This is a genomic window from Paenibacillus sp. FSL K6-2524 (genome assembly GCF_038005525.1).
Taxonomy (GTDB): Bacteria; Bacillota; Bacilli; order Paenibacillales; family Paenibacillaceae; genus Fontibacillus; species Fontibacillus anaericanus.
This window is the reverse complement of record NZ_JBBOSP010000001.1, coordinates 5168187-5222500: the sequence shown is the minus strand read 5'-3', so window position 1 is coordinate 5222500 and position 54314 is coordinate 5168187. Positions and strand designations below refer to the sequence as shown.

Sequence of the window (54314 nt, the reverse complement as noted above, 5' to 3'; positions counted from 1 at the left end):
CCGGATTGTGGTTCCGGCATTCGAGGGTTCGAGACCCTTCGGTCGCCCCATTTAATTTCAAATATTCATTGGTGAGTGCCTTTTGGAAAGATCTTAAGGTTATTTTTTTTCTTGTGTGGCGATCGTGGCGAAGTGGTTAACGCACCGGATTGTGGTTCCGGCATTCGTGGGTTCGAGACCCATCGGTCGCCCTTTATTTCATCTAAAAAAGTGTTGGGGATTAGCCAAGCGGTAAGGCAACGGACTTTGACTCCGTCACCCATAGGTTCGAATCCTATATCCCCAGCCATTTATATGCGGACGTGGCTCAGCGGTAGAGCATCGCCTTGCCAAGGCGAGGGTCGCGGGTTCGATTCCCGTCGTCCGCTCCATTAGTTTTTATAATTCGGCGCCATAGCCAAGTGGTAAGGCACAGCTCTGCAAAAGCTCTATCCCCAGTTCAAATCTGGGTGGCGCCTCCATAATTTTTACGCGGGAGTGGCGGAATCGGCAGACGCACAGGACTTAAAATCCTGCGGTAGGTGACTATCGTACCAGTTCAAGTCTGGTCTTCCGCACCATTTTTATCTCTTATATGAGATGAAATTTATGAAGTAAGAGGAAATAAAAAAAATTGAATTATGCCGGCGTGGCGGAATGGCAGACGCGCTCGACTCAAAATCGAGAGGGAAACCGTGGAGGTTCGAGTCCTCTCGCCGGTACCAAACCTTTAAACTGCAACCCCAACATTCAAATGAATGTTGGGGTTTTTAATATGTGGATAAAGTACGAAAAGGGGCGTAAGGCCAGCCCGATGGGATCTTTCTGTATGGAGTAATCACTGTGCAGAAACAATATATAAAAAGAACGAGCAGCCGTTCAAACTGGCTACTCGTTCTTATAGTATTACAAACGATTTATTCTTTAAGTGTAATCGTACTATCACGATCATAATCCTTGACGAGGGCCTTTAAGCGTGTGGCCTCCCACAGATCACTCTTACATAGTAGTGTTCCGCTTTTGCCATTATGAGGTGGCTCAAGTAATTGTGATTGCCGATTTAGACGAATCAACAGCGCTTCCTGGATTTCGTAACAATAGAGACTAGTAATCGTAAAGGTACGACTGTACCTAAAGTTGCTTAGCGATATTTTCACTGTTTCGAAGGCCAGAATATAAGCGATAACAGAGTATAAGGCTTGCTCAAAACCGAAGTGAAATCCTGCCAAAGAGAGTATGCTACAATTCAAGATCAGGACCAGCCAGTCAGCAGATAAGGGCAATTTAAAATTAATCCATTCCGCTGTGTTCTGGGCCGTATCCAATGAGCCTCCGAAGCGTACGGCGAGTCCTATGCCAAATCCTAGAGACAATCCACCACCAATAGCTGCTGGAATGGGACTTGCTGTAAGCGCCGGATATGGGTGTAACAGGATAGCCGATATAGAGAATACAAGTAGTCCCAATACGGTCAACAAGCTGAATGAAGCGCTAATGTTTTTCCTCTGCAACAGAACAAGCGGTAGATTGAGTAAGAATAGGAACAGTCCTAATCTCATCTCCGTGTAGAACGCCATAATAGCAGATAACCCCGTCATACCTCCAACGACAATACCATGTGGCATTAGAAATAGTTCTAAACCTACGGAAGCAAGCAAAGCTCCGACAATAACTCCTAAGATGTTGATGAGTATGGGATTGATTCGCCAATGTAAACGGCGACGATCAACAGGGGAGAATGCCGTGAGTTTGTTTCTCATGCTCACTCCTCCTTTCCAAACCGTGATCAACCCGGCCAGGGGAAGTATTTCATATTTTTAATTGATTAAATAGTGTTCCACCTAATTTTGTAGGATCGATTGTGAGTCCGAAACTGAAGGAGAAGAAGCCCAATAAAACCGATGAGTAGAGCGCCGATCGCTTCAGCTACGTGAATCGATTCAGAGAATCCGGCAATTAGGAATAGAATTGAGGATAAACAATTCATTGGAACGAATATTTAATGCGCGGTTGAGGAATCCCGAAGTGTTGCGGAAATTAACCCGGCGAGCGCAATTAGAGCGATCGCCAGACCAATCTCAAAGATGACATGATCCAAATTAAGCAGTTCCATTTTGTAAGATTTGCTTAATTTGTTGTTGGTGAAGGCGTTCTCCTAAGACAACGACCAGCGCATCGGCAGTCAAGAGTAAATCTGCTCCAGGATTAATGTGTTTAGCATGATTTTTTTCAACGACAGCAATAATTGTGGCACCAGAACGCTGACGAACACGGAGTTCACCAATTGTTTTGCCAATGGATTTATAATTTGATTCAAGTTTATACCATTCAATGACCAGACCACCTAGAGCAACCTCGATGTTTTCTAGTGCAGTTGGTTTATAAGTAACACCGCCAATAATAGCAGATACATATCTAGCTTCATCGTCATCAAGTGTTACCATCGAGATGCTATCGTCCGGGTTATCATTTTCATAGTGGTACAATTCCCGTCTGCCGTCATCATGGATAATAATAGCAATTTTTTCACCACTACGAGTTTTAGCTACAATTTTTTTGCCAATCCCCGGTAAATCAGTTTCTTTGAGATTCATTAGTTTCAAGCCTCCAGTTAAGATATTAGAGAACATTTTTTTGGATGTTGGGTAAGAATGAATAGATCAATTAGGCTGATACGCCACAAACTTGCTGGTAAATTTTATGGGTAAGAGAAGAAGCCGTTTCATAAATAAAGAATAGGACGGTCGGAAATGTACCCACGGTGCAGAAAGTAAAAAGATTGCCGAAATGGGTATCGTTACAAGTGGAAATGGGGATCTGTCAATAATTAAATATTTGAGATGTGGTGATATGAGGCGCATGATTACTCTGGGACTCCGGTTGGAAAGATCACTTTCTAACGTTTCAGTCTCTGCAGTCTCAGATATTGCTGAGGTGAAAGAAATTCCAGGTAGAGATAAGACCATGAATAAGGCCAAAAAGGTGACAAAAAGCAATAGGCCTGTTGTTCCTTTTTTTAGTTTCATCATAGTCTGATCTCTCCCTTCAGCAATAATTTCATACTTTAAGGATATCACAGTAAATAGGGTATCTCAAAAAAAAAGATGATTTTATTATTAAATAATTGGCAATTAAGCTATAAGTGCATTTAAAAATAACGAAGAAGTATATAAATACTTGAGATCACAATGGACAAGAGCATTAACGGAAATCCAAATTTGATAAAACGCATAAACGTGATGGGTTCACCTTCTTTCGCAGACATCCCGGCTGCAATCAGATTAGCACTAGCTCCAATTAGGGAACCGTTTCCTCCCAGGCAGGCACCCAGCGCCAAGCTCCACCAGAGGGGTTCAAGATTAGATATCCCCATGCTCCCCATATCCTGAATCATCGGAATCATAGTGGCGACAAATGGAATATTATCAAGGAAACTGGAGGCTAGAGCACTAAGCCACAAGATAAGCATTGAGGACAGTAGTGTATCCCCGCCTGTTAATTCAATGGCATGTTCTGCTAACTGTTTGATGAGTCCCGTTTCTACCAAACCACCAACTAATACAAATAATCCTACAAAGAAAAAGATCGTTGGCCATTCCACAGAACGGAAGGCTCGTTCCATAACATGCTCGCCGGTAAACAATAAGAGTATGAATGCCCCTGCTAATGCGACTGTAGCGGATTCCAGATGCAAGGTCTGATGAAGGAAGAAACCGATCAACGTTACTCCAAGTATAACCAGACATTTTATTAGAAGCTTCTTATCCGTAATCAATCCATTTAATGGGATGTCCATGATGGTTTGACGGTTTTCGTCAGTTGTTCTTAGCCCTTTTCTAAAAACTACTACTAATAGGGGGAGAATTACTCCTAAAATGATAAAGACAATAGGTGTTAAGTTTTGCAAAAAGGCGACAAATGTTAATTCTGGGACTGCGCTACCGATCATAATGTTTGGTGGATCTCCGATTAAGGTTGCAGTACCGCCGATATTAGATGCAACAACTAATGAGAAAATGTACGGAAATGTTGGAACCTTTAACTGACGAGTTATGCTAAAGGCTACAGGGACTATCAATATAATAGTAGTTACATTGTCCAAGAGAGCTGAACCTAATGCCGTAATCAAGGCTAGCAGCCACAAGATCCTTACAGGGTTACCTTTGGCTTTTTTTGCTGTCCACATTCCTATGTAACTGAATAAACCAGTCTCTGCGGTAGTATTTACAATGATCATCATTCCAACTAAGAGTCCTAAGGTATTGAAATCGATATGATGAATTGCTGTTTCTTGATCCATGATTCCGAATACGACCATTAAAATACCACCAATCATGGCAAGTAATGTCCGATGAATCTTCTCAGAAATAATGAGTCCGTAGGTGAGTAAGAAAATGCCGATTGCAAGTATTGCTTGTTGTTCCATGGTAATCCTCCTTAGATGTGCAAAGCATGGAGTTAAGTATTAGATTGCCATGCTGGGGTTGAATTATTCCGGATATACCTGAAAAAAGACAAAAAGAGCCCGCAACATGGCAGGCTCCTCCAATAACTTCATTTTCTGTTGTTTAAAAGTGCATTCATCATTATAGTATTAGCTTTTAGAAAAGTAAAGGTTAAACTAAGAGCTAATATTAAGGACGCGAGATAAAACTGGCTACCTTAGGACTGACGAGCACCTCGACTAAGGTCTAGTATAAAAAACCGCCTGCGGTCCGTTTTGAAAAGATGCGTTTACACCTAGAATAAAGACATAAGGTTGATGCAAAGGAAAGGCGGTGATAAATCAATGAAAACAAATCGGCCCAATGGATTCGCAGTTGTACTTATTGCACTTGGAGTATTGGTACTGTTAGGTAAGCTAACCCCGTTACTGGGAAGTCTCTTCGGACTCCTGTTTACCATACTGGTGATCGCTTTAGGATATTACGGAATTCGCCGGGGGAACGCATTTTTTGGATGGATCGTCCTTATCTTCGGGATCATTTCTCTGATCTCAAAGCTAGCCTGGCTAATCGTACCGGTGCTTGGTATCGGATTGATCGTATATGGTATCTCGTCCCTTAAAGGACGTCGGGGTTACTAATTGCATATAGTTGGAGATATTAACTTGAATGAATGACCGAGAGGTTAGGAGGGATGATATGTCATGAGTGTATTTCGTCGAGTACGGGATATTACAGTAGCGAATTTAAATGAACGGTTAGAGCAGTCACAGGATCCGGTTCGATTAATCGATCAGTTTCTGATTGAGACTCGCCAGGAAATCGCCGAGGCAGAGAAACTCCATCATCATTATGCAGGACACACCAAACAGTTAAAGCAACAGGTGGATCAAGCTAAGGTAATGAAGGATAAGCGAGAAGAGCAAGCACTGCTTGCACTTAAAGCTGGTGAGGAACATCTTGCCAAGATGGCACTACAAGAAAAGATTCTATATGAAGAGAAGATCGAGCAGTATTCTGGGCTATATACCCAGAGCTTGGAGTCACTTCAGGAACTTGAAAATCAATTACATGAATTAAAGACAGAATATCAAGTGGTGTATAGCAAGCGACAGTATTATTACGCAAGAATGGAGACACTTCGTTTGCAACAACGTATGAACCAACGGATGAGCGGTTACGGTACGCAAGATGTGCCGAAAATGTTCAATCGTTTGGAAGATCGAGTGTCCGATATGGAATGGGAAGCCCGTAGCCTCCGTGATTTACGGAAGGTCGGTGAGGATTTCGTTAACCAAGCGGGATCCGCAATTCAATCCACATTGGAGCAAGAACTCTCCCGCTTGAAGCAAAAGCTGAACAACAATGGGGAGGGGCAAGGAAAATGAGAAGCATATACCGTTCCAGACGGAACAGATGGATAAGCGGTCTGATTGGTGGGCTTGCAGAAAACCTAGGCATTAGTTCCTTTGCACTGCGGCTGTTAGCGCTAATTAGTATTCCTTTCACGGGTGGAACGACTATATTCATCTACTTTATCGCTGCCCTTGTGATTCCGAAGGAGCCTTTCAGTCCACATGATCCTTATTTTAACGGTGGATGGAATAATGGAGGTTACAACAATAACGCCTACGGGCCAGGGAATCATGGGGACCCACGGTACAGACAACGACCTCCGGTCGGTGGACACCCATTTGAAGGCCAGACCCAATACGGTGGTAGACCGATGGGGAACAACGGATTTGAAGCAGCAGATGCATCAAACCTGGATTCCATGATGAAAGATATTGAGAAAAAAGCCATGAAAAAAGAATTGGAAGAGCTTCGTAAAAAGCTTTCTAACTATGAGAAGGGAGAAGTGTAAAAAATGGGAGTATTCAAACGAATTAAAGATATCACTAAAGCGTCGGTAAATGATTTGCTCGATAAGGTGGAGGAACCAATTGTTATGCTCAATCAGTACCTACGTGATATGGAGGCCGAGATTCGGGATGCCGAAGTAACAGTAGCTAAACAAATGGCTAATGAACGTAGAATGAAACAACGCTTAGATGAGGCGGTACGCATCTCTATGCAGCGTGAGAGTCAAGCTGAGGTTGCTCTAAATAATGGTCAAGAGGAATTGGCACGTAAGTTACTGGAAGAAAAAATTCATTACGATCAAAAGCAAGCTGAATATGTTGACTTGCATGTTCAATCTGAAGCTCAAGCTTCTGAATTGAAACAACAATTGCACGAAATGAAGGATGAATTCTACAAGCTTCGCAACAAACGCAATGATTTGGTTAACCGTGCGCAAATGGCGAAGGCTAGAAAACAAATGTCACAAGTTAGCAGCCTGCATACGATCGAGAGTGGTAATGCTTCACTAGGATTCCATCGTATGGAAGAGAAGATTATGCAGTTGGAAGCAGAGGCAGAAGTTTCAGGTATTACATACCGTGGAACCTCTACGGGAGTTTACTCCAGCCCAGCCGATGCGGAGAAACAGTTGAAAGTTGACGCACAACTCGAGGCGCTTAAGTCCAAATTGAACTCTTCTACAAAGCGTGAGGCAAGCAAAGAATAACGTGTTCACGTCGAATAAACAATGTGGTATGCTATAAAATGGTGAAGCCATGCGGTAAGAAACTACCGTTATGGCTTTTCCGATCTTATGAACCGACAGGGAGGTGCGACATGGATACGCGGAAAAGATTCTTGGCTATCGGTCTGATCGGAATTGGCGTTATGATGATTTTCGGCAAATGGCTAGGATTTTTCACTATCGTCGCCCTCATTATTATAGGTTATGGTGTGTACAAAGTTCGTCAAGGTGAAGAGGTAAAGACTGGTTATATCTTACTTGCAGTGGGCGGAGTTATGATCCTGCTGGATCACTTTATGCTGATGGTTGCGATACTGATGATTTCGCTAGGATTCTATTACGCCAAGATTAGAAAGACGCAACCGGAAGGAAACCATGTACAGAAACAGAACATCACTTCTAACATCCATTGGGATCGGGATCCTTGGACTCTACGTAATACAAGTATGTGGCATGTGATAGGGGAACTTGATATTGACTTGTCCCTCGCGATTGAGGAAAGTGAGTCTAATATTCTGATGTTCCATGGTATCGTGGGTGATATTAATTTGATTGTTCCTGAAAATTATGGGGTAGACATCGAGGCCTTCGTATTGTTTGGTCAAATTGATTTTGATCAGGAAAAGGAGACTGGGATGTTGAATCGCTTATATTGGAAATCTCCAAACTACCATACTAGTGAATTTAAAGTGAAAATTATCATTTCCTACCTTGTCGGAGATGTAGATATACGATTAACTTGAGATTGGAGGAGAGCCCTGCATGAAGAAGAGGAAGTCTGTAAATATGTTATCTCGAAGCATGCGGGAAGGGATTCTCCTGTCATTTATTATATTGATTGCAGTTCTTTACGTTCTATATACATATGATTATTTTAACCCGTCAGGTTCATGGAAAACGGGGATAAAAGCCGGTCTTTCATTATTGTCACTATTGATTAGTATTGGTGCTATCTATGGTTTCTTACAAGGTTATCGTCCAAAACGAAAAATTGATTTGCTGAGGGATTCTCTCTTACAATGGGAGAAGGGAAATCAAACTGGGGTAGTCCCAAAGCTTGGTGAAGATGAGATGGGGCGGCTAGGTGAGCAACTAGAGAGAATAGGTAAGCGCTGGGAAGAGCAGGTCACTTCACTTCAGCGGCTTTCTACACATAATGCTCAGTTGGCTGAGCAAGCTAGGGTTTCAGCGATTGTAGAGGAAAGACAGCGACTCGCCCGTGAGCTTCATGATGCGGTATCGCAACAGCTATTTGCAATATCCATGACCGCCACAGCGGTGGGAAGAACGCTAGATAAGGACTTCGATAGAGCTAAGCTCCAAGTTGAATTGATCGAAGAGATGGCTTCTGTTGCTCAATCTGAAATGAGAGCGCTTCTGCTTCATCTACGTCCGGTATACCTCGAGGGTAAGGAATTATCACAAGGGTTATTGGAACTCGTAAAAGAGCTCAAAACAAAAGTACCGATGGAGCTAATACTTGAGATGGATGAGGAATTGAAACTGGGCAAAGGAATTGAGAACCACCTGTTCCGTATCATTCAGGAAGCAATGTCGAATACCCTTCGTCATGCTAAAGCGGATAAGATGGAAATTCGCATTCATCAGAAGGGAGATGTTGTGAAGGTCGCGCTTAGGGATAACGGTATCGGCTTTGAATTGGATGAGAAGAAGCAGATATCTTACGGGTTGTCGACGATGCAAGAGCGTGTGCGTGAGGTTGGTGGATCGATTCAATTCATTACAGCTCTGGGCAAGGGGACGCGTATTGAGATCACAATACCTTTGATGAATGAGGAAAGTGGGGAGATTCTTAGTCATGGAGATGGACAAGGAGATTAAAGTACTGCTCGTGGATGATCATGAGATGGTAAGGATAGGGTTGGCAGCAGTGTTAGGCACTGAGGACGGTATAGAGGTTGTTGGTGAGGCAAGTAGTGGAGAAGAAGGCATTCGGCTCGCAACAGAATATAGACCCGATGTTGTTCTGATGGACCTAGTGATGGAAGGTATGGATGGAATCGAAACAACAAGACAACTGCTAGCACTGTATCCTGATTGTAAAGTGATTGTATTGACCAGCTATCTGGATGATGAAAAGATGTATCCGGTTATCGAAGCAGGAGCATTTAGCTACTTGTTGAAAACCTCCCGTGCATCCGAAATTGCTGAAGCCATCCGAGCCGCTGCACGAGGACAGTCCGTATTGGAATCGCAAGTCGCTTCCAAAATGATGAATCGCTTGCGTCAGCCTAAACCAGAAACACCAGCTTATGAGGAACTAACCGAACGTGAGATGGATGTACTAAGGTTGTTGGCTCAAGGAAAGTCTAACCAAGATATTGCAGATGATCTGATCATCGGAATCAAAACAGTTAAATTCCATGTGACTAATATTTTAGCCAAATTAGATGTGGATGACCGTACACAAGCAGCTATTTATGCTTATAAGAATGGCTTAGCTGAATAATTTGGAATAGTATAGTTCAAGAAGCAAAGAGACTTCACTTCGATGTCTCTTTTTTTGTTATATTTTATTAATTTATCGCGGTTTAAGTATAACTTCATAGTTCATGGGACATCCTATTTCATAGATTGATAGATTTGGTGAGGGTGGGAGAATGATCTTATGAAGAAACTAGGAAGCTATGCACTTATTATTATATTAGTTGCAGTTGTAATGGTCGGATTTGAGAAGGGAAGGCATACAGATGCCGCAGTGAATCATCCGGTAGATGATGCTAGTGTGCAATTAGCCCAGTTGATGAATATAGGAAAAGTGGTTATACAAGATAAAGTCCGGGTTACGATAAAATGGCAAGGGGAGTGGAATACACTACTTGCGCCGGAGGAAGCGGCAGATGTACTTTCAACTCGTCTAGGATTATCTGGGCTCGTCTATGATAAAGTTCAGGATCATACTCAGTATTATGCTCTGGGGGATTTGAACGGTGTACAATCCAAGCTTTCAGTTACTGTTCGGGAGAAAGGAAGACTCTATGTAGTATTACGACTGGAGACTGAGACCCTCGAAGGTATGAATGCTCTGGGCACCTTGCAGTATAATTATGGGAGCTCGCTTGCGGATGAAGGAGTAAACGTGAAATGGAATGCAGCTCTACAAGGAATGACAAATGAACAGACCGGAGACATGGACGGGGTTCAATCGTTAACTCCTGGAGAGAAGTTGAAGAATATAGAGCAGCAGGTAGAGAACACAATACAACCGCTAAAAATGGTAGACAGCTATGAAGATGGTAACACAATCAGTCGATCTTATGAGGTGGATGGATTACCAATTTCTGTTTATAGTGGGGATCACCAAATTTCATTGCAAGTGGCTCTGCACCGAAATTTAGACACGGGTCGTCAAGAGATTTCTATAGGCTCACCATTACTGACGATTGAATATTAGATGAATATTAGGTAAAGATTAGATGAAATTTCATTAAATACATCAATTTTTGATATTTATTTGATGGCATCCTTGCAGAGGATATGCTAAAATTACATGACATCTTATGATGACTAAGTAAAGTCATCAAAATGATGGGTTATGAATAAATATACACTATATTACATATAGAAAGAATGAGGAGCCATGGCTGAAATTCAAAATCTAGAATCACTGCAGACACCAGGAGCGGTATTTTTTATTTTCGGGGCAACCGGAGATTTAGCACGTCGTAAGTTGTATCCTGCAATATACTCTTTGTATACTGAAGGAAAGCTTGCGGAAGATTTTGCGGTTATCGGCGTGGCGCGGCGTCCGCGTTCACATGAGGAGTTCCGCGAAGACATCTATCGTTCCATCAAGGAATTTTGTCGTTATAAGGTGGAAGACACCGCAAAGTGGACTCAGTTCGCAGAGCATTTTTCATATAAATCACTAGACATTAATAATATTGACGGATACCGTGAACTTCGTGAATTAACAGAAACGGTAGAAGCGCGCTTTGATATACCGGGAAATCGAATGTTCTATCTGGCACTCGCTCCAGAATTGTTCGGTAGTGTGTCCTTCAACTTACAGAAGGGTGGCATGCTCAGCAGTGCTGGTTGGCACCGTCTTGTTATTGAGAAGCCATTTGGTTATGATCTGTTGTCGGCTCAGAAACTAAATGAAGAACTGAATCAAGTATTCAAAGAAGAAGAGATTTATCGGATCGATCACTATCTAGGCAAAGAAATGGTGCAGAATATCGAGGTTATTCGTTTTGCGAATGCTTTCTTTGAGCCTCTGTGGAACAATAAACACATTGCTAATATCCAGATCACACTCAGTGAAACGGTGGGTGTTGAGGAGCGTGGTGGGTATTACGATCATTCGGGAGCGTTGCGTGATATGGGGCAGAACCATATGCTGCAAATGCTAACGATGATAGCAATGGAAGCACCTAGCCGTTTGTTCCCTGAAGATATTCGGGACGAGAAGGTGAAGGTGTTGCGCTCGTTACGACCTTATTCATCCCCACTTGAAGTGGCGGAGAATGTTGTGCGTGGTCAATATACACAGGGCGAGAGCAAAGGCAAATCACTACCAGGGTATCGCCAGGAAGATAAAGTTGCTCCTGATTCCAATACGGAAACTTATTTTGCAGCTAAAGTACTCGTTGATAATTTCCGCTGGGCTGGCGTTCCATTCTATATTCGGACTGGTAAACGACTACCTGTCAAAACGACAGAAGTTGTTGTTGAATTCAAACAAATGCCAACGAACGTTTACTTGGGTCAGAAGCATACACTAGAACCAAACCTGTTGGTTATTCGTGTGAATCCGATGGAAGGCATCTATATTAAGATTAATGCCAAGAAGCCAGGTTCCGAATCCCAAATTCAGCCTTTAGCAATGGAATTCTGCCAAAGCTGTCAAGTGGGTATTAATTCTCCTGAAGCGTATGAGCGCCTTATCCATGATGCAGCGAATGGTGACTCCACTTATTTCACTCGCTGGGATGAAGTGGCTACAGCTTGGGCGTTCGTGGATCGTATCGCAGCAGCTTGGGGACAGACTCCAAGCGATATTAGCTCTTATCCTGCTGGTTCATGGGGACCTAAGGAAGCTGATGAATTACTCGCTAAGGATGGATTCCATTGGTGGCCAGTAAATGGACAAGAGGAAGACGACGTTGTTTGGACAAAGTCCTGATACTATCATCATAATACAGGCTAGAATCCAGAATATAAGCCGTCTTTCAAGCATAACGCTTGAAAGCGGCTTTTTTGCGTATGGAGAGTCAAAATATGTTACAATGTAAGACGTGACTTTGTGGAATGAAAGGAAAGTGAGAATGAGCAAAGCATTGGAACAAGAATTGCAACATGAGGTGGATAAACGCAGAACATTTGCGATTATTTCCCACCCGGATGCCGGGAAAACGACATTAACGGAGAAGCTGCTACTATTTGGTGGAGCAATCCGTCTAGCGGGCTCAGTTAAAGCTCGTAAAGCCAGCAAACATGCAACAAGCGACTGGATGGAGATTGAGAAGCAACGGGGGATTTCCGTTACCTCCTCTGTCATGCAGTTTGATTATAACGGTCATCGCGTTAATATTTTGGATACACCGGGTCACCAGGACTTTAGTGAGGACACTTATCGTACATTAACGGCTGCGGATAGCGCTGTGATGTTGATCGACGTTGCTAAAGGGGTCGAGGCTCAGACCATCAAACTATTTCAGGTCTGCGCTCAACGGGGAATTCCGATCTTTACGTTTATTAACAAGTTGGACCGTGAAGGTCGCAGTCCATTCGAACTGATGGAACAAATTGAACAAGTGCTTGGCATCCGTTCAGTGCCGATGAACTGGCCTATTGGTTCAGGACGCGAGTTGTGCGGGGTATACGATCGAATGAATAATCAAGTTGAATTATTCCAAGGCGACGATCATTCCAACATTCAAGTGAAGAAGGTCGAGGATTATCTGGACCCTGAGATTCGTAAAATGGCGGGAGATTACTTGCACGATCAGCTTTGTCAGGATCTAGAGCTACTCGATGTAGCTGGTGATCCATTCGATTTGGAGAAAGTGAAACGAGGAGAGCTGACCCCTGTCTTCTTCGGCAGTGCGGTTAACAATTTTGGTGTACAGACTTTCCTAGATAACTTCCTCAAGCTTGCTCCTAAACCGGAACCTCGTCGTAGCACGACCGGGACTGTAGAACCGACGAATGAGAAGTTTACGGGATATGTATTTAAAATTCAAGCTAATATGAATCCTGCGCACCGTGACCGTATTGCGTTTCTACGTATCGTTTCAGGTAAGTTTGAACGCGGAATGTCAGTGAAACATGTACGTATGGGTAAAGAGATTAAGTTGTCACAACCACAGCAATTTCTAGCTCAAGATCGTGATATCGTCAGTGAGGCTTACCCAGGTGATATTATCGGGTTGTTTGATCCAGGTATTTTCCGGATTGGAGATTCGTTAAGCCAAGGTAGTGAAGTTGTATTCGATGAACTTCCTACGTTCTCTCCTGAGATATTTGCCAAGGTAACGGCGAAGAACGCACTGAAGCATAAGCAATATCAAAAAGGGATCGAGCAGCTAACAGAAGAGGGAACGATTCAGGTGTTCACTACTGTTGGCTTTGAAGATACTATGCTGGGTGTGGTTGGGCAACTTCAATTTGAAGTTTTCGAATACCGAATGAAAGGCGAATATGGCGTTGATGTACAGTTGCAACGGATGCCGTATCAGTTTGCCAGATGGATTGTTGGAGACAAGATCGATCCTTCTAAATTCCGGATTAACTCCACACTTGTGAAAGATAAGAAGGGCAATTATGTCGTGCTGTTTGAGAATGAATACGCGATGCGTACGGCCATGGATAAGAATCCAGATGCTAAATTTCTTGAGGTTGCGCCATAAGTGTTGTCGTTGTCCTTACTAATTCGAAAATAAACAAACAACAAGCCTTTTCCCGGCCCATACCGAGCCAAGAGAAGGCTTGTTGTTTGTTGTAAAGGGCAATCTTCTTATTTCAGTGGGCCCAGATCAGTTGCTTCGATTTTGCTGTGAAGCATGGAGATTAAAGCGTTCTGTTTGGTCTGGTCGATATTCTTCCACATCATCTCAAAAATAACGCCGAGTCCCGGAAGCGCAGCTTCCTGAGCATCGATGGAACCTTCAATCATGCTTCGAAGATCACCTTCGCTTTTACCATGTATCTTGTGCATGATAGCTTGTCGCAAATCCATTGTGATCGCCACGGGAATCCCTCCTAGAAATGTTACTTGCCCGGTTGTTAATCTTCCCTATGACACGGCTGAAAATACAAGTTTTAGGATAGGTGTGATATACTAAAGCAAATTAATTCTGTCTTGGGTAGGTGAAGTTATGGCGTCAGCGAAAAAACAGTTTGCTGTCATTGGGATGGGACGCTTCGGCTTTAGTGTAGCTAAAGCTTTAAGTGAAATGGGTTTTGACGTTCTTGCTATCGATTCCGATGAACATAGCACGCAAGCTGTATCCAATATTGTTACACATGCTGTATCGGCAGATTCCACGGATGAAGAAGCACTTCGTGCACTGGGTGTTCGAAATTTCGACGTTGTGGTCGTGGCGATTGGTGAAGATATACAAGCCAGCATTCTGACTACGCTCATCTTGAAAGATCTTGGCGGACCCATCATCATTGTTAAAGCGCAAAATGAATTGCATGGGAAGGTACTTCAGAAGATAGGGGCCGATAAAGTCATCTTTCCTGAAAGGGATATGGGACTTCGTGTAGCTCACCATCTCACTTCTCCGAACATTCTGGACTATATCGAGTTGTCAGATGAATACAGCATTGTTGAACTACGCGTTACCAAAGGTATGATTGGCAAAAATCTGAAGGAGCTTAATATTCGGGCGCTCTTCGGATGCAATGTGATGGCGATCAAACGAGGAACAAAGATGAACATCTCTCCTGCAGCAAGTGACCGGCTTACCGTTGAGGATGTCCTAGTCATCGTCGGTGAGAAGAATGATCTTACTAAGTTAGAGTTGGCTTACTCAGAATCTTAAATATAAGGATGAACAGACTGATGCAAATATTGTCTCCGCAGAATGCCCGTGTTAAGGAATGGGCGGGGCTGTTAGAGAAGAAATATAGGGATAAGCATAATAAGTATTTGATTGAAGGTATCCATTTAGTACAAGAAGCGTTGAAAGCTAACGCCGATATTGAATGTATTTGTTATGAGATCGAGTCCGGAATTCCGAGTGAATTAAATGGAGTCGCATCCTCAAGTTTGGATGTGGAGTGGATTGGCGTGTCTGGGGCCGTGATTGCTAAATGCAGTGATGCGAAGACACCGCAACCTGTCTTTGCGATCCTTCGTAAGGTAGGGGGCTCTTTGTTGCCTTTACTTCAGAAGGGGAACAGCCTTGTTGTTGTATTAGATGGTATACAGGACCCAGGAAATGTGGGGACGATCATTCGCAGTGCAGACGCTGTTGGGGCGGATGGTGTTATCGTGGGTGCAGGTTGCGCCGATATTTATGGACCTAAGGTACTTCGTTCTACAATGGGCTCGCTATTTCATTTGCCTGTAATTCACGGAAACCTGAGTGAAATTCTACCACAGGCCAAGGAACATGGTATTTCTCTGGCAGGCACGAGTCTGCAGGCGGCGCAGAATTGCTACGCTTACGATTTTAAAGGGCCGGTATGGTTACTGCTTGGCAGTGAGGCCAAGGGCCTGAGTAATGAGGTTCGTGCGCTTATGGATGATGGGCTGATTATACCGATGCGTGGTCAAGCAGAATCACTCAATGTAGCGATGGCTGCTTCCATATTGTTGTTCGAAGCGCAGCGTCAGCGTTATTTTAACTAAACAAACAATAAATCTGATAAAGTAATGCTATATTAGTCCCGATGTGTCAGAAGTCCTTGATACAGCGGGGCTTTTTTGAGTACTATGGAGTCAAATGTTTCCTCAACAAATGATTGCGCGGTATTTGAAGTTCAGGTACGATGGCAGTAAGAACCCGTACAGATACATTTGTGATAATTTTCACAAAATTTGTTAGATTATTAATTTAACATTAGGTAGCTCTGAAGGAGTAATGCACAATGAAAATTGGTAAATTCTCTAAAAAGCATAATATTACGCAGGACACCATTCGCCACTATATTGATATGGGGTTACTTGTTGCTGAAAAGCAAGGTTGTCAGTATAAGTTCAGTGAAGAGGATAGTCATGATATCGAAAAAATATTTGCACTAAAGAAATTAGATTTTTCTCTAACCGAAATTCAGGAAATACTATGTTTTAATCGATTGGAAGGCGATAAGTCAGATGCCTACAGACAATTTTACTTATCCTTATTGGAGAGAAAACAAGAACAAATCATGAAAGAACAGCTAAAATTCAATGAGATCAATCTCCAGTTAAAAGATAGAATTAAAAACTTAAAAGTGGATGGGATAAGTCAAAAGAAAACCTTGGGTTTTCCGCTAGCCGCTTTAGGTCTTTTGGAGTGTCCTTGTTGTGAAAAAACACTAGATATTAGTGGAGGTACTGTAGAAAAAAATATGATGTTAGAAGCCATTATTCAATGTGAATGTGGTTACATTGCGATTATAGAAAATGGAATTTATATAGATGAGAAAATTGTAAGAAAAAAGATCATGCCTACAAAGGAAGTGTTTTTTGAGGCAGCTTCACCTAACTATATAAATTTTTTGTATAATGGGACCACTACATTAATCGATTACATACAAACACATGGATATGCCCCTAAATATATGATGGAACTTGATAATTGTACAGGTAGATTTTTAATGCATTATATTGATCATTTACCTAAAAGTTGTACCTACATTCTCATTTGTCATGACAAGGAAAGACTAGCTAATATGAAGAGAAATCTAGAGCTACAATATGAGCATAGTAACTTTATCTTTTTCTGTTGTGATATAGATAGATTGCCGATGACAAAGTCCTCTATTGATATCATCGTTGACCATTGGATGAGCAAGACGTATGCCAAATCAACGAATAAGATTTTACTGGATATCGTTTCGCCTTACTTAAAACAAGAGGGACTTCTGACTGGAGCATTTCCCCATATAGGTACTAAATGTAAGGACTTTATAGACATCCCAGTAGAAATAAGAGATTATTTCAATAAAAATAATATATTAGAGAAATTAGGAAGTTTAGAGTTATCTCAGTTAGATGCTATAGACATTGGTCCGATCATCGAAAACAACCCATATATTGATATCAGGAATAAGGAACTATACCAGACTCTTTATGTTGGGAAGAAGAAGAGAAATTTCGAGGTTATTTCCTCAAGAGTTGAGCACGAGTTGAAACATAAACAGAATATGATTTCCTAAACATAGATAGAGCAGAGCCACTAACCCGATCAAACAAATTCATTGCTTTAATTCATATTTGTCCTTCTAAGGAAACCTTGGGTTAACCCCAGGGTTTTTATTTTTTTCACCTTTTTCACGTGCAAAATTTCACAAAGTCATCTTGACGTGGTGATGACCCCACAATATAAGCTTAATTATATTAATAAGCTATATATCAAGGGGGAAAAAGAAATGAAAATGAATTTGAAAAGGATAGGGTTTGTGCTATTAGGACTAGTGCTAATGCTAAGCGTAGTTGCTTGTTCTAAATCTGCTTCAGATACGAACTCAAATTCTAATGCAGCTGAGACTTCTGGTAAGTATAAAGCTGGAACTTACACAGCAACGGCTGCTGGTAACAATGGCGATGTAACGGTTGAGGTTGTATTTGATGAAAACTCGATCGTTTCAGTAACGGTGAAGGAAAATAATGAAACTAAAGGTCTTAGTGATAAGGCGATCGAACGTATACCTCTACAAATTGTTGAGGGTCAGACCTTGGCTCTTGATGTAGTGTCGGGTGCTTCCAATTCGTCGAAGGCCATCCTCGCTGCGGTTGAAGATTGTGTCAAGCAAGCTGGTGGAGATGTAGATGCTCTTAAAGTTGCTGCCGTGACCGAGAATAAACCGCTAAAGGAATCTGAGTTAACTACGGATGTGGTCATTATCGGGGGCGGGGGAACCGGCCTTGCAGCGGCTGGATCAGCTTTCGAGAATGGCGCTAAAGTTATTGTGCTAGAAAAATTGGCGAACTTAGGGGGTTCTACGGCATTATCAGGTGGAGCTATCGCGGCACCAGGTACTCGATTCCAAAAAGAACTTGGTATTGAGGATTCACCTGAATCATGGTTAGAACTGTGGAAAGAACGTCAAAATACAAGTAATCCGGACAGTAAATATCCTGATTATGACCGCGTATTAACCTTTATGGATGATGCGGTAGATACAACACATTGGTTAGTCGATAATATGAATCATAAGTATAGAAGTGTAGAGGGATTTGGCGTTGACCCTGTAGCCCGCCTTCATTTTCCTGAAGTAAGTGGCGCTAGTATCATCGAGAATATGGAGAAAACTCTGAATGACAAAGGGATAGACATTCTTACAGAGACAAAAGCAACGGAATTAATCACGGATGATAAAGGTGATGTGATCGGTGTTAAGGCTGAGAATGCTGAAGGAATTCTGATCATTCATGCGAAAAAAGTCATTATTGCTTCAGGAGGCTTTGCTAAGAGTGAGGAACTAATGAAGCGTTTCTTACCTGAATTTGTTGAGGATATGGATATTAGTGCAGCTTCAGCAGGCAGCACAGGTGATGGAATTATCATGGCGGAGAAGTTAGGCGCTGCGCTATACGAAGATCCATGGATTATTGGTTTGGGTATGGCGAGTCGTGTTCCTGAATTAAGAGTTCTTGAATGGGATCCAACGAAAGTATTGGTAAATGAAAAAGGCGAGCGCTTTATGAATGAGAATAGCCATTACGCAATTGTAACTAATAAAGTTGCTGTCAACGAACAAGTGTGGATGCTTATCGATTCAAGTGAAGCAAATGCTGCAGTGATTAAATCCATTGAAGGACAACTTCCGAATGATGAAATCGCTGTAGGGCAAACCATGAAAGAATTGGCTGCAGCTATGCAAGTACCTGAGGCGGCTTTAGTGACAACAATGGATACTTTCAATGCGGGCGTAGCTTCCGGGAAAGATGCTTTTAAGAAAGAAGCAACAACACTTGTAGCTGTTGATAAAGGACCATTCTATGCGTTTAAATTTAATCCGCGGACGATGGGTACCTTTGGTGGAGTGAAAGTTGACGAGAATTATCGTGTTCTAAAAGAAGACGGATCCGTTATCAATAATCTTTATGCAGGTGGAGAAGCAGCTAATCGTTATCTCTATAACCAAGTCTATATGACTGGTAGCGCTGTTCAATATGCATTAACTAGCGGTCGCTTGAGCGGAGAGCATGCTGCAAAAGCAGTTGCAGAAGGAGAATAATTGAATTTCTAGACGTTAGCAATCATTAAACAACAGATAAATAGACAAAGAACATTCATTGAGCAAATGGCTTAATTGAATGTTCTTTGTTTTTTTATATGCATAAGGGACAAATATTTCCCAATTAAGCTGATCTTCTTAGTAATAATGTCTACCATGATATAAAATAGAGAATGCGGCTAATTTATTAACGTATATTATTTAAAATTACTAGGGATGAAATAGAGAGGGCATGGCGGTATGAAGACAGCAGAAAATTATTTTATCCGAAAGAAGCAGGAAATCGGTGTTGAGCTGAATGAAATTCAACAGCGTGCGGTACTGCAGACAGAAGGGCCTGTGCTTCTCTTGGCGTCACCAGGTTCAGGGAAGACGACAACGATCATTATGCGGATTGGTTATCTTATGGAAGTGAAAGGTGCCGACGCTTCACGTATTAAGGCTGTTACTTTCAGTCGGGCATCAGCAAATGATATGAAAGAAAGATTTAAACATTTCTTTCCTAGTCTACCACCTGTTGATTTCTCAACGATTCACAGCCTTGCGTTCGAAGTAGTTAGAGAGCATTTCTGGAAAACGCGGACTCCTTATCAAATTATTGATGGAAATGTAGAAATAGATGAGCAGGAAATGGACATTGAAGATCATAATCTGCCCTTGCATAAGAAGATTATTTTACGGGACTTGTTCAAAAGCATCAAAGGTGAGAATATTACGGACGATCAGATGGATGAACTAACGACTTATATTAGTTTTATTAAGAATAAAATGGTTCCTGAAGATCAATGGTCATTGGTTACATGTGATGTGCCAGAGGCTGCTCGGATTCTAAGAGAATATGAGACATTCAAGAAATCTGGTCATAGTAAGTTGTTACTAGATTTCGACGATATGCTGACGATAGGCAATGATGTGTTGGGACGGGACCGCGAACTCCTGCGGAAATATCAACAGAGATACGATTATGTAATGACTGATGAAAGTCAAGATACATCCATGGTGCAACATGCAATGATCGAAAAACTGGTCCGGGGTCATGGGAACCTGTGTGTTGTAGCAGATGATGATCAATCGATTTACAGTTGGAGAGGGGCAGAGCCATCCTATCTGCTGAATTTCAAGCAAGTGTACCCGAGCGGAGTTATTTTGTTCATGGAGCAGAATTATCGTTCTACTAAGAATATCGTTGATGTGTCCAATCAGTTTATTAAGAAAAATAAGAATCGTTATAAGAAGAACATGTTTACTCAAAACGCTGAAAACAAACCAGTATCGATCGTTAATTTTGATCGTTATGAGGCGCAGAGTAAATACTTGGTGGAGGAGATCAGGAAGATTGAGGACTTAAGTGAGGTAGCGGTCCTATTCAGAAATAATTCTTCTTCCATCAATCTAATGAACCAATTCGATCGAGCGGGAATTCCTTTTTACATGCGGGATACGGACAATCGCTTCTTCTCACATTGGGTAGTTGAGGATATTCTGAACTTTATGCGGATGACATTTACGGATAAACGAATTGATATTTTGGAGAAAATCCATACCAAGCTTAACGGATATATTACCAAAGTTCAGATGACCATTTTGAAGGACATCGACAACAATGAATCTGTGTTTGATAATTTGTTGAACTATGTGCCGCTGCAGGATTATCAGATCAAACAGATTGAGCAATGCAAAGAGACATTTCAGCAATTGCAAGGAACAGCACCACTTGCGGTCATTCGAACCATCCGGACGAAGCTTGGTTATGAAAAGGCGCTCGAGAAAATGTGCGAGCGTCTAGGTTTTCGTAAGGAATACTTGATGGGTATTCTGAACACGCTGGAGGAAATCGCAGATACCTTGGAATCAATGGAGGAATTCGCCAAGCGATTGCAGCATTTGGAGCGAGCTCTGAAAACCTCTAAAGCAAAGAAGGGACAGAATGCAGTAACATTCTCAACCTTTCACAGTGCTAAAGGTTTGGAGTTCAAGCGAGTATACATGATTGATTTGATCAACGGCATCATCCCATCTTCTGAGGATCTGAAACGTGGGAGTCGTGATCGAAATACCGAACTTATGGAAGAAGCCGCACGGTTATTCTATGTCGGAATGACACGGGCCAAGAGTGAATTGGAGTTACTTCTGTACGGTGTAAGGGATGGAGAGAAGGTGACGGAATCAACATTTGTATCCGAGGTTAGGACTATTCTAAATCCGCCTAAGCTTGTTCAGAAGAGTACAGTTACTCCTCAGCAAGGAAGTATTAGTACTAGTTCGATTCATTCACCTGTTCGCTCATATAATCCGAGAGCAATCAGGTCAAGGACGCAATTAGCACAAGGCATGCAAGTGAAACACCATGTATTTGGAGCAGGAAAAGTGATGGATCTGGGTAACGATATTATAGAAATTCAATTTACAACGGTAACAAAACGGCTATCGTTGCAGGCCTGTCTGGATGTGGGATTACTAGAACCGATACCTCTCGAAGAACTATCTCTATAAATGCATGATCAAATTATAACTTTTTGAACAACCTCTATAAGTTGTATTTCTGTATGTCCTTCTTTTTCCCACCTGTCCCGCATAACTTGTATAGAAGTTTGACCGCTGCCGTCGGGGGGGTTGAAATATGCGGATAAGACGTGGGTGGCATAGTCGAAGAAGAAGAAAGCCAAGAAGTAGGCGGAAAATTTGGATTGTCTTTGCGATCATCACTATGTTCGTATTCGTACAGTTCTTCCTGTATATTGAACGGAATATGAAAGCACCGATTATGCACTTGGCTCAAATTAGGGTGAAGCAAATTGCCACGGAGTCCATAAATGAGGCGATTACGGCTCAAGTGGCGAATAAGGCAGGGATTGATGATCTGATCGATTGGAAGACAGATCAGGCCGGTAAAATTACCGGGTTTATGCTAAATTACTCAGCACATATGCAGATAACTTCAGATACGATTAAGACGGTTCGAACGACTTTGGACCAAGTATCGAGATTATCAGAGCATATTCCGCTGGGGCAAGCATTGGGGAGTCCTATTCTAGCCTCTTTCGGTCCAAGTATTCCAATCAAGATCGAACCCAAAGGGGAAGTCAAGGTAGATCTGGATACAAGGAGACAGGACGTAGGTATTAATAATGTTCTGGTAGAGGTATTCTTACGCGTAAAGACGGAGCTGTCAGTCGTTGTACCGTTCGATATGGGGCCGCAATCGGTAGAGACGGAAATCCCTATATCTTATTTACTAGTTGTTGGGGACGTTCCAACGTATTACTACGATAACAAAGGAAATCCAGTAGGAGATAATGGGGCTAATGCACCCACGATCTCACTACCAGCCCAAGAGACGGAAGCACATTAGAACTAGTTCAAACATGACAATAAAAAAAGGGCAACTCCAATTAAACTGTACCCTATCGAGAGACTTTTTTAAAGTGTTTACTCGATAGGGTACAGTTTAGTCAGGAGGTTGCCCTTTTTGTTGTTTTATTCCGTTCGAGATTTTCCCATCTTTTCAGAAGAGGATAAGGATCAAATGCCCATTCGGTCACACCGGTATCCTGATAGATCCCATAGTGTAGATGAGGGGGGAATTTACCTTGAGTTCCTGGAGGACCATATCCACTACTTCCCACCCAGCCGATGGTTTGACCAGGTTGTACGACATCCCCGATCTCGATCTTTTTCTCGTAACCGTGCAAGTGAGCGAAATAATGGTATCGATTATTTAAATCTCGTATGCCTATCCTCCAACCTCCGTAAGGGTTCCACCCTTTTGTCTCCACAATACCATAGCAGACACTCCGGACAGGCACTCCACTGGGAGCAAACAAGTCAGTGCCTTCATGGATCCTGAGGCCTCCCCAGCCACGTCGAGCCCCCCAAGTGTCACGGTAGGTATACATACTCTTAACGGGTAGCGGAAAGGCACTACCTGATAAATCAACTTTGTTGTATGTCTTGTATATTTTGGTGAATTGGCGAATTCGTACTACAGCAGAGTCGTTCTGGTAATAACGCCATAACGCGATTCGAAGATCCTCATCCTTTAAACCCAATCGGAGCAAATGTGTTGCCATGCTATATAAGGAGTCCCGGTCATTTGCAGGGTCAGCGGTTCCGTCTCCTGTAGCGTCTTTGCCAATTCCACCGAACATGGCAATCGTTGCAGGATTTGTGTCTTCCAGATTGGGATTGAAGGGACCAGCCCAAAAGGTTTCTTTGAAACGGAGGCTGACTAATCCACTGTTATCTTTTTTGATTCCTTTCCGCGAAGTGATGGAACGCTCATATTGATCGATCGCAGCGAGCCAATACCAAGGAATATCTGTCAGTAACTCAATTTCCTCATATAAACTACGCCTTTGATCATAGACGCTCTGGCCAGTCGACGAGTGTGGCTTGTCCGGTGCTTCGGCGACAACAGTTCCAAAGCCTGGTGCACTCCAGAATGAGGTCAGAATGATTATACAGAATAGGCTGATGGTGATTCTGCGACTGCCAGATAATACTTGTGACTGCAAGGCGAATCCTCCTTTGGATACAGATCGGCGCTCGCTCGCGGGAGCAAACAACGTCTCTTTAGAGTTAGACAAAGTATGTGTTTTTATTCCAATATGACAAGGAGGTTTTTCCAGGGCATTCGTGGTATAATAAATTTCGCTACAGCCTATTCCATTAGAAGGAAGGTTTCTGCTCTGTCCAAATCTGTTAAAGAACCCAAACCGGATTGGATTCGAATCAAATTAACTACTGGCGAAAATTACGAAGATATCAAAAATATGATGCGCTCCAAAACTCTTCATACGGTGTGTGAAGAAGCTCGTTGTCCTAACATTTATGAATGTTGGGCCAATCGGACAGCTACGTTCATGATTTTGGGAGATATTTGCACCCGGGCTTGCCGCTTCTGTGCAGTAAATACGGGCATGCCAACCGAACTCGACCTTGGAGAACCGGAACGAGTAGCGGAAGCCACTGAAAATATGAATTTACGTCACTGTGTCGTAACTAGCGTAGCCCGCGATGATTTGAAGGATGGCGGGGCTACAATTTTTGCGGAAACGATTAAGGCTATTCGGGCCAGAACTCCTCTGTGTAGTGTTGAAGTACTGATTCCAGATTTCCTGGGAGATGCTGATTCACTGCAAATTGTGATGGATGCGAAACCTGATATTCTGAACCACAATATTGAAACGGTGGAAAGAATGTCTGATCGTGTACGTGCGAAGGCTAAGTATCGTCGTTCTTTGGAACTGTTGAAGCGTGCGAAGTCCATGCAACCTGAGATTCCAACTAAATCTAGTATTATGCTTGGTGTGGGCGAGGAATGGGAAGAAATTTTGCAGGCGATGGATGACTTACGTGCGGTAAATTGCGATATTTTAACGATCGGCCAATATTTGCAGCCATCTCCAAGTCATCTACGTGTAGAGAAGTATTATCCACCTGAACTGTTCGCTGAGTTAAAAGTAGAAGGGATGAAACGTGGGTTTAGCCACGTTGAATCTGGACCCCTCGTTCGCAGTTCTTATCATGCGCATGATCAGGTCAAGTCAGCAAAGGGTAATAAAGAAGGCGTTCAAACGTTATCTTAAACGGTAAAGGAGGAATAAGAGTTGATACAGATCAATGGAAGAACTTATGAGCTTATACAGAATTACAAGGAAGCATGGGATCAAGAGGCATTTATGCAGAGATACAGTGAAGTGCTGGATCGATATGATTACATCATCGGAGATTGGGGCTACGAGAAGTTGCGGCTCAAAGGTTTTTTGCGTGACAATCACCCTAAGGTGAACCGAGACACGGCGTTCTCCGGGATCACGGATTATATTAATGAATATTGCAACTTTGGCTGTGCTTATTTTGTTCTTCAGAAGTCCAAGGAGAGCATTAAAGAAACTCCTACACAGGAGTCTCAAGAAGAAGAAAAATCGGTTTCCGTATAATGAGAGGCGCCACTTAGAATAAACATCGGAAAAACCTTAGGGTAAATTCGATGTAATTCTAGGAGGTGCTTTTTTTATGCCAGCAAGAAAGATTAGAAGTTTAAGTATTATCTGAGTCTATTAAAATAGAGGGGATTAATAAACCTTCAGGGACACTTCAAAAAGTGTACTTAGAGGTTTATTATGGTTTTCCATATTTAACTAGAAGGACTTATATTGGTAGGTTTATTACTAATTAAAGTTAGAAATATACTAATCTACTGGATGATTAATACAGACAAGATATTGAAAGATTCCATGGATATATTATTCCAAATGGAAGGGAGCAAATGGTTATCAACAGAGATTCAGAGATTCAAATGTTCAATGTTCATTGCTTAATGCAATGAAAGGTACGAAAGCAGTGCAAAATACTAATCAGAGAGAAGGAAACAAACATGTGTGATCATCATAAGAAATATAGAAAAGTTAAAAGGGAAAATCGTAAACTTAAACAAGAAATAAGAGTCTTAAATAAACTCATCAGTAAAATTGATGTCCATGTCAATGTCTTTAATAAAGTTGAAGGCGGCGGCGGCGGCAAAAATGTCAGCGGTTTGGGCTATGATGGCAGCAGCGGCGGCAATACTGGCGGCGGCGGTGGCGGTAATAATTAGGGATAGCGACTTAGCTAGCTAACTTCATATTGTCAAACAAAAAGACAGTCAGTTCATCTGACTGTCTTTTCGTGATATAGCAATTGATAGGAAGACGTCAGATAGTCTTAGGACTGAATACTTGCTCACGGTTGGACGAATGGATATTACATATGACTATTTTTGGCATAGAATAGTGCAACGGTGAGAAAGGAGTGAGGACTAATGAGCCGAAGCCCAATCAAAGAAATAAATAAAAGATTAATTCGCAGGCAGTGGCATAAGATGCCTATTGCGGATTCATTCGAGCCTTTTTATAAAGGGGAAGTAACGTTAAACCATCGGAACATGGAGTGTTTAAAGGATTCTTACAAAAGTAGTATATGGAAGTTAGAAATCAAAGCAAATAAAAAAAGTGTTCCTATCATTCTGAAAATTTCTAAGCAATTAAGTAAAAAGCGGCCAGAAAGCGAAATTGAAAAAAATATATATCGGAAAGCCCCAAAAGTGTTGCAACCGTTTATGCCGGAAATTTATGTAACAAAAAGAAATGTTAATGGTCATGATTTATGGGCTTTAATGGAATATATTAAACCGGTAAAAGGGCAGGTGAAATATACCCCTGATCACTTTTCAAAGATTATTCCTACGTTGGCAAAGCTTCATGCTTCAACCATGGGCAAACAATTTACTCAACATGAGCAAATATTCGCTGGTTGGCTGCCTCGATTTGATTCCAAAGAAATGATTGAAGAAAGAATCCAAATAAATAAACAAACGATAGTTTATCTAGACCAAGCGATGACAGTTCCTGCGCTCAAGGTATTGTTGAAACCGTATTACTCTCTCCTAAAGAAACTGTTGAATCAAGGTCCGGAATATTTCCCAGAGGTGAGTAAAGCAGGTATGAGTATCATTCACGGAGACCTGCACACAGCAAACATGGCTTGTCATAATGTGATGGAGAAAGAGTGGAAACTCAAATTTATCGACTGGGAAGGTGCGAAGTTTGCTCCATGTTGGTTTGATCTCGTAAATTTGATCGGTGTTTTTTTGGCGTACCGGAGAGAATGGAAAGACGAAGAAGAGGAAATCACCCGCCGATCTGCTCGATTGTATGCCAATGAGATGAGAAAGAACGGTGTTGTCTTTAAAACGGATCCAATGAAGTTATATCAGATGGCCTATCTGAAACGTATATTGGAAAAAAGTTTATATTTGCAATTGAATTGGGCTGTGACTGGCAAAAAAGAAGCGAAACTTCTGCCGGTTCTTTTAGAGAAAATTAAAGTTATGGGGAAACAATTAGGACTGTATTAGTCATCGGTTTTCCTGCATTCGTGATAATTTACTTGTTCGGTATGTCACGAATGCAGGTTCCTTCATAAGATACAGAGAGTATCTGGAATGGGGGATTAATGAAAATGAATAGAACAAAAGATTCAGATGGTTATGACAAAGGACGTTTAGATGGATTTAATCGGGGAAAACAGGATGGTTACACCAAAGGACGTGAAGATGCTCGGGGGACATTGACTAGCCCTCTTAATCCGCAAAACTCACAAACTCCACAAGCATCACAAACCCCACAAGCAGCACAAACTCCACAAGCACCGGAAACTCCACAAACTCCGCAAAACCCACCTCTTAACGAGGTTAGTTTGAAATGGCGGGAGTTTCATTGTGCCGACAAGATTTCGGGACATTTTGGTCATCCCGTTACGTTAAATGATGGTGCCATGGAGTGTTTGAAAGAAACCGTTAAAAGCACGATTTGGAGACTTGAGATTACAGCAAACCAACAATCTTATCCGATGATTCTGAAAATTTTCAAAGCTCCGGTTGCCAATCAAGATTTGATTGAGTTAAATATGTACCGAAAAGCAAGCGGGATTCTGCCTGAACTCATGCCACTCATCTATTCGATTGAAGAGGGAATAAGTGGCGGGGATATCTGGGTGTTTATGGAATACGTTCAGCAATTAAAAGGCCAAGTCAACTTTACACCTGATCATTTCGACAAGATTATACCTGCCCTAGCTAAACTACATGCACAAACACATAATGAGCGCTTCCTTCAGCACTGGGATGTATTCGAAGACTGGCTGCCTCGTTATCATTCTGAATCTTCAACAGCTGAACGTCAGAAGAACATTAAGGAAACACTTCAATATTTGGATAAAGCAATGGACCGTCCTGAATTGAAGATGAGGCTGGATTCCAGCTACAGCAGACTGAAAATTATTTTACACAAAGGACCGGACTTTTTCCCTGAGCTTCTCCAAGCAGGAAAAAGTATTATTCATAACGATCTGCAGTCACCGAATATCGGCTGCAATAATGTCTTGGACGCAAATTGGAATATAAAATTTATCGATTGGGAAGGCGCTCGGTTTGCTCCTTGCTGGTTTGATATGTTTAATTTGTTGGGCGTGTTTTTCGCTTATCGAAAAGACTGGAGAAGTGAAGAGGATGCAGTGATACACCGCTGTGCCCATCTGTATGCCGCAGAGATGGGTAAATACGGTATTAACTTTCAAGAAGATCCTGTCAGGTTGTACAAAATGGCTTACTTACAACGCGTATTGGAGCGGAGCTTATATCTGCAGCTTCAATGGGCAACGGAGGGGCAGAAGCAGGCGTTTTTATTGGATGGTTATTTAAACAAAATCGAGGTATGGGGCAAGGAACTCGGTCTATATTAAGTCACCTTGAAAGGATGGGAAGTATAATGAGCACCATTTTAACCTATCTTGATTCGGTTGATGGGCTCCTCGGTTCACTTCTGACAAGAGAACGAATTATGAGGAGTACGAATCTTCCTATCCATCGGACCTTCAAGGTCAGAGTCGACAGAACGATGCCCTTTGAATTCATCGGAAATCTGACACCTCCTTTTTGCGGTTTATGGGGAGCAGAGGCAGGGTTCGATTATTCTGATTATGATGTGGCGTTATCTCAGCTTGGCGGAGATCTCAAGGCAGATATTCAAATCATCTGGTTAGATTGGCGTATATACCGTAAATCGATAACGCCTCAAGAAGCTGCAAATTGGCTGATGGGGCGTATTGAGCAATTACGCCAGGGGATGGACAAAACAATTTGGGTGAATAATTGGCCCGAACCTCAGGATGAAGAGAATATCATATTCAGTTTACGTGCATCCGATCGTGGGTGGACACGAAGGCTAAATGTGTGCCTTGCTGATCTTATCGAGAACACAACAGGGTGTGAATTAATTGATTTAGCGGGACTTGCTCATGAACGAACAGGTTTCTTTTTTGATGACAGAAATGAGGAAATAAGTAACTATCCCTTTTCCGATCAGGCGACATTAAAGATTGCCCGCCATCTGGGGGTTCATTTGTTTCCAGCCATTTTTATGCCTCGGTTAAAAGCAATTGCCCTAGATCTTGACGATACGCTCTACAGCGGGGTTCTTGGGGAAGAAGGTAGTTATGGACTGAAGTTATCGGAAGGTCATTGTGCTTTGCAAAAACTGCTGTTAAGGCTTAAGCACTCCGGAATCCTATTAACGATATGCAGCCGGAATGAAGAAGAGGATGTAAAAGCGCTATTTGAAAGTAGAACTGATTTTCCGATAAAATGGACCGATTTTGCAGCAATTTGTTCAAATTGGCAACCTAAGGCTGAAAATATGAATCATCTAGCACAGCAACTGAACATCGATCCTTCGGCCTTTTTGTTTATAGATGATAATTCAGTAGAATTGCTTAAAATGGCATCTGCACAACCTGATGTGAGGCTGCTTCGCGCAGATCAGAACGGTAGAGAGACGATGAGTAAAATATGTTACTATCCAGGGCTCTATCAACTTCATCCGGACGGTGAAGCTTCTTCAAGAACGTACGATATACAGGCCAATCAAAAACGTGAAAAGCTTAAAATCTCCGCCTCCAACTTCAATAGCTATTTGGGCAGCTTAGGGATGATTATATCCATTTACGAGAACGAGCCTTCACATGCTGAGAGGCTATATGATTTAAGCCGCAAAACAAATCAATTTAATTTGGCTCTTCGGCGTATGACGGAAATCGAGGTTAAGGAAGTTTTGATTACGAAGAAGACCAATTATTTGACACTGACGATATCGTTATCGGATCTCTTATCCGAAAGTGGAATCATTGGAGCTTTTGTATGTCATATAGAAGGGCGAAATGCCCGATTAATTGAAACACTTGTCAGCTGCAGGGCGCTGGGACGTGAAGTTGAGACGGTCTCGTTTGCTTATTTATTGGAAAAATTAATTTTTCTAGAAGTAGAAAATCTAAGTATTGATGTGACAGAGGGACCTCGGAACAATCCCGCAATTGACTGGTTGAAACGCTTTGTTCCGGGTAATCTTGACAATCTATTCCTCCCCAAATTACTACTCGATGTTAATGGAGCATGTTTGAATCATCCTGCAAAGGTGGAGGTGATCACATGAATGATGAACTTCGTAAGCACATCGCCTCTATTTTATCCGAGGTTTTGAACATCGCAATTTCCCCTGATGATAATCCATGGAGGAGTCAACTAGCAAGTTGGGATTCCTTGAAGCATTTGGAACTTATTTTTCGGTTTGAAGAAGAATTTACAATCCGTTTTACTATCAAGGAAGTAGCAGCAATTCAAAATGTAGATGATCTTGTTAAGATCATAGGAGTGAAAATGTGAAACATAACATTACCGTTGAACGCTACGGGATTCGCTTGAGACCGATTACGATGGACGATGCAGATTTCATTTACCAAATCAGAAGACATACGGAGTTATCCAAATATATAGGTGAAATCGATTCCCAATTTTCGGTTCACCAATCATGGTTGGAGCAGTATTTTCAACGTGAAGGAGATTATTACTTTTGTATTGAACTGCTTTCGGGGAAAGCTGTCGGAACAATTGCAGTTTATGATATTGCGAATCGAGTCGGGAATTGGGGGCGGTGGATTATTTCTCCGTCGGTTCCGGCCGCACCTGCCAGTGCTTGGCTTATTTTTCATGTCGCATTTGATATTTTGGGCTTGTCCGGGGTGTATTCCAATACGGTTATTGACAATGCAAGCGTCATCTCCTTTCATGATAACTGTGGTTTATCACGAACTAGAATGGAGCCGAGTGGTCTGTGTATCAAAGGAGTGTCCTATGATCTTATTATTCATACGGCAACAAAGGAGAACTGGCCTTCTATTCAAAAGAGGCTCGAGAGGTCAGCTACAATAGCGGAACGTCTACTGCAGGAAGAAAAGGAATGAATACAATTTAAGACATTAAGTAGCATTCTTGAGATCAAATTAATTTATTGTAACTGATAAAACCGCCGTTTCTCCACAAAGAAGAGACTCATATACTACAAAATAGTTAAATCTACAAAAATGATGAGTATGTGAAAAAAGGAGGGGATATGGTTGGTTTCCATCATATGTTGTACGATGCGGAATTCTTTTATGAAAAACATATTTCAAAATTATGAACGTCAAAATATTAAAAAAAAAGAAATGATTATTGTATTAAATAGAGACCATATGGATATTGAAAAATGGAAAAAAAAAGCTGCAGAATATAAAAATGTATCCGTTTATCAACTATCAGAGATAAATACACTGGGCAAGTGTATGAATTATGGAATTACTAAGGCGAAATATAATATAATCGCAAAGTTTGATGATGATGATTATTATGCACCCAAATACCTAAAAGAGTCGCTTAATGCACTTAACGATACGAAAGCTTCCGTTGTTGGAAAAGACACCTCTTTTCTTTATTTTGAAGGAGAAGAAGCACTTATGTTATATCGTGAAGGCAGTGAAAACAATTATTGCAGAAAGGTAAAGGGAGGTACACTAGTATTTTTAAAGTCAGTATGGGACAGAGTGAAATTTGATGAAAGGCGGATAAACGGAAGTGATTACCATTTTCTAAGAAAATGTAGTAGAAAGGGATATGAAATTTACTCTGTATCTAGACACAATTACGTGTGTGTAAGAAGAATAGATGTAAGCTCTCATACGCAAAAAACAAGTACGCAGAAATTCATGGATAGATGTAAACTCATCTGTTATACAAACGACTATACCCCCCTCATTACTAAAGAATAGTGGGAGGCGAATAAATTGAAGATTACCGTAATAGGCACAGGGTATGTCGGCATCACGACTGCTGCCTCCCTTGGGGAAATTGGCCATCAGATTATAGGTGTAGATATTGATAAGTTAAAAATAGAGCAATTAAACAATGGGATATTACCCATTTATGAGCCAGGTGTTGAACCGGTAATTCAGAACTTATTGAAACAAGGAACTCTTCATTTTACAACAAGTCTTCAAGAAGCAATGAAAGAAACTGAAATCATATTCATTGCTGTCGGTACCCCTCAGCTTAGTGATGGACGGCCAGATTTGAAATATGTAGATGAAGTTGCTAGAGAAGTTGGTAGGTATATGTCTAAGTATATCGTTATTGTCGACAAAAGCACGGTACCCGTAGGTACGGCCGAACGTGTTCAGTCTTTAATTATGGAGCAATTAAACCTTCGCAAACTGTCAGTCTCTTTTGATGTTGTATCGAATCCAGAATTTTTGCAGGAAGGGAAGGCACTTCAAAACTCTAGAAATCCTGATCGGATCGTATTAGGATGCTCCTCACGAGCGGCAGAGGAAATCATGCTTAAATTGTATGACAACATTGATGCTCCTAAACACATTACAAGCCCGCGAAATGCTGAAATGATAAAGTATGCTTCCAATAGCTTCTTAGCGACAAAAATTACATTTATTAATGAAATGGCTAGGTTATGCGACCTTTTAGCGGTAGATGTTGTAGAAGTAGCAAAAGGTATGGGAATGGACAAAAGAATTGGCCCTTATTTCTTACAAGCGGGTATTGGCTATGGCGGGTCCTGTTTCCCAAAAGATGTTTCTGCGCTTGCGATGATGGGGCGCGAGGCTAATATGGAGATGAGCATACTAAGGAGCATCCAAGAGATAAATCAGACACAAACGGATTGGTTCCTTGGAAGAGTTAAAGAAAGTATGGGAGTACTGGATGGAAAACGGATTACGTTACTTGGTCTAGCGTTTAAACCTGATACGGATGATATTAGGGAAGCTCCTTCCTTAAAACTTATCCAGAAATTGCTGACCGAAGGAGCAATCGTTACCGGGTTTGATCCGGTTGCTAATAACAAGATCAAGAATATTTTCCCGAATGTTAAGATTAGTGAGGACGCATATTCAGCGGCTAAAGATGCAGAGGCAGTTGTTATTTGTACGGAATGGAAGGAGATTATAGACCTTGACTGGCGTACAATAAAGTCCTTAATGCATGGAAATTTTATATTTGATGGTCGAAATGCTTTAGATGGGGATATGTTACAACTAGAAGAGTTTCAGTACTGGGGTGTTGGAAGGAGCTTGAATAAAATCGTTTAATACAAGACTGTAACTGAATAATGGTGGTGTAGGGTCCCCCCGCACCACCATTTTTGGTTTATTCGCTACCTTCTTCAACAAATCATAGAGTTCGTATATGGATAGAAAAAGTAAAGAGGCAGCTCATAAGGTTACTTATGAGAATGCCTCATATAGTAATCGTTGATACGCAAATACATTAACCCCTATCTTTGCTGAGCAGTAACATTCCGTCCTTTACGTCAATAATAATTTTATGTTTATTTTGTTTTTTTAATAGAGTTTTACATAAGTTTACCGCATTAAAATCAGTAGACACCAACACAACATCGTATCTTAATTTAGTAAGTTTGTTTGCAATCTCGGTGCCGGTCGTTTTTTCTGATATAGTAAAGCTCTCCACTATTTTAATATTTCGTTTCTTGCACAAAGGTTTGATTTTCTTAGTGAAATCCGGTGCCCATTTGGATAAGAGTACAACCTTTTTACTACTCATTATGTTCCAAAAGCTCTCATTTCTAAGCATTGAAATCTCTTCTTCTGCTTTTATATTTGCTAATGAGGTAAGGCACAAAGAGGATTTGCTGCTGATAGCTTTTTTTATTAATCTTTCCATTCTTTTGGCTGCAATGGAATTAACTTTTAAAGTTTTTTTCTCACCGAAAGAAATGGTAGGGTTTAATCTTCTTACTTTTTTCCAGCCATCATGTGTCACACTGAAGACAGGCTTGTAATCATCTCCCCATCTTTGGAGAGCTTTGCGAACCGACCATTCGGCTGTCTCATGCAGTTCTTTTCTCTGATGAGTTAAATTAGTGCGATGCACTCGCTGGTTATACAGCGGTTTATCGATCCAATGGAATCGGTAGTGTTCAATGAGTTTGTAGAGGATCAGCATATCCTCCCTGTATCGTCCAGTATAAGGGTCATTCGTAGGCCAACCACCCACCTTTTTCAAAGTGGATGTCCGGTAGAAGCGAGGAACGATATTCGTATTTGCAAATAAAAACTCATACCGATCGGAGAAAGAACGGCCTTTTTTAAGCTTCGTTCTCCTGACATTTCCCTCCAGGTCCTCCCACACTACATTCAGATTTCCGCTAATAACTGCGACATCTTTGGGTAGTTTCTTCGCTCTTTTTACGAGAAGCTCCAATGTATTCGGGAAGTACCAATCATCGCTATCTAATTGGACCATGTAGGGGGTATCCACGATGGATAGGGCTTTATTTAAGCTTTTGGATTGACCCAGGTTCTCCGGATTGCGAATTAATTTCACTCTATGATCTTCAAGGTACTTCTGGATGTTGGTCCCATAGTCATCCGTTGATCCGTCATCCAAGAGTATCAACTTCCAATCTTTATAGGTCTGACCAAAAACACTATCTATTGCCTTGGGGAGGAGATCTTTACGATTTAAAAAAGGGATAACTACGGTCACCTCTGCCATTGTGATTTACCTCCTTTCTTTATCGGTACAAGATTAATTCGCAGCCAATGGGAAGGAACGGAGTAATCGGCGCGGTAAGAACTACCCCATCTTTTCAGAGCCTGGTCCGTAAAATGTTTCACCAGTTCGTTATACAATCCAGCATTTTTACTATGGCTCAAATTTTTTCCATGATAACGAAAGTTGTAAAGATTGGAATTAACATACGTAAAAGTATGTTCATCCAGCAACCGTAATAGCATACGTCGGTCCTCTAATAATTTGCCGTTCGTCAGATCATCCATCTCCCAGCCGCCAACCTTCTTCACGCATTCCGTACGATAGAATCGTGGGAAGACCATACCGGGAGTAGTAACAAACTCATAACGATTCTTAAAGTCTTTTGGCTTAACTATTTTATGGAAATGGTCCTTTTTGTTTTTATAGTACCAGTGAACACAGTTGCCGTAAGCAAGTGCGGTGGTTGAAGGTTCTTCTTCCATGCGCTTGACAAGTACTTCAAGAGTCTCAGGGGAAATCCAATCATCTCCGTCTACTTGAATAAAATATTTGCTGTTGATGTGCTTCAAAGCATCGTTTAAAACGTGACATATCCCTTGGTTTTTCTTTCTTTGAATGATTTTCATCTTTTTTGGATCGAGATTTTTCTTAACGACATTAACAGTATCGTCTGTAGAAAGATCATCTACAACAATTAATTCCCAGTCCTTATAGGTTTGATTACGGATGGATTGTAAGGTTTGGGCAATGAACGGAGCTTTGTTGTAAGCTGGGACAATAATCGTAACCATCTTAGGCTTCATGTTATCCAAACCTCCCCATGTAATGAATGGTTTCTTGTAGGCCTGCTTGTAGAGAATAGGAGGGCTGCCATCCAAGCAGTCGTTTCGCTTTAGATGCGTCCAACCTGCTGAAACTTATGTCTCCTGCACGTTTAGGCGAGTATTCTGGTGCTTTTGTGTAATGGGTTAAGTAACTTATATTTTGAAATAAGTCATTCATACTTGTTTTTGTGTCGGTTCCGATGTTAATAACTTGATTGTCTCCAGAGGTGAGTGCCAGAATATTTGCGTTGGCAACATCTTTTACATATACAAAATCACGGGTTTGCTGACCATCTCCGAATATATGAACGATATTTCCAGCTATCATTTTCCTTGCGAAGAGGGAGATAACTCCGCTTTCTCCTTTGGATGTTTGTCTCGGACCGTATACATTTGCATATCTAAGAATCGTATAGGATAGTCCGTAAAGATCACAATACAAGCGAATGTAAACTTCTGGAGTGAATTTAGATAGTCCGTAAAAGGAAATAGGGTGTATCGCAAAATCTTCCGTTATGCTGCAATCCTTCGTTTCCCCATATACAGCACAAGACGAAGCGTATATGAATTTTCTTACCTGGTGTTGTTGGCAAAGCGCAAGCAAACGTAAAGTTCCCAGTATGTTATTCCTTGCATCTTGTACGGGGTCTTGCAACGATAGTGAAACATCAATCTGTGCTGCATGATGAATGACGCAGTCCGGTTTTTCCTGAGCAAAAATCTGTTCTGCTTCCAATGAAAGAATATCTGTTCTATAAAGTTTTACTTGATTTGGGATATTGTCTTTGTTTCCTGTACTCAAGTTGTCGATCACGATAGTCCTATGGCCCTCTTTGACAAGCTGATCCACGATATGAGAGCCAATAAATCCAGCGCCTCCAGTGACTAAGATCTTCACTCCGATAACACTTCCTTTGCCTATGGATATCAAAAATTCATAGTTACCATATTTTTTGGGCTCGGATGGACGTTAAACTTCCTTCAATTCGAGTTAGTGTATCATATTAGTGGACCTATAAAAGGGTATAGTACAAATGTATAGATTAGGTATAAATAGGTGCCTTATTTTCATAAACGGTGTACTCGGTGTGTCAATTGAGGACTTGAACCTAGAACCTTCCGTGAAGAATATCAATACAATAATCGCGAGAGGTACATGCAACTCAAAACAAGAGAGGGGGTCTGACTATGAAAAAGATTTGCTTTGCCATCCTCGTCCATAACTATAAAGAAGCGTTGAAAGATATGGTTGATAATATCCGCCACTTTTGTCCACATAGTTCCATTGTTTTATATAACGGGGGAGATGACCCTGAACTATGTCAAGGTCTTGGCCTACCAGTTTGTCCTACCAGCAAAAAGTTAGTCTACCCAACATCGATTTCAACTTATATGTCGGAAGTGATGAAATGGCTGATTGATAGTAAATATGAATTTGACTATTTAATCAATTTAGATTCGGATTGTTTGTTTGCTAAACAGGGATTTGAACAATTCATAGAAAAGGAAATGAATAACAGTGATTATATGGGGGTTAGGGTTCGAGTACCTACAGACAACTGGATTCCCTATCAAAATTTCCAAAAGGAATGGGCCCTATGGAAGTCGGTATTTAAACAAGACGAGCTCCTTTGCTGTTTCAATGTAGGGCAAACCTTTAGCAAACAATTGGTAGGTAATATAGTTAGAATCAGTGAGACCTACCAGATTAAGCAGAAGCTACTTCAAACCCGTTCAAAAGGGATAGTAGAAATTGTTTATGTGTCCCTAGCTCATAAGTTAGGAGCTAGGATCAAGCCTTACCCGATAAATACGGCCAGTTCGATTCGATTTAGACCGCACTTCACAGCTGCTGAGATTAAGAAATGCCTCCAGAACAATCCGTACGAGTATCTTTTTCATCCCGTATACAGAGATATGCATAATGAGACAAGAACGTGGATAAGAACTCTGATTTAAGAAAAGAAATGTTAGGAGGCAATCTTCATGAAAGGACTGATCCTATGTGCAGGTAAAGGCACAAGGCTCCAACCTTTTTCTTATACACAACCTAAATCCATGATACCTGTAGTAAATAAGCCTGTTTTGGAATATTGTATCGAAAGCCTCACTAAGCAAGGAATAAATGAGATTGGTATCGCGATTAATCAGTCTCAGCAAGTTATTATTGACCAAGTCGGAAATGGACATAAATATGGAGCGAATGTGCAGTACATTTATCAAACGGAACAGAAAGGAATTGCCCATGCTGTTAAACAAGCTGAACAATTTTTGGGCGAAGAACCTTTTATCTTACTATTAGGTGATAATCTCATAGCGGAGGATTTGAAAGTACTAATTGATACCTACAACAACAATAATAGCCATGGTAGTATGATGCTGGCCTCCGTCCCTAATCCTCAGGACTATGGTATCGTGGAGATAAAAGAAGAACAAATTATTAGTCTAGTGGAAAAACCTAAAAATCCCAAAAGCAATTTAGCTATTATTGGAGTGTATCTTCTAGATTCCTCAATTTTTGAAGCGATTAATAACATTCAAATGTCTCTTAGAGGTGAGTACGAAATAACGGATGCGATCCAATGGCTATTAGATCATGGCAAATCGATATCGTATACGATTACAAATAGTTTATTCTCTGATGTAGGAACAGTGGATCGCTGGCTAGAGGCGAATGAATGGATGATGAATCGGAAGTGGAATAACCAAATCAAGATTGGCAAACCGACCATACTAGAAAATTGTATTATTAAGGGACCGGTAATCATTGGGGATAATTGTACAATAATCAATGCTGAAATTGGCCCCTTCGTATGTATTGGTAATGAATGTAGGATAGAAAATTGTCAGATGGATAACAGTGTTCTATTGGAAAAAGTCGTAATAAAGAATCTGAAATATCCTGTTTCCAAAAGTGTATTTGGCAAAGAGGTTTATATTAATGGCGATGATCAGAATATGATTACAAATCTCAATTTCGTATTAGGTGATAAATCTAAAATTAATAGTGGGAATTAAAACAAATGGTGGTGCAGAGGTCATTCCTGCATCACCATTTTCAATTTTGATCATTAAGCTATTTTTCAGTTACTACTATATTTAAAATTACCATAATCGATGACAATAATCCGATTGTGATGGGGCGAAAAGGCCAAATTTCTTCTTCTGAGACCTCGCGGCTTAACTCCTTCTTTGCTAAACCTTTTTTTCAACCGAGATAGTTTCTTCTCATCATCTTCCGTTAGCGAAACCATGGGCTGCATTTTTTTCATTACAATCCATCCATTACCGTATTCTATGACAGGGCAAAGGTATTTTCGTAGTTTACGAGAGCATTTGTCATAAAGCTGGTATTCGGTTAGATTGCTAGCCAATCCCTTTTTGGAAAGGGCAACTTTGACTACGTGGCCATTGCCAAGATTATATACAACCCTAGTATTTCCTGAACCAATCACTTGATAATTTAAATGTAAAGCGCTTATTGCTGCATCTTTCTTCTTTGATGATGACCTCAGATGATTCATCTTTGAAATCCACTTATAAATAGATTGTATGTCATGATCGGATAACATTTTACTCTGGTCATTGGTTGATTAACCTGGTTCAATGCATATCACCTCTCCTTTAATACAGCTCATACAATATATGTGGTGGAAGAAGGACATGCAATAGACGATGAAACAGCCCTAAGGAATATTAGTCCCTAGGTACGAATGCCGTTACAGTTAAACAATCGCTACATAAAATGGGGGTAATAGTCTTCTATAATTATTCATTCAGGAGGAGCGATAGATGATTAAACGTAAAAAGAAGCGGATTGCATCGTCCAACTTGAAAGGAAAGACGATAAGCGGTAGAAAGACGATAAGAAAAACTGGAGCCTATAAAACGATTAAAAAAGTGACAAGAAGAGGGAAGGAAATAAGGGGAAAAGGTCTTAGAAGAACTACCAGAGGATCCTACAATAAAGCTTATGATACTGGTTTCGACGAAACTTACAACGAAGGATTTAACGTCGGTTATGCCGAGGGAATAAATGCAGGCCATCAGGAAGCATAAAGGAAGGAGGATACATGGTGACTGTGAGAAAAAAACATAGATCTAGGAAAGTTAGGAAGCATCGCATTGTTTATCTAAGCGCCAATAAGCAGGGGCGTATCGACGGTTTTCAAAGGGGAAAAGCGGACGGTTTTGCACAAGGGCGTGCAAACGCTATAAAAGTACCAAAAAATAATGTGGCCGTTGCCGAACCTGAACATTCGGCTACTTTTGTACAATGGCGTGCGGACGCTATAAAAATACTGGAGACTACCGTGGCCGTCGCCGAACCTGAACATCCTGCTGTAGATGTTCTTGTCATCACAGCAAGTATCATTCCATCGCTTGAAATCTGTGTCCTTCAACCCTTTAGTGCCCTGAGTAAACGTGAGAATTTGCAGTACATTGTGAAGTTAGAACATGAGGTTAGCAAAGAAATGATTGCAGCAGCGAATACGATAGTGTTTGTACGCAATGTCGAACCGACAGCCTATACGCTCCTCGAGTGGGCACATGAGCTTAAGAAGAGAACGGTATATGTAATCGATGACAATTTTTTAGAGATTAAGCATACCACGGCAGTTGGTCTATATTATTCCGATCCAGTACTACGGGAGACATTTATCAAGTTTTTGAGAAATGCGCAGATTATTAAAGTGGATGCCCCGGATTTCGCTACCTATATTCGTGATAAATACAATAAAAATGTCATTTATTTTCCGGCTAGTGTGGATTTTGACTGGCTTGACCAACAGAAAAGACGTGACAGGGACCACGAGCAAATTGTAATCGGGTATGAAGGAGGCGAAAAAGAGGAGGATTTTGCTCCAGTAATCCCGGCTCTGAATAAGGTTCTCGATTACTATGGTGGGTTTGTTAGACTAGAATTTTTAGGTTATGTTCCCGCTGCATTAGCCGATCATCCGAGCGTTAAACATGAAGAGGGAGGTATTGAGTATAAAACCTTCATTCACAAACTGAATCAAAGTAATTGGGATATCGGAATTGCTCCTCTTGCTAACAATTCATTCAATATGTGTAAAACAAATAACAAACTTCGGGAATACGGGGCATGCCGAATTCCTGGGATTTATTCCGATTCCTCAGTGTATACCTCTTGGGTCACTCAGGGGGAAACAGGATATCTTGTTCCGCATACAGAGGAAGGTTGGTATGAGGGAATCAAGGAAATGATTGAGAATCCATCGATGCGGTATCGCATTAAGGGAAATGCGGAAACTGCGGCAAGACAAAACTTTTCGCTGGACACATGTTTGGATAACTGGAAGAGATTCATATTTAATACGTAGGCTGGAGGGGAGAACGGACAATGGGTAAAAGAGGTGATATTAACGTACTTATCATCGGCACGGATAAAATCGCATCTTATAAAATCGGCATAGAGCAACCATTGCGCCATCTGGAGAAAGCTGGAGTATGTCGCTTTGAAGTCAGATCCGATGGGGATGTGCCCTTATCAAAGCTTGCTGCAGCGGATATCGTTATCTTTTTCCGCACGGTGGATCTCGAAGCGTATAAATGTCTGGAGATGGCTCGTGAGATGGGCAAAAAGACGGTGTATGTCATCGACGATCATTTTTTAGCCTTGTCACCTGCTTCTGAATTGGGAAAGTACTACCAAGATTCGACCAAAAGAACAACGTATGTCAAGTTTCTGAAAAACGTACACATTGTTAAAGTTGCCTCCGGATTTTTTGCCAATCATCTCAAGACACATTTTAATCCAAATAAAATAGTATATTTCCCGGGAAGTGTCGATTTTTCCGTATTTTCCGGATTGGAAAAGAAAAAAGAGAATGCAGATAAGATTGTAATTGGTTATGAGGGCGGAAAGAAGCAGGTAGCCTTTGAACCGGTTAGTAAGGCTCTCATGAAAATTATTAGGAAATATGGAGACAAAATCAGAATTGAGTTTTTCGGAAATGCCCCAGAAGAACTTAAAGGGAAACCTCAAGTGTTTTTTGATCAGCGGAATGAGGAGTATAAATCATTTTTGAAACGGCTTTACCAATCGAAGTGGGATATCGGCTTAGCTCCACTTGAGCGATCACTGATGCACGATTGTAAAAGCAATAATAAGTTTCGCGAATATGCTGCTTGCAGTATACCGGGTATCTATTCCTCAGCTCCGCCTTACATGGACTGGGTCAAGAACAAAGAAACCGGTCTTCTTGTCTCTCGGACGGTAGATGGTTGGTATTCGGCAATGGTTGAATTAATTGAACAACCTGAACTGCGGAAGAAAATCGTAGAGAATGCGGGAAAAAAGGCAAGGGAGAATTTTGAAGTGGACGTTTGTGCTGAACGCTGGCGCACACAAATCTTTATGTCTTAACTATATGGGGCAATGAAAGGAGAAGTTCACTTGGAGCATAAATTGATACCTGTTCTGCAACCATGTATTGGCCAAGAGGAAATCGATGCGGTAACAGAAGTTTTGCGATCAGGTTGGCTCGGCCTTGGACCTAAGACAGAGCAATTTGAACAAAAATTTGCCGGATATGCAGGTAGTCGTTTTGCGGTTGCGCTTAATTCTGGAACAGCTGCGCTGCATTTAGCGTTGGAAATATTGGGGATAGGACCGGGGGACGAGGTAATTGTACCTTCAATGACTTTTATTTCTACCGTCCACGCCGTTAGTTATGTAGGTGCTACACCGGTGTTTGCCGATATTGAAGAAGATTCGATGAATATATCTGTAGCAGACATAGAAAGTAAGATTACGGATAAAACGAAGGCGATCATTGTTGTTCATATGGGTGGCCATCCTTGTGATATGGATGCTGTGCATGAACTTGCTCTATCGAAAGGAATCAAAGTGGTAGAAGATGCTGCGCATGCTAGCGGCGCTGAATACAAAGGTAGACGAATCGGATCGATTAGTGAAATGACTTGTTTCAGTTTTCATGCGGTCAAAAACCTAACTAGCGGTGAAGGCGGAGCGATCACATGTAATGCAGAGTGGATGAACCGAAGGCTGCGCGAGAAACGGTGGGTTGGTATATCCCGCGATACTTGGATGCGTTCGGCTCAAGAAAAAGTTTACGCTTGGCAGTATTTCGTTGATCAAGTTGGTTACAAATACCATATGAATGATTTACAGGCGGCGATTGGCCTCGTTCAGTTGAAGAAGCTAGACCAATTGAACGGAAGACGCAGGGAAATCGCTGAACGGTACCAAGCAGAGTTGAAGGACTTACAGTGGATGGAGTTGCCACAGGAAAAGCCTTATGCAAAAAGCTCATGGCACTTATTTCAAATTAAATTTAACGAAGAAAACCTGAGAGACCGCATGATTACTCATTTGCAAGAACATAACATCGCAACAGGCGTTCACTACTATCCTTGTCATCTTCATCCTTGCTACATTCATTTAAAAGCGATAGTTCCGCGCTCCTCAGAAATCTGGAAAAGAATTCTTACCCTTCCTATTCACCCTAATATAACGGATGAGGACCTTGACCGAATCATTTATCGTATAAGAGAGTTCAAGCCATGAGAAAGCTGATGATTTTGGGTGCTGGAATCTCTCAAGTCCCATTAATCAAAACAGCAAAAGAGATGGGCTTGTATGTCGTTCTATTAAGTCGTCAGGGTAATTACCCAGGTTTTTCTTTGGCTGACAAGGTCTATTATGAAGATACAACGGATGTGGATAAAATAGTAGAAATTGCCCAGATCGAACAAATTGATGGAATATGTACGACAGGTACTGATGTAGCAGTTAAGTCGATTGGTAAAGTAGTAGATGTACTTGGGCTGAGTGGACTAAGTTACGAGTCTAGTCAGCTATCAACGAACAAATGGGAAATGAAAAAGGCTTTTATGGATCATGGTGTAAGAACGTCAAAATTTATTAAGGTAGAAAGTAAGGAGGAGGCGTATCGTGCTTTTGAAGTATTATCCCCCCCTCTCATCTTTAAAGCGTTAGATAGCGGAGCCAGCAGGGGGATTGTGAAAGTGGCTGATGCTTCACAAGCAGATTATGCATTTGAAGAAGTCAGGAAAGTTACAAAACTGGATTATTTTATTGCTGAGGAATTTATCGAAGGAACAGAGTTTGGTGCGCAAGCTTTCGTGTATGATAATGAAATTCAATTTATAATGCCACATGGTGACACGATGTTCTATGGAGATGCGGGGGTGCCAATTGGTCATTATGTACCATATTATTTATCGCATGAAGTGGTAGAAGATATTCATAACCAGATAGAGCAGAGCATCCGGGCGTTATGTTTAAATAACTGTGCGATAAATGCGGATTTCATCTTAAAAGATCAAAAGGTATATGTTCTTGAAATCGGAGGTAGAGCGGGAGCGACATGCCTGCCCGAACTTGTATCCACCTTTTACGGATTCAATTATTATGAACAAATGATTAAGGCTGCTCTTCATATGGACCCTGTATTCCATAAGCATACTTCTCAGCCTTGTGCATGCGAACTACTAATTGCTGAGAAGAGTGGTGAGATTGTAAAACTGGAGAATGGGAACGAGAGTCATGAGGATATCATACAAATATCTTTTGATTATGAAATAGGGGAAACCATTTCAAAATTTAAGGTTGGTACGGACCGGATAGGGCAGATCATCGTCAAGGGGGCCCATTTGGAAGAAGTACTGAAACGGCTAGAAAAAGTCATGGAGAATATTAAAGTTACTGTAAGGTAGGAGATGATGTGCACTCCTTAACTTATTGAGAATGTATCATGCTATAGATTGATTACATCGAGAATAGAGCATAACGTAAACTAAACAAGCTGATTCCTGTTGTATACAGGAACCAGCTTGTTTCCTAGTTCTTTGTTCATTTATTTGGCAGCGATGTTCAAGACACCTTGTTGATAATCCCACTTTATTGTCGGGAATTTCTTCCGGAAGTCGTGTAGTTCAACATAGGTTTCGTTATTGACGATTTTGATACTGGAAGCAGCTTTGGTAAATCCCGCCTTAACTCCGTTAATGTCAGTCACTGTGAGTTTTTGATTCTCTTTACTCCAGGTGACATTGCCACGTACCAGCGAAGTTAGCAATCGAGATGGGGCATACACTTTACTACCATTTTGAATCACATCAATATACCCACTGAAAGATACACCGTTAATACTTAAGGATGAACGGCTACCGCTGACCTCTATTTGACGAAGTCCTGCTTTATATAAACCAGTAATGAGTTGGGCTGCATCGTTATTGGTAACTTCAATGTCCGGTTTCAACCCAATATGGTTAAAGTCCTCCTTTTTCGGAGTTAAATAGTGTTCGACGGTTAATTTTAAGGAACTCCCATTTGATAATGAAAAAACATTTTGGATGCGGGCCTTACCATAGGTTTGTGCTCCAATGACTGTAGCGACACCATTATCACGAAGTGCTCCGGTTAATATTTCAGAAGCGCTGGCAGTTAACTCATTGGTCAGTATGACAACAGGCATTCCGATATCCTCACCATCTTTAATTAGGACAGGTTCTAATTGATTGCTTTGATCTGCGGTGTACATTAAGATACCGTCTTTGATGAAATGCTTGGCAATTTTCGCGGCCGCATCGACATAACCGCCAAGATTGTCACGTAAATCGAGAACCAGTGACCTCATCCCTGCTGTACGAAGACTATTCAGAGCAGTCACAAATTCCTTATCCGCTGATTCAGAGAATGAAGCAATTGCGATATAGCCGATCTTGCTGGAGTCGATAAAGTGGCTAGTGACCGAAGGGAGAACAAAACTTGCTCTTGTGATAGGAAAGGTCAACGCTTTACCGCTGCGAATGACGGTAATAACGACTTCGGTATTTTCTTCACCCTGTATTAGTAAAATGTCTTCACCTGAAGTGACAGGTTGACTTCCAACCCTCACGATAACATCGCCTTGACGTAGACCAGCGTTTTGAGCCGGAGACCCTGCGAGTACATCCGTGATATATAACTTTTCATCAGTAAAACGTAGCGTTACACCGATACCCACGTATTGTTGATTCATTCCGTTCATGAAATCTTGAAGTTCTTCTTTGGTGTAATAATCGCTGTAAGGGTCGTCGAGTGCGTAGACCATGCCTCTTATGGCATTCTCAATAAAGTCTTCTCTTTCAACTCCTTCGATGTTGTAAGCATTTAAATAATTCAATACTTCCTGAATAATTGCTAGATCAGAAGACTCATTCGTCTCTGTAGTATCAGAAGAAATAGAATTAGTAACAGTGGTTACTGATGCTGCACCTGCTGTATGTGGTAGCCCAATCAGAGAAATTGCTAAAAGTGAGATAAGAGCAACATGCCGTAATTTTTTGATAATCATTTGATGACCATCCTTTCTATGAATAAGATTTACTAGATACATGAATGAAAAAATCACAGAGGAAGGCGGATGACTCCTTCGGAGATCATCCGCCTTTAAGATGGGAATAGAGATGAACAATACCTCTTTACCCCAAGAATGCATTCCGCACACGAGTCCAGAAAGGGAAGGGTCGGTAGCGGACGAAGCTAACCTTCTGTTTGGCAACTTGGCAACGAACCGAAATCAAATCGTTGATAGGCATACTGACATGATCAATGGTAAGCATCAGGTTCTGTTCTTTGCGAGAGTAGATATCGCAATGATGATGGGCTGGTAGCACTAGAGAAGAACCCATTGTACGGAATACCCGATTATTAATCGATGCAATTTCTGATATTTGTAGAGCTTCGATGGAAGGGTGAATGATGGCACCACCAAGACTTTTGTTATATGCCGTACTACCCGATGGAGTAGAGACACAAATTCCATCACCCCGAAACATTTCGAACATTTGGTCATTAATATCTATCTCTGCCATGACCGTTCCATCTACACTTTTCAAAGTGAACTCATTCAAGCAAATGATAGAGGATGTTCCTGATCTTTTAACGATTTCTAGTTCGATCAGTGGGTATTGTACAATCCTTGGCTGTAAGTTCCCTAGCCCGCCTTGATTGCCCATAAGACGAACTAGCTCCGGGATCTCATCACTTTTCCAATCGGCGTAGAAACCTAGATGCCCAGTATGTACACCAACAAATGCGATGGAAGGAATGCGATCGATAAACGTATGAAAAGCGTGAAGCATCGTGCCATCTCCTCCGATGGAAATCACGATATCGGGTGACTCTGCATCAAGTTGCAAACCATACTCCGGTGCCAATCTATGGAACGTCTCGCATAAATCAACGGACAGTTGATCTCCACGATCAAGAACGTAATATCTCAAGATGACAAGCTCCTTTAATTTTCCTTTTGTAAAGATCATAAACAATTCTCAAACAGAACACAACGGTTCATTTTCGGTAACCCCCCTTGGTTTTTGTTGATATGAGATTCTTGCGAATGATTACTGTTAGAACAGACAAAATAAGAAGTGTGGATATGATTTTAAGGAATAGCAGGAAAGCACTGGGGAAACCGCCCCATCCTATAGGTCCTACGACTCCCTCGATTGAAAATAGTGGAGATAGTACCGGAAGAGTACCCATGACAGGTTGCCAGAGTAGTAACACGAAGATGGCGGCCAAAATGGCATGGAGTAGGCGAGCTATTAAAAAAGGAAGGTATCGGAGATCGGCTCCGTTCAAAATGCTGGCTACCTGGGCATGAACAGACAGACCTCCCCACGATAGAATGAAGGCCGCAGCCGAAGCTTTAAATATGAGAGGCACAGAGGCTGGAGCTGCGGCTGCCTTGGCTCCAAGTGTAACCTCAAATAGTCCGCCGAGTAAGGGCTCCGCTAATGCAGGTGGAAGACCCGCGAAAGGGAGTAGAGATCTCACACCTGAGTACAATGTGGTCATTACCCCGGAGGCGGTTAATACTTCGAGAACAACAGAGAAGAATACTACGAGACCGCCGACTACAGCCATGAGTTGTAGGGAGGATGTCACGGCTTGTTGTAGTAATTCACCTAGACCCCGTCCGTCTTTCATGCGGGCTTCGTGCATAGCACTAAGCGCCCCCCGTATACTAAATCGCTGCTTATGATTTGCCACGGAGACGATGGGGGAATGTTCCTTATCATTACTTTTTGTACCATAAAATCTCATCATTAACCCGAGTAGTATTGCACTTCCGTAGTGTGCAAGGGCTAATATTCCAGCTAATTGCGGATTGCCGAAAAAACCAACGGATACTGCGCCGATCAGAAAAATGGGATCGGATGAGGTTGTAAATGCGACAAGTCGTTCTCCCTCAACTTGGGTAATAAGTTTCTGTAGGCGCAATTGGGTAGCTAGCTTAGCGCTAACCGGATATCCTGATGCAAAGCCCATAGCGGCTACAAAGCCACCACTGCCAGGTATGCGGAACAAGGGTTTCATAAGTGGATCAAGCAATTTTCCTAAGAAATGGACGATACCAAACCCAAGCATGACTTCAGAAATTACGAAGAAGGGGAACAGGGATGGAAACAACACGTCCCACCAAATAGCCAGACCCCGTACGCCCGCTTCCCAAGAGGAATCGGGATAAGACAACATAAGCACTCCCAGAGCCAAAACGGCAATGAGTAAGAGCAAGAAAGCCCAGCGCTTAATCTTCATGTTAATCCCTCCACTTTGAAGTCAATAATGAAGTGTATGTAGGTAGTAGGACAAACAGCACAAAAAAATAAAGTAAGCGGTTTCAAAAAAGACTGATTTCTTGAACCTTTTGTGATAGAATATGACTAAAGGATCATTGACTTCGAAAATATAATGAATTGTGGATGGAGTGATTTGTTATGAGTTTTGTTGCAGGTGTTCTTGTATGCGTCTTTGTATACGTCATTCGTGCATCTCTCGTCCATTCGGGTGAAGAGGATTGGCGTAGTTATTAGTCATAAATATCTATACGTAAAAGCTCCTTTAGGAGCTTTTATTTTTTTTGGTATGGTATAATATGAGATATGAATGCACAATTATTTTGGAAGTTATAAATACATCACAGTAGCACATCATCGACGTGCCCATTTGTGGCATATGGAAAGGAAACGACAAATGGAACTAGAAAAAAAAGAACTAGAGCCTCTTTATAAGATTAAAGTAACATGTATATATTGCGAGAATGAATTCTTAACTTCCAGAGTTCGGCCTAGTTTCAAACGTGCGATTCGCAACGATTCTGACTTTTGTAGCTACTATAAGCGGGAAAATCCTGACTTTTATGTAGTACGAATCTGCCCTGCTTGTGGATTTGCTTCTACGGAAAACTCAATGGATCGGTTATCTGATATTCAACGTAAGAAGTTTCAAGATGCCATTGCAAGTCGTTTTGTGAAGAAGGATTACGGAGGACAACGTGATTGGGAAGCGGCACTAGAATCATATAAGTTTGGATTGCTGTGTGCTCAAACCATTGGTGAGAAAGAGCGGATGATTGCAAGTCTACTGCATCATATTGCTTGGTTGTATCGCTATAAGGAGAACAACGAACAAGAACAGCGGTTCCTGAAATATTCAATGGAGTCTTACATACGGGTTTATGAAAATGAAGGCGTTAGTGGTTCAGATGCCAGGCTTATGTATTTGATTGGTGAATTGAACCGTCGAATTGGTAATTATAATGATGCGGTTAAATGGTTCTCGCGGGTCATTAATGACAAGAAAATTGTAGATGCGGCTATGATTCGAGCGTCGCGGGAACAATGGAAGCTCCTACGTGAAGAAATGATGAACGGTGGGCACGAACTGCCGGAGGAAATGCAGAATTAATGTTTTGCCTCATCAATCATGCCAGGGTATGACAATGAGACCGTTCTCTGATGAGAACGGTCTCATTGTAGCCACTTTGACATAACTATCTACGGATTATCGTGTTAGTCAATAAATAATCATTGTCACTGTCCAGAATAATAAGCTTGTTTCTGCAACACGGAAATACGAGTAACTTCTTCTTGCCTTCTTGGACGCTCTTTACTTCACTGGGTTTCATAGGGAGTAGTACATTATCAATGCCACAAAAGGGGCACTTTTGCGCAAACACGTCGCCCAGGATGATGTCGTAAGGCAGTGACTTATTGAAAGGAATCATGACGAGTGATCCGGATCAGTGGACGAGGGAGAAGCGGCTTCCTCTTTGGCTAATTCTGCGATTTTTTGCAGCAAAATATGCTGTGGCATATGCATGAGTTGTTCAAGCGGCACATTTAATTTGGCAGCTAACTTAACAGCGGTATCCGCTGATATTTGCAGTGGTCTCATATGATGAAGATCCCTCCTAATCAATTTGGTAACTACAACCTCTTATAGTTATACACTTATAGGTCGGTGTACATCAATACTAAAGGACAAGAAAGGATGATTTAGCTTGACACATCTATCTCTACCAATTAACCCCACATGGGAATTAGACTCTATTTTCCCTGGAGGTTCGGCATCTAAAGAATTGCATACTTTTCTTGAAAAACTGGAAGAGGATATTGCCGTTCTAAATAATCATATTAACGATAAGAATGCTCCGCAATCCACTGAAGAAACAATTTTATACGATGTTATTATCGAGGGTTTACAGAGTGCTCTTTCAAGAATATCTGAAGTCAGTAGCTTTACAGCTTGTTTGACTGCTCAGAATCAGAAGGATAAAAAAGCGGTACAACTCACTGGTAAAGTTACTTCGTTATACGCTCGGTTAGAGAATGTGATGACATTGTTTCAGAACGTTCTGCGGAATACAGATAATGAAGTATGGGAAGCTTGGATCGCACGAGATGAGATATCACCTATTTCATTTGTGCTTAGCGAGAAGCGTAGTGCAGCACAGGAGAAATTATCCCCTGAACTTGAAAGCCTTGCTTCCGATTTAGCAGTTGATGGTTATCATGGATGGGGACAACATTATGATACGATTGTTGCTAAAGTAGGTATTCCTCATTGTGATGAGAATGGGGAGATTACGATGCTCTCCGTAGGTCAGGCGGCGAACAAACTAGACGATCCAGATCGAGCAGTTCGGGAGGAAACATTCGTCAACTGGGAGAAAGCCTGGGGCGAGGCTGCCGATTATTGTGCGGACACGCTGAATCGTCTTGCTGGTTTCCGGCTGAAGCTGTATGAGAGACGTGGATGGGATGATGTTCTGAAGGAACCGCTTGCCATCAATCGGATGTCTCGGGAAACCCTTGATTCGATGTGGAAAGTCATTGAAGAGAGCAAACCCGTATTTGTGACTTATCTGGAACGTAAAGCAAAACTTCTTGGTTTGGAACGATTGAATTGGTGTGATGTGGATGCTCCCCTCGGAGATTCCGCTGGAAAAATCACCTACGATCAAGCTGCACAGGACATTGTAGAACAATTTAGGAACTTTAGTCCTAAATTAGCAGACTTTTCAGTTGAAGCATTTAATAATCGCTGGATCGAAGCTGAGGATCGTCCAGGGAAACGTCCAGGCGGATTCTGTACCTCGTTGCCAGCAAGCAAACAGACACGTGTATTTATGACCTTTGGAGGGACCGTTTCCAACCTTTCAACCTTGGCCCACGAGCTTGGTCATGCTTATCATCAACATCTAATGGAGGATTTACCGCAATTCAATCAGGGTTATGCGATGAATGTAGCGGAGACAGCCTCAACTTTTGCTGAAATGATCTTAGCAGATGCGCTCGTCAAGAATGCGGCTACTAAGGAAGAAAAAATAGGTCTCTTGGCTGATAAAGCTCAGCGGAGTATCGCCTTTTTCATGAATATTCATGCCCGGTTCTTGTTTGAAACTTCCTTCTATGAGAAACGCAAGCAAGGTACTTTAGATGCGGTCGAGCTATCTGCTTTGATGGAGCAAGCTCAGAAGGAAGCATTTCATGGAGCACTCGGCAGCTATCACCCAAATTTCTGGGCATCGAAGTTACATTTTTATATTACGGATGTCCCATTTTACAATTTCCCTTATACCTTTGGTTATATGTTCAGTACCGGCATTTACGCTCAGGCGCAGCGTGAAGGTGCAACATTTGCAGAGAAGTATGATGCACTGCTGAGGGACACAGGTGTAATGACAGTTGAAGAACTTGCTACTAAACACCTAGGTGTTGATTTAACAAAACCCGATTTCTGGCGCGAAGCGATGTCTTTAGCGATTGCAGACGTGGAAGCGTTCCTTGAATTAACGAACTAACGAGGCTAATACGAGCAGATCCGTTAAATGAGGGATCTGCTTTCTTTTTTTCTTCACATAAAGTATTGAAAAAGCATGTCGCAATTTCAAGGAAATTGACGAATGATAAGAGATAATGAATTCTATATATTATATTTATAGGAATATATAACCAATTTTGTTGTTTGTTGTTGAAGGGTATATAATATTGGAATATAATGAGACATAAGCCCTATAAATAGGCAATCATATTATAATATGGAAGGAGGGTGGATATTCTGCAAACCGATCAACTTTCACTCGCCAGACAACTTGACATGGTGTTTAGAGAACTAGATACGGAACTCTCCGCAATGACCTCAGGAATTATTTTCATTCAAATTCGCAATAATGCTATTGGGAAATTTGGCATCCGCCATAATCCGATTGCTGGCCGAAATGGTCGTCTGACGGAAGAGAATAAAGGATTGACAGTAGTTCAACTACAGTCATTCCGAGCTATGGCGATTGAAGCATTGAAATTCAAACGGTACTGGACTCATGGGGAAATTAGCTATGAATTTGCACTACGTCAAGAGATGATAGTCGTCGATGCCATAATGGAGTCTAACTACAATATGGCTAATTTGATGATACATCGCTACGCCAGAAAAGAATCTTCCACTACATACCAAGACTATAACGCAGATATGACTTCATAAGTGAAAATAATAACATAGTAAATTTACAGAGAGACAAAAACAGGCGATCTGCATACGCAGACCGCCTGTTGTCCTATTGGTTGAGAAAGAGAATACTATTGACGACCCGACAATTGCTGTTCTGCCAATTGAACCAGACGTTTAGTAATGTAACCCCCTAGGGAGCCAGTTTCGCGAGAAGTGTAGTTCCCGTAGTAACCGTCTGCTGGAATTTGAACGCCCAATTCTTGAGCTGCTTCAATTTTTAGCTGTTGTAGTGCAGCAGTCGCTTGAGGTACAACAAGATTGTTAGAGCGGTTTTGACCTGCCATGTATCTCACCTCCTTCGGCCTTTATGAATGTTAGTATGGTTTTCGAGCTCTAAAATATGCAGATGAACTCTCAAATATAGTAGTGGTAATTCTTGTATTTTATATTGAGTCAAATGAGTCAAAAAAAAGAGCCGCCTCACTGGAGGTGAGGAGCTCTTCTTCGAAAGATCATATTTAAGTAGCGGATGGATGAATTAAGTCAAGATTGACGTTTAGTTCAATGGTTTGGCCAGGTTGAATTTCTATTAGGCCAGTTGTTTCATTAGGCAAATTACAATTTGGTGCATTAGGCAGCCAGGTGTAAGGTTCTATGCACAGAAATTGATCTGCTTCACCTTTAGTATATAGAACCCAATGCTTGAAGTATGTTGGGTCAGCTGTGTAACGTAGACCATAACCGTCTTCACGTGTTAAGAGAGCTTCGACAGGAAGATCGCCAATCTGAAGGAGCGTATCGAAATTTGTTCCTCTCAAATTTAGTCCTTCGTTCAATTGCTCTAATTCTCCGAGAGGGGAGATCCCTCCAGTTGGTAGTAACTCATCGTCCAATTGATAAATCCCAGAACAAGGAAGCTGTAACTTCCATTTCTCAGGTTCACCATTGATAAGGAACCAGGTGTGAAGTCCTAATCCGAATGGAGCAGCATTTTGTCCTAACGAAGTAATCTTAAATGTTTGTTTTAGAGAAGCTCCCTGCAAGCGTAACGTCATTTCTAACTTGAGTGGGACAGGATATTGCCTTATCCAATTCGGATCGCTCGAAGTTATAAATTCTGTCGTCACGGCACAACCGTCTTCATCTTCTTCAATGTCGCTAACACACCATGCTTGTGTACGATGCAACCCATGAATATGGTTGTCATTCGCCGTGTTACGGTCAAATTGGTATTCCTGACCGTCATGAATGAAATGACCTTTGCTTATTCGTCCCGGAGGAATCAGTAGTGGAATTCCAAAATGGTAAGGCTTCTGTAGGTAGAAATCAAGATCGCTCTCTTCCGGGCGGCGCAGCACATCTCGCTGCTGAACATGATCCCACAAGCTAATTACACTATTGCCGAGGCGGGGTAGCAGCGTGACATCAAGTTCGCGGCTATGTAAGATGTACGTGTCGTAACCGTTCCATTGCCCTTTGGTCACTTTTTTCATATCGGTACTCCTTTTCCCACATAATAATCTAATCAATTAGTTAAGCTAAGACCTATCATAACACTTTTTCTCTTGGACGAAAAACAGATTTGACATTGTACACAAATCACACTTATGATAAGACCTATAAATCATTATAACTGAACGCGATGATGGGGATAAGTAGGCAATGTGGATTTTCTTCAGAAATCCGGTGGATGATGCGAACCGGAGAAACCACTATGTTGAATGGACCCCAGAGTGCTGAGCAGAAATGAAGGTATCCTTCAAAATATGCCTGCCGGGAGTTCCCCGTTATGGAACAATAAAGGCCTTATGATCTTGATTTTTTTGTTGTCCTGATCTCTGGCGAATAAGGGTGGCACCACGGTCTCACGTCCCTTGCG

53 protein-coding genes, 7 tRNA genes, 1 pseudogene and 1 other annotated feature (1 of these 62 only partly in view) are annotated in these 54314 nt (G+C 41.5%); of the genes and pseudogenes, 43 read left to right on the top strand and 18 right to left on the bottom strand.

The window, feature by feature from the left end; genetic code table 11:
- The 7 genes from NST85_RS24210 to NST85_RS24180 form a co-directional block, all read left to right on the top strand.
- Positions 1-50, top strand: a tRNA-His gene (locus tag NST85_RS24210); it begins 26 nt to the left of the window's first position.
- Positions 51-118: 68 nt separating this feature from the next.
- Positions 119-191: transfer RNA gene (locus tag NST85_RS24205), tRNA-His, on the top strand.
- 23 nt (positions 192-214) lie between these two features.
- Positions 215-289 (top strand) — tRNA-Gln (locus NST85_RS24200).
- A gap of 7 nt (positions 290-296) precedes the next feature.
- Positions 297-371, top strand: a tRNA-Gly gene (locus NST85_RS24195).
- A gap of 16 nt (positions 372-387) precedes the next feature.
- Positions 388-461, top strand: a tRNA-Cys gene (locus NST85_RS24190).
- A 10-nt stretch (positions 462-471) separates the two neighbouring features.
- A tRNA-Leu gene (locus NST85_RS24185) sits at positions 472-560 on the top strand.
- Between the two features lie 62 nt (positions 561-622).
- A tRNA-Leu gene (locus tag NST85_RS24180) sits at positions 623-704 on the top strand.
- Positions 705-896: 192 nt separating this feature from the next.
- Here the strand turns inward: NST85_RS24180 and NST85_RS24175 are convergent.
- From NST85_RS24175 to NST85_RS24155, 5 genes and pseudogenes are all read right to left on the bottom strand, one after another.
- Positions 897-1739 (bottom strand): YitT family protein, encoded by an 843-nt coding sequence (locus NST85_RS24175; protein WP_127190363.1) that lies wholly within the window; start codon positions 1737-1739, stop codon positions 897-899.
- 67 nt (positions 1740-1806) lie between these two features.
- Positions 1807-2012 (bottom strand): annotated as a pseudogene (locus tag NST85_RS24170) (cation/H(+) antiporter); the annotation flags it as partial.
- 66 nt (positions 2013-2078) lie between these two features.
- The gene (locus NST85_RS24165; RefSeq protein WP_127190362.1) at positions 2079-2573 is read right to left on the bottom strand and encodes a cation:proton antiporter regulatory subunit; all 495 of its coding nucleotides are present in this window, start codon (positions 2571-2573) and stop codon (positions 2079-2081) included.
- A gap of 66 nt (positions 2574-2639) precedes the next feature.
- Positions 2640-3008 carry a hypothetical protein gene (locus tag NST85_RS24160; RefSeq protein ID WP_341190633.1) on the bottom strand — a complete coding sequence of 123 codons (369 nt, stop codon included), beginning with the start codon at positions 3006-3008 and terminating at the stop codon, positions 2640-2642.
- Positions 3009-3127: 119 nt separating this feature from the next.
- Complete coding sequence (locus tag NST85_RS24155) at positions 3128-4405, bottom strand: ArsB/NhaD family transporter (RefSeq protein WP_341190632.1); 1278 nt, start codon at positions 4403-4405, stop codon at positions 3128-3130.
- Between the two features lie 363 nt (positions 4406-4768).
- Between NST85_RS24155 and NST85_RS24150 the strand changes: the two genes are divergently transcribed.
- The 10 genes from NST85_RS24150 to NST85_RS24105 all read left to right on the top strand — a co-directional run bounded on the left by NST85_RS24150 (position 4769) and on the right by NST85_RS24105 (position 13886).
- Complete coding sequence (locus NST85_RS24150; RefSeq protein WP_127190360.1) at positions 4769-5065, top strand: hypothetical protein; 297 nt, start codon at positions 4769-4771, stop codon at positions 5063-5065.
- A 63-nt stretch (positions 5066-5128) separates the two neighbouring features.
- Entirely contained in the window at positions 5129-5812 is a 684-nt protein-coding gene (locus NST85_RS24145; protein WP_127190359.1) for a PspA/IM30 family protein, read from the top strand.
- Positions 5809-6288, top strand: a complete 480-nt coding sequence (locus tag NST85_RS24140) for a PspC domain-containing protein (RefSeq protein ID WP_127190358.1) — start codon at positions 5809-5811, stop codon at positions 6286-6288. Before NST85_RS24145 ends, NST85_RS24140 begins: the two co-directional genes overlap by 4 nt.
- A 3-nt stretch (positions 6289-6291) precedes the next feature.
- On the top strand, positions 6292-6993 hold the full coding sequence (locus tag NST85_RS24135; RefSeq protein WP_341190631.1) for a PspA/IM30 family protein: 702 nt from the start codon (positions 6292-6294) through the stop codon (positions 6991-6993).
- 110 nt (positions 6994-7103) lie between these two features.
- Positions 7104-7754, top strand: coding sequence for a cell wall-active antibiotics response protein LiaF (gene liaF / locus NST85_RS24130; RefSeq protein WP_307402894.1), 651 nt, complete (start codon positions 7104-7106; stop codon positions 7752-7754).
- A gap of 19 nt (positions 7755-7773) precedes the next feature.
- Positions 7774-8853 (top strand): sensor histidine kinase, encoded by a 1080-nt coding sequence (locus NST85_RS24125; protein ID WP_127190355.1) that lies wholly within the window; start codon positions 7774-7776, stop codon positions 8851-8853.
- The gene (locus NST85_RS24120) at positions 8837-9481 is read left to right on the top strand and encodes a response regulator (protein ID WP_127190407.1); all 645 of its coding nucleotides are present in this window, start codon (positions 8837-8839) and stop codon (positions 9479-9481) included. Before NST85_RS24125 ends, NST85_RS24120 begins: the two co-directional genes overlap by 17 nt.
- Positions 9482-9640: 159 nt before the next feature.
- Positions 9641-10426, top strand: a complete 786-nt coding sequence (locus NST85_RS24115) for a YwmB family TATA-box binding protein (protein ID WP_341190630.1) — start codon at positions 9641-9643, stop codon at positions 10424-10426.
- 186 nt (positions 10427-10612) lie between these two features.
- Positions 10613-12160, top strand: coding sequence for a glucose-6-phosphate dehydrogenase (gene zwf, locus NST85_RS24110; RefSeq protein ID WP_127190353.1), 1548 nt, complete (start codon positions 10613-10615; stop codon positions 12158-12160).
- 142 nt (positions 12161-12302) lie between these two features.
- A complete protein-coding gene (locus NST85_RS24105) occupies positions 12303-13886 on the top strand; it encodes a peptide chain release factor 3 (RefSeq protein WP_127190352.1) in 1584 nt (527 codons plus the stop codon).
- A 107-nt stretch (positions 13887-13993) separates the two neighbouring features.
- Here the strand turns inward: NST85_RS24105 and sspI are convergent, their stop codons facing one another.
- Complete coding sequence (gene sspI / locus NST85_RS24100; RefSeq protein ID WP_211350024.1) at positions 13994-14227, bottom strand: small acid-soluble spore protein SspI; 234 nt, start codon at positions 14225-14227, stop codon at positions 13994-13996.
- Positions 14228-14354: 127 nt separating this feature from the next.
- Here sspI and NST85_RS24095 point away from each other — a divergent pair, with 127 nt between their 5' ends.
- The 6 genes from NST85_RS24095 to yunB all read left to right on the top strand — a co-directional run bounded on the left by NST85_RS24095 (position 14355) and on the right by yunB (position 22726).
- Complete coding sequence (locus NST85_RS24095) at positions 14355-15026, top strand: potassium channel family protein (protein WP_127190350.1); 672 nt, start codon at positions 14355-14357, stop codon at positions 15024-15026.
- A gap of 20 nt (positions 15027-15046) precedes the next feature.
- Positions 15047-15838, top strand: coding sequence for a TrmH family RNA methyltransferase (locus NST85_RS24090; protein ID WP_341190629.1), 792 nt, complete (start codon positions 15047-15049; stop codon positions 15836-15838).
- A gap of 239 nt (positions 15839-16077) precedes the next feature.
- On the top strand, positions 16078-17349 hold the full coding sequence (locus tag NST85_RS24085) for a MerR family transcriptional regulator (RefSeq protein ID WP_341190628.1): 1272 nt from the start codon (positions 16078-16080) through the stop codon (positions 17347-17349).
- A 213-nt stretch (positions 17350-17562) separates the two neighbouring features.
- Entirely contained in the window at positions 17563-19374 is a 1812-nt protein-coding gene (locus tag NST85_RS24080; protein WP_341190627.1) for an FAD-dependent oxidoreductase, read from the top strand.
- A gap of 240 nt (positions 19375-19614) precedes the next feature.
- Complete coding sequence (locus NST85_RS24075; protein WP_341190626.1) at positions 19615-21867, top strand: ATP-dependent helicase; 2253 nt, start codon at positions 19615-19617, stop codon at positions 21865-21867.
- A 127-nt stretch (positions 21868-21994) separates the two neighbouring features.
- The gene (yunB, locus tag NST85_RS24070) at positions 21995-22726 is read left to right on the top strand and encodes a sporulation protein YunB (RefSeq protein WP_341190625.1); all 732 of its coding nucleotides are present in this window, start codon (positions 21995-21997) and stop codon (positions 22724-22726) included.
- A 100-nt stretch (positions 22727-22826) separates the two neighbouring features.
- Here yunB and NST85_RS24065 read toward each other — a convergent pair whose 3' ends face one another.
- Positions 22827-23888 carry a M23 family metallopeptidase gene (locus NST85_RS24065; RefSeq protein ID WP_341190624.1) on the bottom strand — a complete coding sequence of 354 codons (1062 nt, stop codon included), beginning with the start codon at positions 23886-23888 and terminating at the stop codon, positions 22827-22829.
- Positions 23889-24062: 174 nt separating this feature from the next.
- Between NST85_RS24065 and lipA the strand changes: the two genes are divergently transcribed.
- From lipA to NST85_RS24015, 10 genes are all read left to right on the top strand, one after another.
- A complete protein-coding gene (gene lipA / locus NST85_RS24060; RefSeq protein WP_341191160.1) occupies positions 24063-24962 on the top strand; it encodes a lipoyl synthase in 900 nt (299 codons plus the stop codon).
- A gap of 21 nt (positions 24963-24983) precedes the next feature.
- Positions 24984-25316: a YutD family protein gene (locus NST85_RS24055; RefSeq protein WP_341190623.1), complete on the top strand. Its 333-nt coding sequence runs from the start codon at positions 24984-24986 to the stop codon at positions 25314-25316.
- Positions 25317-25753: 437 nt separating this feature from the next.
- Positions 25754-25972: a hypothetical protein gene (locus NST85_RS24050; protein ID WP_341190622.1), complete on the top strand. Its 219-nt coding sequence runs from the start codon at positions 25754-25756 to the stop codon at positions 25970-25972.
- A 204-nt stretch (positions 25973-26176) separates the two neighbouring features.
- Positions 26177-27271 carry an aminoglycoside phosphotransferase family protein gene (locus NST85_RS24045; RefSeq protein WP_341190621.1) on the top strand — a complete coding sequence of 365 codons (1095 nt, stop codon included), beginning with the start codon at positions 26177-26179 and terminating at the stop codon, positions 27269-27271.
- 104 nt (positions 27272-27375) lie between these two features.
- Positions 27376-28656, top strand: coding sequence for an aminoglycoside phosphotransferase family protein (locus NST85_RS24040; RefSeq protein ID WP_341190620.1), 1281 nt, complete (start codon positions 27376-27378; stop codon positions 28654-28656).
- 26 nt (positions 28657-28682) lie between these two features.
- Complete coding sequence (locus tag NST85_RS24035; RefSeq protein ID WP_341190619.1) at positions 28683-30401, top strand: HAD-IIIC family phosphatase; 1719 nt, start codon at positions 28683-28685, stop codon at positions 30399-30401.
- Entirely contained in the window at positions 30398-30631 is a 234-nt protein-coding gene (locus NST85_RS24030) for an acyl carrier protein (protein ID WP_341190618.1), read from the top strand. Before NST85_RS24035 ends, NST85_RS24030 begins: the two co-directional genes overlap by 4 nt.
- Positions 30628-31209, top strand: coding sequence for a GNAT family N-acetyltransferase (locus NST85_RS24025; protein ID WP_341190617.1), 582 nt, complete (start codon positions 30628-30630; stop codon positions 31207-31209). Before NST85_RS24030 ends, NST85_RS24025 begins: the two co-directional genes overlap by 4 nt.
- Positions 31210-31362: 153 nt before the next feature.
- Positions 31363-32052, top strand: coding sequence for a glycosyltransferase (locus tag NST85_RS24020; protein WP_341190616.1), 690 nt, complete (start codon positions 31363-31365; stop codon positions 32050-32052).
- A 15-nt stretch (positions 32053-32067) separates the two neighbouring features.
- Entirely contained in the window at positions 32068-33384 is a 1317-nt protein-coding gene (locus tag NST85_RS24015) for a UDP-glucose dehydrogenase family protein (protein WP_341190615.1), read from the top strand.
- A gap of 178 nt (positions 33385-33562) precedes the next feature.
- Here the strand turns inward: NST85_RS24015 and NST85_RS24010 are convergent, their stop codons facing one another.
- Genes NST85_RS24010 through NST85_RS24000 form a run of 3 tightly spaced genes read right to left on the bottom strand, consistent with a single transcriptional unit; the run spans position 33563 to position 36535 of the window.
- On the bottom strand, positions 33563-34813 hold the full coding sequence (locus tag NST85_RS24010) for a glycosyltransferase family 2 protein (RefSeq protein ID WP_341190614.1): 1251 nt from the start codon (positions 34811-34813) through the stop codon (positions 33563-33565).
- A complete protein-coding gene (locus NST85_RS24005; RefSeq protein WP_341190613.1) occupies positions 34801-35616 on the bottom strand; it encodes a glycosyltransferase family 2 protein in 816 nt (271 codons plus the stop codon). The genes NST85_RS24010 and NST85_RS24005 overlap by 13 nt, the downstream gene beginning before the upstream one ends.
- A gap of 1 nt (position 35617) precedes the next feature.
- Positions 35618-36535, bottom strand: coding sequence for an NAD-dependent epimerase/dehydratase family protein (locus tag NST85_RS24000; RefSeq protein WP_341190612.1), 918 nt, complete (start codon positions 36533-36535; stop codon positions 35618-35620).
- A 290-nt stretch (positions 36536-36825) separates the two neighbouring features.
- Here NST85_RS24000 and NST85_RS23995 point away from each other — a divergent pair, with 290 nt between their 5' ends.
- Positions 36826-37596, top strand: a complete 771-nt coding sequence (locus NST85_RS23995; protein WP_341190611.1) for a hypothetical protein — start codon at positions 36826-36828, stop codon at positions 37594-37596.
- Between the two features lie 27 nt (positions 37597-37623).
- Complete coding sequence (locus tag NST85_RS23990; RefSeq protein WP_341190610.1) at positions 37624-38655, top strand: glucose-1-phosphate thymidylyltransferase; 1032 nt, start codon at positions 37624-37626, stop codon at positions 38653-38655.
- A gap of 65 nt (positions 38656-38720) precedes the next feature.
- Here NST85_RS23990 and NST85_RS23985 read toward each other — a convergent pair whose 3' ends face one another.
- Positions 38721-39161, bottom strand: coding sequence for a hypothetical protein (locus NST85_RS23985; protein WP_341190609.1), 441 nt, complete (start codon positions 39159-39161; stop codon positions 38721-38723).
- A gap of 268 nt (positions 39162-39429) precedes the next feature.
- Here NST85_RS23985 and NST85_RS23980 point away from each other — a divergent pair, with 268 nt between their 5' ends.
- The 5 genes from NST85_RS23980 to NST85_RS23960 are packed head-to-tail and all read left to right on the top strand — an operon-like array spanning position 39430 to position 44367.
- Positions 39430-39696: a hypothetical protein gene (locus NST85_RS23980; protein WP_341190608.1), complete on the top strand. Its 267-nt coding sequence runs from the start codon at positions 39430-39432 to the stop codon at positions 39694-39696.
- A gap of 14 nt (positions 39697-39710) precedes the next feature.
- Positions 39711-40985 carry a glycosyltransferase gene (locus NST85_RS23975; protein ID WP_341190607.1) on the top strand — a complete coding sequence of 425 codons (1275 nt, stop codon included), beginning with the start codon at positions 39711-39713 and terminating at the stop codon, positions 40983-40985.
- 20 nt (positions 40986-41005) lie between these two features.
- Positions 41006-42031, top strand: a complete 1026-nt coding sequence (locus NST85_RS23970) for a glycosyltransferase (protein ID WP_341190606.1) — start codon at positions 41006-41008, stop codon at positions 42029-42031.
- A gap of 30 nt (positions 42032-42061) precedes the next feature.
- On the top strand, positions 42062-43195 hold the full coding sequence (locus tag NST85_RS23965) for a DegT/DnrJ/EryC1/StrS family aminotransferase (RefSeq protein ID WP_341190605.1): 1134 nt from the start codon (positions 42062-42064) through the stop codon (positions 43193-43195).
- Complete coding sequence (locus NST85_RS23960) at positions 43192-44367, top strand: ATP-grasp domain-containing protein (protein ID WP_341190604.1); 1176 nt, start codon at positions 43192-43194, stop codon at positions 44365-44367. Before NST85_RS23965 ends, NST85_RS23960 begins: the two co-directional genes overlap by 4 nt.
- 140 nt (positions 44368-44507) lie before the next feature.
- On the opposite strand, the gene NST85_RS23955 is transcribed toward NST85_RS23960, so the two are convergent.
- The 3 genes from NST85_RS23955 to ylbJ form a co-directional block, all read right to left on the bottom strand.
- Positions 44508-45989, bottom strand: coding sequence for a S41 family peptidase (locus NST85_RS23955; protein ID WP_341190603.1), 1482 nt, complete (start codon positions 45987-45989; stop codon positions 44508-44510).
- Positions 45990-46116: 127 nt separating this feature from the next.
- Positions 46117-46920, bottom strand: a complete 804-nt coding sequence (locus NST85_RS23950; RefSeq protein WP_341190602.1) for an NAD kinase — start codon at positions 46918-46920, stop codon at positions 46117-46119.
- Positions 46921-46987: 67 nt separating this feature from the next.
- A complete protein-coding gene (gene ylbJ, locus NST85_RS23945) occupies positions 46988-48241 on the bottom strand; it encodes a sporulation integral membrane protein YlbJ (protein ID WP_341190601.1) in 1254 nt (417 codons plus the stop codon).
- A gap of 417 nt (positions 48242-48658) precedes the next feature.
- Between ylbJ and NST85_RS23940 the strand changes: the two genes are divergently transcribed.
- Positions 48659-49390, top strand: a complete 732-nt coding sequence (locus NST85_RS23940; RefSeq protein WP_341190600.1) for a DUF2225 domain-containing protein — start codon at positions 48659-48661, stop codon at positions 49388-49390.
- Positions 49391-49475: 85 nt separating this feature from the next.
- On the opposite strand, the gene NST85_RS23935 is transcribed toward NST85_RS23940, so the two are convergent.
- Together NST85_RS23935 and NST85_RS23930 are read right to left on the bottom strand one after the other, a co-directional pair.
- Positions 49476-49709, bottom strand: coding sequence for a hypothetical protein (locus NST85_RS23935; protein WP_341190599.1), 234 nt, complete (start codon positions 49707-49709; stop codon positions 49476-49478).
- Entirely contained in the window at positions 49706-49879 is a 174-nt protein-coding gene (locus tag NST85_RS23930; RefSeq protein ID WP_341190598.1) for a YycC family protein, read from the bottom strand. The genes NST85_RS23935 and NST85_RS23930 overlap by 4 nt, the downstream gene beginning before the upstream one ends.
- A 106-nt stretch (positions 49880-49985) precedes the next feature.
- On the opposite strand from NST85_RS23930, the gene NST85_RS23925 reads away from it, so the two are divergent.
- Both NST85_RS23925 and NST85_RS23920 read left to right on the top strand, forming a co-directional pair.
- Positions 49986-51788, top strand: a complete 1803-nt coding sequence (locus tag NST85_RS23925) for a M3 family oligoendopeptidase (protein WP_341190597.1) — start codon at positions 49986-49988, stop codon at positions 51786-51788.
- A 254-nt stretch (positions 51789-52042) separates the two neighbouring features.
- Positions 52043-52468: an O-methyltransferase gene (locus NST85_RS23920; RefSeq protein ID WP_341191159.1), complete on the top strand. Its 426-nt coding sequence runs from the start codon at positions 52043-52045 to the stop codon at positions 52466-52468.
- Between the two features lie 95 nt (positions 52469-52563).
- On the opposite strand, the gene NST85_RS23915 is transcribed toward NST85_RS23920, so the two are convergent.
- The gene (locus NST85_RS23915) at positions 52564-52779 is read right to left on the bottom strand and encodes an alpha/beta-type small acid-soluble spore protein (RefSeq protein ID WP_127190318.1); all 216 of its coding nucleotides are present in this window, start codon (positions 52777-52779) and stop codon (positions 52564-52566) included.
- A 174-nt stretch (positions 52780-52953) separates the two neighbouring features.
- Positions 52954-53928, bottom strand: coding sequence for an aldose 1-epimerase (locus NST85_RS23910; RefSeq protein ID WP_341190596.1), 975 nt, complete (start codon positions 53926-53928; stop codon positions 52954-52956).
- A 140-nt stretch (positions 53929-54068) separates the two neighbouring features.
- Positions 54069-54313: a binding site (T-box leader), on the top strand.
- Position 54314 lies beyond the last annotated feature (1 nt).

Excerpts from the sequence above, each read along its gene's own strand:
- NST85_RS24175 (WP_127190363.1), bottom strand. The coding sequence starts at position 1,739 with ATGAGAAACAAACTCACGGCATTCTCCCCTGTTGATCGTCGCCGTTTA.
- NST85_RS24165 (WP_127190362.1), bottom strand. The coding sequence starts at position 2,573 with ATGAATCTCAAAGAAACTGATTTACCGGGGATTGGCAAAAAAATTGTA.
- NST85_RS24160 (WP_341190633.1), bottom strand. The coding sequence starts at position 3,008 with ATGATGAAACTAAAAAAAGGAACAACAGGCCTATTGCTTTTTGTCACC.
- NST85_RS24155 (WP_341190632.1), bottom strand. The coding sequence starts at position 4,405 with ATGGAACAACAAGCAATACTTGCAATCGGCATTTTCTTACTCACCTAC.
- NST85_RS24150 (WP_127190360.1), top strand. The coding sequence starts at position 4,769 with ATGAAAACAAATCGGCCCAATGGATTCGCAGTTGTACTTATTGCACTT.
- NST85_RS24145 (WP_127190359.1), top strand. The coding sequence starts at position 5,129 with ATGAGTGTATTTCGTCGAGTACGGGATATTACAGTAGCGAATTTAAAT.
- NST85_RS24140 (WP_127190358.1), top strand. The coding sequence starts at position 5,809 with ATGAGAAGCATATACCGTTCCAGACGGAACAGATGGATAAGCGGTCTG.
- NST85_RS24135 (WP_341190631.1), top strand. The coding sequence starts at position 6,292 with ATGGGAGTATTCAAACGAATTAAAGATATCACTAAAGCGTCGGTAAAT.
- liaF (WP_307402894.1), top strand. The coding sequence starts at position 7,104 with ATGGATACGCGGAAAAGATTCTTGGCTATCGGTCTGATCGGAATTGGC.
- NST85_RS24125 (WP_127190355.1), top strand. The coding sequence starts at position 7,774 with ATGAAGAAGAGGAAGTCTGTAAATATGTTATCTCGAAGCATGCGGGAA.
- NST85_RS24120 (WP_127190407.1), top strand. The coding sequence starts at position 8,837 with ATGGACAAGGAGATTAAAGTACTGCTCGTGGATGATCATGAGATGGTA.
- NST85_RS24115 (WP_341190630.1), top strand. The coding sequence starts at position 9,641 with ATGAAGAAACTAGGAAGCTATGCACTTATTATTATATTAGTTGCAGTT.
- zwf (WP_127190353.1), top strand. The coding sequence starts at position 10,613 with ATGGCTGAAATTCAAAATCTAGAATCACTGCAGACACCAGGAGCGGTA.
- NST85_RS24105 (WP_127190352.1), top strand. The coding sequence starts at position 12,303 with ATGAGCAAAGCATTGGAACAAGAATTGCAACATGAGGTGGATAAACGC.
- NST85_RS24095 (WP_127190350.1), top strand. The coding sequence starts at position 14,355 with ATGGCGTCAGCGAAAAAACAGTTTGCTGTCATTGGGATGGGACGCTTC.
- NST85_RS24090 (WP_341190629.1), top strand. The coding sequence starts at position 15,047 with ATGCAAATATTGTCTCCGCAGAATGCCCGTGTTAAGGAATGGGCGGGG.
- NST85_RS24085 (WP_341190628.1), top strand. The coding sequence starts at position 16,078 with ATGAAAATTGGTAAATTCTCTAAAAAGCATAATATTACGCAGGACACC.
- NST85_RS24080 (WP_341190627.1), top strand. The coding sequence starts at position 17,563 with ATGAAAATGAATTTGAAAAGGATAGGGTTTGTGCTATTAGGACTAGTG.
- NST85_RS24075 (WP_341190626.1), top strand. The coding sequence starts at position 19,615 with ATGAAGACAGCAGAAAATTATTTTATCCGAAAGAAGCAGGAAATCGGT.
- yunB (WP_341190625.1), top strand. The coding sequence starts at position 21,995 with ATGCGGATAAGACGTGGGTGGCATAGTCGAAGAAGAAGAAAGCCAAGA.
- NST85_RS24050 (WP_341190622.1), top strand. The coding sequence starts at position 25,754 with ATGTGTGATCATCATAAGAAATATAGAAAAGTTAAAAGGGAAAATCGT.
- NST85_RS24045 (WP_341190621.1), top strand. The coding sequence starts at position 26,177 with ATGAGCCGAAGCCCAATCAAAGAAATAAATAAAAGATTAATTCGCAGG.
- NST85_RS24040 (WP_341190620.1), top strand. The coding sequence starts at position 27,376 with ATGAATAGAACAAAAGATTCAGATGGTTATGACAAAGGACGTTTAGAT.
- NST85_RS24035 (WP_341190619.1), top strand. The coding sequence starts at position 28,683 with ATGAGCACCATTTTAACCTATCTTGATTCGGTTGATGGGCTCCTCGGT.
- NST85_RS24030 (WP_341190618.1), top strand. The coding sequence starts at position 30,398 with ATGAATGATGAACTTCGTAAGCACATCGCCTCTATTTTATCCGAGGTT.
- NST85_RS24010 (WP_341190614.1), bottom strand. The coding sequence starts at position 34,813 with ATGGCAGAGGTGACCGTAGTTATCCCTTTTTTAAATCGTAAAGATCTC.
- NST85_RS24005 (WP_341190613.1), bottom strand. The coding sequence starts at position 35,616 with ATGAAGCCTAAGATGGTTACGATTATTGTCCCAGCTTACAACAAAGCT.
- NST85_RS23995 (WP_341190611.1), top strand. The coding sequence starts at position 36,826 with ATGAAAAAGATTTGCTTTGCCATCCTCGTCCATAACTATAAAGAAGCG.
- NST85_RS23990 (WP_341190610.1), top strand. The coding sequence starts at position 37,624 with ATGAAAGGACTGATCCTATGTGCAGGTAAAGGCACAAGGCTCCAACCT.
- NST85_RS23985 (WP_341190609.1), bottom strand. The coding sequence starts at position 39,161 with ATGAATCATCTGAGGTCATCATCAAAGAAGAAAGATGCAGCAATAAGC.
- NST85_RS23980 (WP_341190608.1), top strand. The coding sequence starts at position 39,430 with ATGATTAAACGTAAAAAGAAGCGGATTGCATCGTCCAACTTGAAAGGA.
- NST85_RS23975 (WP_341190607.1), top strand. The coding sequence starts at position 39,711 with ATGGTGACTGTGAGAAAAAAACATAGATCTAGGAAAGTTAGGAAGCAT.
- NST85_RS23970 (WP_341190606.1), top strand. The coding sequence starts at position 41,006 with ATGGGTAAAAGAGGTGATATTAACGTACTTATCATCGGCACGGATAAA.
- NST85_RS23960 (WP_341190604.1), top strand. The coding sequence starts at position 43,192 with ATGAGAAAGCTGATGATTTTGGGTGCTGGAATCTCTCAAGTCCCATTA.
- NST85_RS23955 (WP_341190603.1), bottom strand. The coding sequence starts at position 45,989 with ATGATTATCAAAAAATTACGGCATGTTGCTCTTATCTCACTTTTAGCA.
- ylbJ (WP_341190601.1), bottom strand. The coding sequence starts at position 48,241 with ATGAAGATTAAGCGCTGGGCTTTCTTGCTCTTACTCATTGCCGTTTTG.
- NST85_RS23940 (WP_341190600.1), top strand. The coding sequence starts at position 48,659 with ATGGAAAGGAAACGACAAATGGAACTAGAAAAAAAAGAACTAGAGCCT.
- NST85_RS23935 (WP_341190599.1), bottom strand. The coding sequence starts at position 49,709 with ATGATTCCTTTCAATAAGTCACTGCCTTACGACATCATCCTGGGCGAC.
- NST85_RS23930 (WP_341190598.1), bottom strand. The coding sequence starts at position 49,879 with ATGAGACCACTGCAAATATCAGCGGATACCGCTGTTAAGTTAGCTGCC.
- NST85_RS23915 (WP_127190318.1), bottom strand. The coding sequence starts at position 52,779 with ATGGCAGGTCAAAACCGCTCTAACAATCTTGTTGTACCTCAAGCGACT.
- NST85_RS23910 (WP_341190596.1), bottom strand. The coding sequence starts at position 53,928 with ATGAAAAAAGTGACCAAAGGGCAATGGAACGGTTACGACACGTACATC.